The organism is Rhizobium sp. N324 (genome assembly GCF_001664485.1).
Lineage (GTDB): Bacteria > Pseudomonadota > Alphaproteobacteria > Rhizobiales > Rhizobiaceae > Rhizobium.
This window is the reverse complement of sequence record NZ_CP013632.1, coordinates 1-56,013: the sequence shown is the minus strand read 5'-3', so window position 1 is coordinate 56,013 and position 56,013 is coordinate 1. Positions and strand designations below refer to the sequence as shown.

At 60.7% G+C, this 56,013-nt stretch carries 57 protein-coding genes and 2 pseudogenes (1 of these 59 only partly in view); 22 read left to right on the top strand and 37 right to left on the bottom strand.

What is annotated here, in order from left to right; translation table 11 throughout:
- Positions 1-1,039: the 5' portion of an APC family permease gene (locus AMK05_RS24020; RefSeq protein ID WP_064841824.1), read on the bottom strand. The gene continues 860 nt to the left of window position 1, outside the view; 1,039 of the gene's 1,899 nt are visible here — the first part of the coding sequence; its start codon is at positions 1,037-1,039; its stop codon lies off the left edge, out of view.
- 288 nt (positions 1,040-1,327) lie between these two features.
- Between AMK05_RS24020 and AMK05_RS24015 the strand changes: the two genes are divergently transcribed.
- The 5 genes and pseudogenes from AMK05_RS24015 (at position 1,328) to AMK05_RS24000 (ending at position 4,151) form a co-directional block, all read left to right on the top strand.
- Entirely contained in the window at positions 1,328-2,557 is a 1,230-nt protein-coding gene (locus AMK05_RS24015) for a protein-L-isoaspartate(D-aspartate) O-methyltransferase (RefSeq protein ID WP_064841823.1), read from the top strand.
- Positions 2,558-2,567: 10 nt separating this feature from the next.
- A complete protein-coding gene (locus AMK05_RS24010; protein ID WP_064841822.1) occupies positions 2,568-3,026 on the top strand; it encodes a DUF421 domain-containing protein in 459 nt (152 codons plus the stop codon).
- 122 nt (positions 3,027-3,148) lie between these two features.
- Entirely contained in the window at positions 3,149-3,676 is a 528-nt protein-coding gene (locus tag AMK05_RS24005; RefSeq protein WP_064841821.1) for a DUF4142 domain-containing protein, read from the top strand.
- Positions 3,677-3,746: 70 nt separating this feature from the next.
- A pseudogene (locus tag AMK05_RS36245) lies at positions 3,747-3,836 on the top strand (DUF2934 domain-containing protein); the annotation flags it as partial.
- Between the two features lie 36 nt (positions 3,837-3,872).
- Positions 3,873-4,151 (top strand): hypothetical protein, encoded by a 279-nt coding sequence (locus AMK05_RS24000; protein ID WP_064842271.1) that lies wholly within the window; start codon positions 3,873-3,875, stop codon positions 4,149-4,151.
- Between the two features lie 81 nt (positions 4,152-4,232).
- Here AMK05_RS24000 and AMK05_RS23995 read toward each other — a convergent pair whose 3' ends face one another.
- The 7 genes from AMK05_RS23995 to AMK05_RS23965 form a co-directional block, all read right to left on the bottom strand.
- Positions 4,233-4,997: a FadR/GntR family transcriptional regulator gene (locus AMK05_RS23995; RefSeq protein ID WP_064841820.1), complete on the bottom strand. Its 765-nt coding sequence runs from the start codon at positions 4,995-4,997 to the stop codon at positions 4,233-4,235.
- Between the two features lie 21 nt (positions 4,998-5,018).
- Positions 5,019-6,083: a four-carbon acid sugar kinase family protein gene (locus AMK05_RS23990; protein ID WP_064841819.1), complete on the bottom strand. Its 1,065-nt coding sequence runs from the start codon at positions 6,081-6,083 to the stop codon at positions 5,019-5,021.
- Entirely contained in the window at positions 6,080-7,072 is a 993-nt protein-coding gene (locus AMK05_RS23985) for an ABC transporter ATP-binding protein (protein ID WP_064841818.1), read from the bottom strand. The genes AMK05_RS23990 and AMK05_RS23985 overlap by 4 nt, the downstream gene beginning before the upstream one ends.
- Positions 7,072-8,079: an ABC transporter ATP-binding protein gene (locus AMK05_RS23980; protein ID WP_064841817.1), complete on the bottom strand. Its 1,008-nt coding sequence runs from the start codon at positions 8,077-8,079 to the stop codon at positions 7,072-7,074. The genes AMK05_RS23985 and AMK05_RS23980 overlap by 1 nt, the downstream gene beginning before the upstream one ends.
- Entirely contained in the window at positions 8,076-9,035 is a 960-nt protein-coding gene (locus tag AMK05_RS23975) for an ABC transporter permease (RefSeq protein ID WP_064841816.1), read from the bottom strand. Before AMK05_RS23975 ends, AMK05_RS23980 begins: the two co-directional genes overlap by 4 nt.
- 2 nt (positions 9,036-9,037) lie before the next feature.
- Positions 9,038-9,994 (bottom strand): ABC transporter permease, encoded by a 957-nt coding sequence (locus AMK05_RS23970; protein WP_064841815.1) that lies wholly within the window; start codon positions 9,992-9,994, stop codon positions 9,038-9,040.
- Positions 9,995-10,126: 132 nt separating this feature from the next.
- Positions 10,127-11,764 (bottom strand): ABC transporter substrate-binding protein, encoded by a 1,638-nt coding sequence (locus tag AMK05_RS23965; RefSeq protein ID WP_064841814.1) that lies wholly within the window; start codon positions 11,762-11,764, stop codon positions 10,127-10,129.
- 307 nt (positions 11,765-12,071) lie between these two features.
- Between AMK05_RS23965 and AMK05_RS23960 the strand changes: the two genes are divergently transcribed.
- The 4 genes from AMK05_RS23960 (at position 12,072) to pdxA (ending at position 16,671) form a co-directional block, all read left to right on the top strand.
- Positions 12,072-12,974, top strand: coding sequence for a dihydrodipicolinate synthase family protein (locus AMK05_RS23960; RefSeq protein WP_064842269.1), 903 nt, complete (start codon positions 12,072-12,074; stop codon positions 12,972-12,974).
- A gap of 11 nt (positions 12,975-12,985) precedes the next feature.
- A complete protein-coding gene (locus AMK05_RS23955; RefSeq protein WP_064841813.1) occupies positions 12,986-14,170 on the top strand; it encodes a sialidase family protein in 1,185 nt (394 codons plus the stop codon).
- Positions 14,171-14,515: 345 nt separating this feature from the next.
- Positions 14,516-15,649: an iron-containing alcohol dehydrogenase gene (locus AMK05_RS23950; protein ID WP_064841812.1), complete on the top strand. Its 1,134-nt coding sequence runs from the start codon at positions 14,516-14,518 to the stop codon at positions 15,647-15,649.
- A gap of 14 nt (positions 15,650-15,663) precedes the next feature.
- A complete protein-coding gene (gene pdxA / locus AMK05_RS23945) occupies positions 15,664-16,671 on the top strand; it encodes a 4-hydroxythreonine-4-phosphate dehydrogenase PdxA (RefSeq protein WP_064841811.1) in 1,008 nt (335 codons plus the stop codon).
- On the opposite strand, the gene AMK05_RS23940 is transcribed toward pdxA, so the two are convergent.
- The 6 genes from AMK05_RS23940 to AMK05_RS35340 all read right to left on the bottom strand — a co-directional run bounded on the left by AMK05_RS23940 (position 16,646) and on the right by AMK05_RS35340 (position 21,714).
- Positions 16,646-17,737 (bottom strand): acyltransferase family protein, encoded by a 1,092-nt coding sequence (locus AMK05_RS23940; RefSeq protein ID WP_064842267.1) that lies wholly within the window; start codon positions 17,735-17,737, stop codon positions 16,646-16,648. The two genes, pdxA and AMK05_RS23940, sit on opposite strands and share 26 nt — an antisense overlap.
- 77 nt (positions 17,738-17,814) lie before the next feature.
- Positions 17,815-19,341 (bottom strand): lipopolysaccharide biosynthesis protein, encoded by a 1,527-nt coding sequence (locus tag AMK05_RS23935; protein ID WP_064841810.1) that lies wholly within the window; start codon positions 19,339-19,341, stop codon positions 17,815-17,817.
- A 20-nt stretch (positions 19,342-19,361) separates the two neighbouring features.
- A complete protein-coding gene (locus AMK05_RS23930; protein ID WP_064841809.1) occupies positions 19,362-20,447 on the bottom strand; it encodes a polysaccharide pyruvyl transferase family protein in 1,086 nt (361 codons plus the stop codon).
- A 173-nt stretch (positions 20,448-20,620) separates the two neighbouring features.
- Positions 20,621-21,103, bottom strand: coding sequence for an RES family NAD+ phosphorylase (locus AMK05_RS23925; protein ID WP_064841808.1), 483 nt, complete (start codon positions 21,101-21,103; stop codon positions 20,621-20,623).
- The gene (locus AMK05_RS23920; RefSeq protein ID WP_064841807.1) at positions 21,100-21,531 is read right to left on the bottom strand and encodes an antitoxin Xre-like helix-turn-helix domain-containing protein; all 432 of its coding nucleotides are present in this window, start codon (positions 21,529-21,531) and stop codon (positions 21,100-21,102) included. Before AMK05_RS23920 ends, AMK05_RS23925 begins: the two co-directional genes overlap by 4 nt.
- A gap of 15 nt (positions 21,532-21,546) precedes the next feature.
- Positions 21,547-21,714 carry a hypothetical protein gene (locus AMK05_RS35340; RefSeq protein ID WP_190237348.1) on the bottom strand — a complete coding sequence of 56 codons (168 nt, stop codon included), beginning with the start codon at positions 21,712-21,714 and terminating at the stop codon, positions 21,547-21,549.
- A 181-nt stretch (positions 21,715-21,895) separates the two neighbouring features.
- On the opposite strand from AMK05_RS35340, the gene AMK05_RS23915 reads away from it, so the two are divergent.
- The 4 genes from AMK05_RS23915 (at position 21,896) to AMK05_RS23900 (ending at position 26,538) form a co-directional block, all read left to right on the top strand.
- Positions 21,896-22,909, top strand: a complete 1,014-nt coding sequence (locus tag AMK05_RS23915; RefSeq protein ID WP_064841806.1) for a sugar ABC transporter substrate-binding protein — start codon at positions 21,896-21,898, stop codon at positions 22,907-22,909.
- Between the two features lie 65 nt (positions 22,910-22,974).
- Positions 22,975-24,525: a sugar ABC transporter ATP-binding protein gene (locus AMK05_RS23910; RefSeq protein WP_064841805.1), complete on the top strand. Its 1,551-nt coding sequence runs from the start codon at positions 22,975-22,977 to the stop codon at positions 24,523-24,525.
- Positions 24,515-25,534 carry an ABC transporter permease gene (locus AMK05_RS23905; protein ID WP_064841804.1) on the top strand — a complete coding sequence of 340 codons (1,020 nt, stop codon included), beginning with the start codon at positions 24,515-24,517 and terminating at the stop codon, positions 25,532-25,534. Before AMK05_RS23910 ends, AMK05_RS23905 begins: the two co-directional genes overlap by 11 nt.
- A 2-nt stretch (positions 25,535-25,536) precedes the next feature.
- A complete protein-coding gene (locus tag AMK05_RS23900; RefSeq protein ID WP_064841803.1) occupies positions 25,537-26,538 on the top strand; it encodes an ABC transporter permease in 1,002 nt (333 codons plus the stop codon).
- Between the two features lie 37 nt (positions 26,539-26,575).
- Here AMK05_RS23900 and glpK read toward each other — a convergent pair whose 3' ends face one another.
- The 12 genes from glpK to AMK05_RS34730 form a co-directional block, all read right to left on the bottom strand.
- Positions 26,576-28,078, bottom strand: coding sequence for a glycerol kinase GlpK (gene glpK, locus AMK05_RS23895; RefSeq protein ID WP_064841802.1), 1,503 nt, complete (start codon positions 28,076-28,078; stop codon positions 26,576-26,578).
- Positions 28,079-28,229: 151 nt separating this feature from the next.
- Positions 28,230-29,954, bottom strand: a complete 1,725-nt coding sequence (locus AMK05_RS23890) for an ABC transporter substrate-binding protein (RefSeq protein ID WP_012560081.1) — start codon at positions 29,952-29,954, stop codon at positions 28,230-28,232.
- Between the two features lie 81 nt (positions 29,955-30,035).
- Positions 30,036-30,332, bottom strand: a complete 297-nt coding sequence (locus AMK05_RS23885; protein WP_064841801.1) for a DUF2160 domain-containing protein — start codon at positions 30,330-30,332, stop codon at positions 30,036-30,038.
- The gene (locus tag AMK05_RS23880; RefSeq protein ID WP_064841800.1) at positions 30,332-31,243 is read right to left on the bottom strand and encodes a carbohydrate ABC transporter permease; all 912 of its coding nucleotides are present in this window, start codon (positions 31,241-31,243) and stop codon (positions 30,332-30,334) included. Before AMK05_RS23880 ends, AMK05_RS23885 begins: the two co-directional genes overlap by 1 nt.
- A 1-nt stretch (position 31,244) precedes the next feature.
- Positions 31,245-32,111 carry a carbohydrate ABC transporter permease gene (locus tag AMK05_RS23875; protein ID WP_049733239.1) on the bottom strand — a complete coding sequence of 289 codons (867 nt, stop codon included), beginning with the start codon at positions 32,109-32,111 and terminating at the stop codon, positions 31,245-31,247.
- A 2-nt stretch (positions 32,112-32,113) separates the two neighbouring features.
- Positions 32,114-33,184, bottom strand: coding sequence for an ABC transporter ATP-binding protein (locus AMK05_RS23870; RefSeq protein WP_064841799.1), 1,071 nt, complete (start codon positions 33,182-33,184; stop codon positions 32,114-32,116).
- 9 nt (positions 33,185-33,193) lie between these two features.
- Positions 33,194-34,273: an ABC transporter ATP-binding protein gene (locus AMK05_RS23865; RefSeq protein ID WP_064841798.1), complete on the bottom strand. Its 1,080-nt coding sequence runs from the start codon at positions 34,271-34,273 to the stop codon at positions 33,194-33,196.
- 42 nt (positions 34,274-34,315) lie between these two features.
- Positions 34,316-35,830: a glycerol-3-phosphate dehydrogenase gene (glpD, locus tag AMK05_RS23860; protein WP_064841797.1), complete on the bottom strand. Its 1,515-nt coding sequence runs from the start codon at positions 35,828-35,830 to the stop codon at positions 34,316-34,318.
- A gap of 121 nt (positions 35,831-35,951) precedes the next feature.
- Positions 35,952-36,725, bottom strand: coding sequence for a DeoR/GlpR family DNA-binding transcription regulator (locus tag AMK05_RS23855; RefSeq protein WP_064841796.1), 774 nt, complete (start codon positions 36,723-36,725; stop codon positions 35,952-35,954).
- Between the two features lie 236 nt (positions 36,726-36,961).
- Positions 36,962-37,195, bottom strand: coding sequence for a hypothetical protein (locus AMK05_RS23850; protein WP_064841795.1), 234 nt, complete (start codon positions 37,193-37,195; stop codon positions 36,962-36,964).
- Positions 37,196-37,247: 52 nt separating this feature from the next.
- Positions 37,248-37,718, bottom strand: coding sequence for an Hsp20 family protein (locus tag AMK05_RS23845; RefSeq protein WP_064841794.1), 471 nt, complete (start codon positions 37,716-37,718; stop codon positions 37,248-37,250).
- A gap of 12 nt (positions 37,719-37,730) precedes the next feature.
- Entirely contained in the window at positions 37,731-37,967 is a 237-nt protein-coding gene (locus AMK05_RS34730) for a hypothetical protein (RefSeq protein ID WP_143535308.1), read from the bottom strand.
- A 115-nt stretch (positions 37,968-38,082) separates the two neighbouring features.
- Between AMK05_RS34730 and AMK05_RS23840 the strand changes: the two genes are divergently transcribed.
- Together AMK05_RS23840 and AMK05_RS23835 are read left to right on the top strand one after the other, a co-directional pair.
- Entirely contained in the window at positions 38,083-38,715 is a 633-nt protein-coding gene (locus AMK05_RS23840) for a hypothetical protein (protein WP_064842264.1), read from the top strand.
- A gap of 442 nt (positions 38,716-39,157) precedes the next feature.
- Positions 39,158-39,706 (top strand): GXWXG domain-containing protein, encoded by a 549-nt coding sequence (locus tag AMK05_RS23835; protein WP_064841793.1) that lies wholly within the window; start codon positions 39,158-39,160, stop codon positions 39,704-39,706.
- A 187-nt stretch (positions 39,707-39,893) separates the two neighbouring features.
- Here AMK05_RS23835 and AMK05_RS23830 read toward each other — a convergent pair whose 3' ends face one another.
- Positions 39,894-40,811 (bottom strand): DMT family transporter, encoded by a 918-nt coding sequence (locus tag AMK05_RS23830; protein ID WP_171899848.1) that lies wholly within the window; start codon positions 40,809-40,811, stop codon positions 39,894-39,896.
- A 73-nt stretch (positions 40,812-40,884) separates the two neighbouring features.
- Here AMK05_RS23830 and AMK05_RS23825 point away from each other — a divergent pair, with 73 nt between their 5' ends.
- Positions 40,885-41,814: a LysR family transcriptional regulator gene (locus tag AMK05_RS23825; protein ID WP_064841792.1), complete on the top strand. Its 930-nt coding sequence runs from the start codon at positions 40,885-40,887 to the stop codon at positions 41,812-41,814.
- Between the two features lie 39 nt (positions 41,815-41,853).
- Here the strand turns inward: AMK05_RS23825 and AMK05_RS33565 are convergent.
- The 5 genes and pseudogenes from AMK05_RS33565 to AMK05_RS23800 all read right to left on the bottom strand — a co-directional run bounded on the left by AMK05_RS33565 (position 41,854) and on the right by AMK05_RS23800 (position 45,892).
- Positions 41,854-42,216 (bottom strand): annotated as a pseudogene (locus tag AMK05_RS33565) (GNAT family N-acetyltransferase).
- Between the two features lie 92 nt (positions 42,217-42,308).
- The gene (locus AMK05_RS23815; RefSeq protein WP_064841790.1) at positions 42,309-42,830 is read right to left on the bottom strand and encodes a DUF992 domain-containing protein; all 522 of its coding nucleotides are present in this window, start codon (positions 42,828-42,830) and stop codon (positions 42,309-42,311) included.
- A 416-nt stretch (positions 42,831-43,246) separates the two neighbouring features.
- Positions 43,247-43,411 carry a DUF1328 domain-containing protein gene (locus AMK05_RS23810; RefSeq protein ID WP_003571841.1) on the bottom strand — a complete coding sequence of 55 codons (165 nt, stop codon included), beginning with the start codon at positions 43,409-43,411 and terminating at the stop codon, positions 43,247-43,249.
- 101 nt (positions 43,412-43,512) lie between these two features.
- Positions 43,513-44,103, bottom strand: coding sequence for a hypothetical protein (locus AMK05_RS23805; protein WP_064841789.1), 591 nt, complete (start codon positions 44,101-44,103; stop codon positions 43,513-43,515).
- 166 nt (positions 44,104-44,269) lie between these two features.
- Positions 44,270-45,892 (bottom strand): ABC-F family ATP-binding cassette domain-containing protein, encoded by a 1,623-nt coding sequence (locus tag AMK05_RS23800; protein ID WP_064841788.1) that lies wholly within the window; start codon positions 45,890-45,892, stop codon positions 44,270-44,272.
- Positions 45,893-46,035: 143 nt separating this feature from the next.
- Here AMK05_RS23800 and AMK05_RS23795 point away from each other — a divergent pair, with 143 nt between their 5' ends.
- Both AMK05_RS23795 and AMK05_RS23790 read left to right on the top strand, forming a co-directional pair.
- Complete coding sequence (locus AMK05_RS23795; protein WP_064841787.1) at positions 46,036-46,365, top strand: DUF6665 family protein; 330 nt, start codon at positions 46,036-46,038, stop codon at positions 46,363-46,365.
- Positions 46,366-46,462: 97 nt separating this feature from the next.
- Entirely contained in the window at positions 46,463-47,332 is an 870-nt protein-coding gene (locus AMK05_RS23790; RefSeq protein WP_064841786.1) for an aldose 1-epimerase family protein, read from the top strand.
- 169 nt (positions 47,333-47,501) lie between these two features.
- Here AMK05_RS23790 and uxuA read toward each other — a convergent pair whose 3' ends face one another.
- Positions 47,502-48,689, bottom strand: a complete 1,188-nt coding sequence (gene uxuA / locus AMK05_RS23785) for a mannonate dehydratase (RefSeq protein WP_064841785.1) — start codon at positions 48,687-48,689, stop codon at positions 47,502-47,504.
- Between the two features lie 41 nt (positions 48,690-48,730).
- Positions 48,731-49,450 carry a GntR family transcriptional regulator gene (locus tag AMK05_RS23780; RefSeq protein WP_064841784.1) on the bottom strand — a complete coding sequence of 240 codons (720 nt, stop codon included), beginning with the start codon at positions 49,448-49,450 and terminating at the stop codon, positions 48,731-48,733.
- 143 nt (positions 49,451-49,593) lie between these two features.
- On the opposite strand from AMK05_RS23780, the gene AMK05_RS23775 reads away from it, so the two are divergent.
- The 3 genes from AMK05_RS23775 (at position 49,594) to AMK05_RS23765 (ending at position 51,895) form a co-directional block, all read left to right on the top strand.
- Positions 49,594-49,986: a DUF2934 domain-containing protein gene (locus AMK05_RS23775; protein ID WP_064841783.1), complete on the top strand. Its 393-nt coding sequence runs from the start codon at positions 49,594-49,596 to the stop codon at positions 49,984-49,986.
- Positions 49,987-50,023: 37 nt separating this feature from the next.
- Positions 50,024-50,275: a hypothetical protein gene (locus AMK05_RS23770; RefSeq protein WP_064841782.1), complete on the top strand. Its 252-nt coding sequence runs from the start codon at positions 50,024-50,026 to the stop codon at positions 50,273-50,275.
- A gap of 345 nt (positions 50,276-50,620) precedes the next feature.
- Positions 50,621-51,895 (top strand): O-antigen ligase family protein, encoded by a 1,275-nt coding sequence (locus AMK05_RS23765; RefSeq protein WP_064841781.1) that lies wholly within the window; start codon positions 50,621-50,623, stop codon positions 51,893-51,895.
- Between the two features lie 72 nt (positions 51,896-51,967).
- On the opposite strand, the gene AMK05_RS23760 is transcribed toward AMK05_RS23765, so the two are convergent.
- The 3 genes from AMK05_RS23760 to AMK05_RS23750 all read right to left on the bottom strand — a co-directional run bounded on the left by AMK05_RS23760 (position 51,968) and on the right by AMK05_RS23750 (position 55,506).
- Positions 51,968-53,962, bottom strand: a complete 1,995-nt coding sequence (locus tag AMK05_RS23760) for a polysaccharide biosynthesis protein (protein WP_064841780.1) — start codon at positions 53,960-53,962, stop codon at positions 51,968-51,970.
- A 123-nt stretch (positions 53,963-54,085) separates the two neighbouring features.
- Positions 54,086-54,652: a sugar transferase gene (locus AMK05_RS23755; RefSeq protein WP_064841779.1), complete on the bottom strand. Its 567-nt coding sequence runs from the start codon at positions 54,650-54,652 to the stop codon at positions 54,086-54,088.
- Between the two features lie 326 nt (positions 54,653-54,978).
- On the bottom strand, positions 54,979-55,506 hold the full coding sequence (locus AMK05_RS23750) for a hypothetical protein (RefSeq protein ID WP_064841778.1): 528 nt from the start codon (positions 55,504-55,506) through the stop codon (positions 54,979-54,981).
- Positions 55,507-55,518: 12 nt separating this feature from the next.
- On the opposite strand from AMK05_RS23750, the gene AMK05_RS36240 reads away from it, so the two are divergent.
- Complete coding sequence (locus AMK05_RS36240) at positions 55,519-55,917, top strand: hypothetical protein (protein ID WP_442966269.1); 399 nt, start codon at positions 55,519-55,521, stop codon at positions 55,915-55,917.
- Positions 55,918-56,013: the final 96 nt, after the last annotated feature.

Below are 56,013 nucleotides of genomic sequence, written 5' to 3'. Positions count from 1 at the left end.
CTGGCTGAGCGAAGGCCTTGGGCAGATAGCCATCGGCGGCAACCATCTGGCAAAGGCGGGGAAAGCCGACAAAGCTGGTATTGGCCGACAGGCATAGGACACTGAGAAGGCTTGTCATGGCAATGTAATAGAAAGCGCCGTGACCGGCGACGGCAGCAATCAACTGCGACAGAACACTCTGATAGCCCGCTTTCGTCTGATCCATTGCGCCGATCTTGTAGGTAGTGGCGATAGCGGCGACACCACTAAGAAGCAGGCCGAGAATGACGACGATTACGGTCAGGGTAATATATGCGTTACGCATGACGGGTTGCCGGAACGATCCCATTCCGTTTGAAACGGCTTCCACGCCAGTCATGGCGGTGCAGCCGCTGGCAAAGGCGTGCATGAGCAGCCATATCGTCGCTCCCTGTGTTACAGGCCCGAGCGGCGGCGGCGCGATGACGGGCGCAGGTTGGCCTTCCCAAACGATCCCGACGAGCCCATAGCCGATGGCGCCCAGGAAGCAGAGGATAAAGACGTAGGTCGGCAACGCAAACAGCCAGCCCGCCTCCCCCGTTCCGCGCAGATTTGCAAGCATCACAAGGAGAACGACTCCGAGGCACAGCGGCAGGATGTACGGGTGAAGGCCCGGCATCGCCGATACGAGGGCTCCCACCCCCGCCGAAACGCCCACAGCAACGTTCAAAACGTAATCGATCATCAAAGCTGCGGCGGCAAGCAAGCTCGGATATTCCCCCAAATTCTCCTTCGCCACCACATAGGCGCCGCCATTCGTGGGGTAAGCGGCAAGGGTCTGCCGATAGGAGAAATAAAGGATCGCCAGCAGCGTGACGATGCAGCCCATGACAGGTCCGATATAGACCAGACCGAGCGCGCCGAGCGGAATGAGGATGGTCAGAGCTGCTTCCGGGCCGTAGGATGATGATCCGAGGCCGTCCAGACCCATTGCGGGGATTGCTTCTTTCCAGCCGATCTTCTTGTCTTCGTGCTCGCGGTTGGCGAGACGCCGGCCGAGCAGGAGCTTACTTAGGTTCAATTTTTTGTCCTCGTCGATGGAGCCATCCCAACATCGGGCAATCGTTCGAGTTCCCCGAAAATCCGGATGCAAACCTCGCTTTGGATTACGCAGCTGCAGCAAGCGCGCATGTGTTCACGATCTCTGAAAGCCGCGTGCGTTCGCGCAACATTTGACCCGCGCACGGCCCAGCCCATCTTTACCAGTATCGGCGCGGCGCTGGCGCACTTTCGGATCCCTGCCACCCGACAGGGCTAGCGATTGCAGCCATGCAGTTTTCCGGGCCGTCGAAGACGGTGGAGATGATCCATGGACATGACCCGCATTCGAGATCACATGGTGGACCATCAACTCACGCGCCGGGGCATACACGATCGACAGGTCATCAGCGCCATGCGCACTGTGCCGCGCGAGAAATTCGTAGATCCTGGTTTTGAAGAATCCGCCTATGAGGATGCACCGCTGCCGATCGGCGAAGGCCAGACGATTTCGCAGCCGTTCATCGTCGCTTTGATGATCGAAAAGGCCGGGTTGAATTGCGGCGATATCGTGCTCGAGGTGGGGACGGGCTCCGGCTATGCTTCGGCCGTCATCAGCCGGATAGCGACGTGCGTCTACTCCATCGAACGCCATGAACGGCTGGCGCTTCAGGCTCGTGAACGGTTCGCGCCGCTGGGTTATAGCAACATTGATGTCCGGATCGGAGACGGCAGCCTGGGCTGGGCCGAAGCTGCGCCGTTCGACGCCATTATCGTTTCTGCGAACGCACCCGAGGTGCCGTCCGCCTTAAAGGAGCAGTTGGCCCTCGGCGGGCGGCTCATCATCCCGATTGGCCACGGCAATACCCAGCGGCTGAAACGCGTCACGCGCACCGGGGCCGCCGCTTTCGAGGAAGAAGATCTCGGCGGGGTGATCTTCGTTCCTTTGATCGGCCAAGAAGCCTGGAGCGCTGCACACCCGATGTACACTGCGACCGTCCCGTTGCAGGGAACTTATGCATCGGAGCAAAGTTTTCTGCAAAATCAGCAGGGAGAGCGAATGGGAGAAAGACAAAAGTCGCCAGACCTGCCGGAAGGTGTGCTCGATCATGGCAAATTCCAGCGGAGGTTCTGGGCAGTTCAACGCATTTCCTGGATCGTCTTTGTGCTTGTTCTGCTGGCCTGCCTGTTGGGTTTGCTCGGCAGAGGTGGCCTGTTTTCACGGCAGATGCTCTTTTTAGCCGATGGCTCTGTCGACTTTCCCGTCATCTCCCGGTGGAATGCGCCAGAGGATATGGTCGTCAACTTCGCGCCGTCATCCGAAGACAGGATCTTCACGATGGATGCCGAGTTTCTTCAAACCTTTTCAGTCGAGGGCGTCGACCCACCGCAAAGGGCGACCTTCGCGCGCGAAGGCAGGATAGGCTATATGTTCCCCGGCGATCCGGCCGGGCGGACGCAGGTCGTGTTCCGTCTGCAGACACAGCTCGTCGGCTCCCGCCGCGCCACCATCGGCATCGGCGAAGAGATCCGGACGCAATCAACCTTCATCTTTCCCTGAGGGCGACAACGTGGACGCGGTACTGCGCGGATTAGCGATCTATTTCACACTGCTGGTGATCATTCGCCTCTCGGGCAGACGGACGTTGGCGCAAATGACGCCATTCGATCTTGTGATCGTGCTGGTGATTTCAGAAACCACGCAGCAGGCGATGTTGGGGGACGATTTCTCGATCACGAACGCCGTCATCTTGATCCTCACGCTATTCACCACAGACATCGGCCTGTCCTATGTGAAGAGGTGGTGGCCCCCCGCAGCGCATATCGTCGATGGCGTGCCGACCGTACTCGTGGCGGACGGCGTTTACGACGAACGCGCGCTTAAGGGCTGCCGGCTGCAGAAAGAAGATGTCATGGAAGCGGCGCGAAACCAGGAAGGCATCGCGAGCGTAGCGGAAATCAAGTTTGCGATCCTTGAGGTGAGTGGCAACATCAGCATCATCAAGAAGCGAAATCCTGCTGACGATTGAGCCGTCCTTGCGTTGGCTAACCCGATCTTCCGGATCACATCGTGCACGCCTCGCCCGGCGCGAGGACACGGGAACTCTCGGCCTCTCCAATAGTTTAGCGGTGAGCAACCCAGGAGATCCCGATGAAACGCTTTATCATTGCCTCACTTGCCCTCTCGCTCGCCGTTCCTGCCTTCGCGCAGTCGGCCGCCGAAAAGACCGGCGTCAATTCGTTGATGGGCGTTCCGCCGAAAACCGAGGATTTCGTCAAAGAAGCAGCAGCCAGCGACATGTTCGAAATCGCTTCCAGCAAACTGGCTGCCGAGCGTGGCGACGATGCGACGAAAGCCTTTGCCCAGCAGATGGTTGCCGACCATCAGAAGACCAGCGGCGAACTGAAGGCACTGATCTCCGGCGGCAAGGTCAAGGCCACCCTTCCCGACGCCATGACGTCGGCTCAGCAAAGCATGCTGGACAAGCTCAACGGCCTGCAGGGAGATGATTTCAACAAGCAATATCATTCGGACCAGGAAGAAGCTCATGAAGATGCCGTCGATCTTTTCAAGCGCTATGGCGATGAAGGGGACAATCCCGAGCTGAAGGCATGGGCGGCAAGCACACGCCCTGCTCTCGAACATCATCTTCAGATGGCCAAGGAACTTAACAAGTAAGCAGTGATAGAGCTTCGGTATCGTGGCGATGCCGAGGTTCCTCTAGGCGATCAAATTTCTGTCGGAGGCGATGAAGAATGACGACGAGAGAAAAATCCGCGCCTACCGGATTTGGGAAAGCGAAGGACGTCCGGCGGGCCAAGATCTCGCTCATTGGTATAGGGCCAGTGCCATCGCGGCTGATCCGGCTGCAGCTATGCCGACATATGTGCGCTATTACTCAGGTGTCGCCCCGGCCGGCTCGCTGATTGTCAAATTCTACCATTCGGGCAACGAGATCCGAGGTTATGTTCGCAAGGTTGCTGATAGCAATCAAGACGACGCGATATTTCCCGGTGAAGAGATGGAGCCTGAGGCGGCCTTCAAGCTGGCAGCATCCCACAATGGCAACAGCCATAACCCCGTCTTCGTCGAATTGGCAGAAGGGGTGGAATGGGACCCGGCTTGGGGACGCCTCACATATCAATCGGCCTAAGGCGGATCGCAACTCGCCGCTTGGCGTCCAACGCAAACCATCGCTCCTGATGATGGCCTCCGCCACGCTCCGGCATGCACTTCAGAAGGACAGGTCGAGCGCCCTGCCCTCGAACAGCCGATCACGCGAGCCTTCGAGATGTGTCTTCATCAGCCTTTGCGCGTCGTCGGCCCGCCCATCGGCGATCGCCTTGTAGATGGCGTTATGCTCTTCATAGACCTGCTCCAGCCCCTGGCGCGGGCCGAGCAGAGAAAGGCCGTGGAGATGCATGCCGACGGCGATATGCGCCTTCAGCGCATCGATCGAGGCCGTATAATAGTGATTGTTGGCTGCTTCCGTCACCGCGCGGTGGAAGATGAAATCGGCATCCGTGCGGTGAAGCTGATGACTGGTCGCCTCGCGCAGATCGGCAAGGGCGCTGGCGATCTTCTGGATCGCCTGCTCGTTGCGGCGCTTGGCGGCGAAATAGGCAGCGGCCGGCTCGATGGTCAGGCGGAATTCGTAGCAGCGCTGGATATCGGCGATCGTCTTAACAGGCGAATAGGCGAGCTGCGTCGTCGGCGATCCGTGGGCGCTGACGAAGGTGCCGGCGCCCTGTCTGGCATAGACCATGCCCTGGTCGCGCAGGCGGGCCAGCGCGTCGCGGACGATCGGGCGGGAGACACCCAGCATCGAGGCAAGTTCATGTTCGCCGGGCAGGCGTGAATCCGGCGGATAGTTTCCGCCGCGGATACGCTCGAGCAGCTGGTCGAAGACACGATCGACCAGTTTGACGGCCTTGCCGCGCTCCGGCTTGCCCGGCGGGCCGGCTTCCGCGTTCAAAGATTCGCCGTTCGCTTCAACCACGTCATTCTCCCCGGCGGTATCTTATGCCGCCTGATTCCGAAGAACCAGCTTTAACAAACTATCCGGCTTACCGAAGCCCCCCGACTTGACGGCACACCGAAAAGACCGCCCGTCGGCGGCCGTGACATCGAACCAGGGAACGCCCGCCTCGATCTCGCCCTTCGGCATGAGCACCCTGACCCCAAGCGCCTGGAAAACCGCAAGCGCCGTATCGCCGCCGCCGACCATCAGCATATCGGGTCTCGTATCGTCGATCACCCTTTTGACGCCGGCCGCAAAATCACCGGCGACGAGCGCAGCATCGGCCGCCATCTCGCCGCTGCAGCGCAGCAGCACCGGCAGCGCCAGGCCTTCCCCGCATTCGATCTGCCCCATCGGCGCGTCCACCACCATTCGCAAAGCGCCGGAGGCTTCGAGCCGGTTCATCTGGGCTAAGGTGATCGGATCGCGTGAGCCGAAGGCAAACAGCGTGCGCGGGGTCGCCGTAAATTCCGTCACCGGCCGCCGCCCGGTTTCGCCGAGCCGGCGGGCGAATGCCGCGCCGAGGCCGCGCGCACCGACGCCAAGCGTCGTCAGCCAGACATGACCCTCGACGATCTGATCGAGATCGGTATCGTCTTCGGCATCTGCAACGACAACATTATCCGCGCGGCCCGCAAACAGATCGGCAATCGGCAGCGGCCTGTCGACACCGCGGCCGACGACACAACCGCGGTAGGTCAGGCGCTCCTGATCGGGAATGGCGGGCGCCACCAGGATATTCTTCAGGCCGAGCGCATCCGCCAGCGCCAGGCTTTCCGCCGCGACATTGCCCTTCAGCCGGGAGTCGATCTTCTTCATGACGACGGCAGGCTTCACATCACGCCACACCTTCGTCGCCGATCGCACCCTTTCGGCGGCTTCGCGCTCACCAAGCGCCCGCGACGCTGTATTGACGACCACGACATCGCAGCCGGTGGCAACCGCATCCTGCGCCGCATCGACGTCGACGGCGACCGCGACCGAAAGGCCGGCCGCGACAAAGGGCGTGCCGGTATCGAGCGCGCCCGTCAGATCGTCGGCGATGATCGCGGCCTTCAGCGTCATGCGATCTCTTCCGTATTGACCGCGTGGCAGGCGACGAGATGGCCGGGCTTGGCCTCCTTCCAGACGGGTATGACCTTGCTGCAGACATCCATGGCGATCGGGCAGCGCGTGTGGAAACGGCAGCCGGAGGGCGGGTTCAGCGGGCTCGGCACATCACCCTGCAGGATCTGGCGCTGACGGGTGCGTTCATGCTCCGGATCGGTCTCCGGAACGGCTGACAATAGCGCTCTCGTATAGGGATGCAGCGGATTGTCGAACAGTTCCTCGCGGCTGGCAAGCTCGGCGAGCCGCCCGAGATACATCACACCGACGCGGGTGCTGATATGGCGCACCACCGCGAGGTCATGGGCAATGAAGAGGTAAGTCAGCCCGTATTTCTCCTGCAGATCGAGCAGCAGGTTGATGATCTGCGCCTGGATCGACACGTCGAGCGCCGAGATCGCCTCGTCGCAGACGATGAATTTCGGCTGGCAGGCGAGCGCCCGGGCGATGACGACGCGCTGGCGCTGGCCGCCTGAAAGTTCGTGCGGGTAGCGCTGGGCAAACCGGGTGGGCAGGCCGACATCGGTCAGCAGCGCCGCGACCTTGTCCTTCAGCTCGGCCTTGGTGCAAAGCTTGTGAAAGAGGATCGGCTCGCCGATCGCCTCGCCTACCGTCATACGCGGATTGAGCGTCGAATAGGGATCCTGGAAGACGATCTGCAGGTCGCGGCGGAAGGGCCGCATCTGCTTCTCGTCGAGTGTGGCGAGGTCCTGTCCCTTGTAGACGACCCTGCCGCTGGTCGCCTTGTAGAGATTGAGGATGGTGAAGCCGGTCGTCGATTTGCCGCAGCCGGATTCACCGACGAGGCTCAGCGTCTCGCCTTCCATGATGTCGAGATCGACATTGTCGAGGGCATAGACGGTCGCCGAGCGTTCGCCGAAAGCCCCGAGCTTGACGTGGAAATGCTTGACCAGGTTTTCGACCTTGAGCAGCGGTTGCGCAGCCATCACGCGGCCTCCTGCATTCTCTGGACGACGAAACAGGCGGCGCGGTGATTGCTGCTGCCGCTCAAGGGTTCGAGCCGCGGCACCCGTTCGTGACAGATCGCCTCGACGAGCGGGCAGCGCGGCGCAAAGGGGCAGCCCTTCGGGCGGCGGCCGGGCTCCGGCGGCGTGCCGCCGATCGAAGAGAGCCGGCTTGCCGGCGGATCGGACAGTTTCGGGATCGAGGAAAGCAGGCCGCGCGTATAGGGATGGCTCGGGCGGGCATAGAGTTCGTCGACCGGCGCGTCCTCGACGACGGTGCCGGCGTAAAGCACGGCGACGCGGTCGACGAGGCCGGCGATCAGCGCCAGATCATGGGTGATCCAGACGACGGACATGCCGAGCTTGGCGCGCAGATCCTTCACCAGGTCGACGATCTGGGCCTGGATGGTGACGTCGAGCGCCGTGGTCGGCTCGTCGGCGATCAGGAGCTTGGGATTGCAGGCAAGCCCAATGGCGATCATCACGCGCTGGCGCATGCCGCCGGAGAGCTCGTGCGGAAAGGCCTGCAGCCGCTCTTCGGGACCGGGAATGCCGACGAGGCGCAGAAGTTCGACGGCGCGGGCGCGGGCCTCCGCCTTTTTCATTTTTCGATGATAGATCAGCGGCTCGCAGATCTGGTCGCCGACGCGCATGACAGGATTGAGCGAGGTCATCGGATCCTGGAAGACGAAGCCGATATCGCCGCCGCGCACCTTGCGCAGCTCGCCATTCGACATCGTCTGCAGGTCGCGGCCGGCGAAGGTGGCCGTTCCCTTGGCGACCTTGATCTTGTTCGGCAGAAGCCGCATCAGGCTCAGCATGGTGAGGCTCTTGCCGCAGCCGGATTCGCCGACGACGCCGAGCGTCTCGCCCTTGTCGACATGGAGGTCGATGCCGTCGACGACGACGGCCGGACCGTTGCGGCCGTCGATCTCGACGGTGAGGTTCCTGACATCGAGCAGACGTTCTCTGTTTTGCGTGTCCATCATTTGCTGCCCCGCGGATTGAGCGCGTCGTTGAGGCCATCGCCGAGGAAGCTGAAGGCAACCGAGGCAAGGCCGAGCACCGCCGCCGGAGCGGCGAGAAGATGCGGATAATGCTGCCAGACGCGAAGGCCGTCCGAGATCATGTTGCCCCAGCTCGGCGTCGGCGGATTGACCCCGACGCCGAGGAAGCTGAAGGCGCTTTCCAGCACCATCGCCGTGCCGAGACCCGCGCTGACCGAGACGATCAGCGGCCCGAGCGCATTCGGCACGACATAACGCTTGATGATGACCCAGTTCGACAGGCCGAGCGCCTGGGCCGCGGTGATATAGGGCCGGCTGCGGATCGACAGGACCTGGGCGCGCACAAGGCGCGCATAGGGCGGCCAGGAGATCAGCGCCATCGATCCGAAGACGAGGATGAAATCCACCCAGATCGTCTGGCGGTAGAAGGGATTGAGGGTCTCGAGGTAGCGCGCCTCCATCCAGCGGGTGATCGGCGATTTCAGCGAGGCGTTGATGACGACGACAAGCAGCAGGTTGGGAACCGACATCGTCACGTCGGTCAGCCACATGATGGCGCGGTCGAAAGGATTGCCGAAGAAACCGGCGACGGCGCCAAGGGTGAGCCCGATCAGCACGGCGAAGAAGGTGACGATGACGGCAACGAGAAAGGCGGTCCGCGTGCCGAAGACGACGCGGCTGAAGACATCGCGGCCGAGGTCGTCGGTTCCGAAGAGATGGCTCATCGACGGCAGCGCGTTGCGGGCGTTAAGATCCTGGCTCAGATAGTCGTATGGCGTGAGGTAAGGCCCGAAGATCGCCGTGAAGGCGAGAATCAGGACCACGACGAGGCCGAAGACGGCGAGCTTGTTGCGCTTCAACCGATACCAGGCGTCGCGCCACAGGCTGACCGGCTGCTCCTCGACGGATTCAGGGGTGGAAAGAGGGATTGCGGACATGGTCAGCGGCTCCTTCTTGCATCATTGGCGCGGGGATCGAGCAACGGATAGAGCACATCGACCAAAAGGTTCGAGACCATTACCAGGAACGACCCGATCAGCGTGATTGCCAGAATGACGGGATAATCGGAATTGATCAGCGCCTGCACCGTCAGCCGGCCGAGGCCCGGCAGGCCGAAGACCAGCTCGACGAAGATGGCGCCGTTGACGATGGTGATCATGATGAGACCGAGCTGGGTCACGACGGGGGTCAGCACCGGCCGCAGGATATGGCGCAGCGCCACGACGATCTCCGGCACGCCCTTGGCGCGGGCGGTGCGGACGAAATCCTCCGACAGCACCTCGATGACGGCGGCTCGGGTCTGGCGCACGATCAGCGCGATCGGCTGGAAGGACAGCACCAGCAGCGGCAACAGGATGCGGACATCGAAGATGCCGCCCCAGCCATAGGGCACACTCGCACCCGGCAAGAGCACGATGAGGCCGACCATCAGCAAGGGACCGGCGACATAGGCCGGAATCGCCCAGAGGAATAGGGCCGAACCCAGAATGGCATAGTCGAGGCGCGAATTCTGGTTCAGCGCCGCGATCATGCCGAGCGGGATCGCGACGACGGTCGTCAGGATGACGGCACAGAGGGCAAGCTGGAAGGAGACGGGGGCCGCGGCCGAGACCATCGCCCAGACGGCGCGGCCCGAGGTCAGCGAATTGCCGAACTGGCCGTGCAGCAGGTTCCAGATGTAAAGCCCGAATTGCTCGATGAAGGGCCTGTTGAGGCCTGCACTTTCACGGATGGCTTCGATGCGCTGCGGATTATAGGCGACATCGCCGGGAGCGCGCAGGAAGATCAGCTTGATCGGGTCGCCGGCGCCGTAAAAGGCCAGCGCGTAGACCGCCAGCATCACCACCAGTACGGACGGAATCCAGATGGCAAACCGGGTTAGCACGTAGCGCAGCAAGGCTACCTCCCACCTGTTGTATGATGCGTTCCCGCCCTTTGCTAAAGCCCGGCAGATCGCATCTCTTCTTCTCGAACTTGCGCGAAGGCCTTGCGGCCCTCGCGCGCTCATTGTCAGAAACGATAGTCCCAATCAGCCGATGGAAATGTTCCAGGGTTCGGCGATCTGCCAGTCGAGGTTCTTCTCCATGCCCTTAACCTCCTTGGTGGCCCAGCGCGACATTGCTTGAGAATACCATGGAATGAAGGCCCAATCCTCGCGGAACGCCTTCTGGGCCTCCTGGGCGAGAGTAACGCGCTGCGGATCGTCCGCAGCCTTGGTCGCCGCTTCGGCAAGGGCGCTGTCGACCTTGTCGTTCTTGTATCCGCCGAGCTTGTTCTGCGCGTTCGACGAGGTCGAGGCGATGCTGCCCGTGAGATAGGAAACGGCGTCGGGAACGCGGGTGCCGACGTCGTCGCGGAAGATCTGGACCGAGTTCTGGTCCGGACCGGCATAGGCGTCCTGCTGCGGCTTCATGTCGACGGCCGTGATGCCGAGATTCTGGCGCCACTGCTCGGCGATGAATTGGGCGGCGGCCTGGATGGCCGGCGCCGAGATGCCGACGAACAGGAGCTTCGGCAGGCGTTCGGGCCCGCCATAGCTCGATTCGGCAAGCAACTTCTTGGCGGCTGCCGGATCATAGGGAAAGGGCTCGAAGCCGGAATTGTCGGCGCCGGGAACCGAGTTAAGGATCTGGTCGGCCTTCTTGTGCGGCCCATCCGGATAGGACGCCTTGAACAACCCGTCGCGATCGACCGCCATGATCAGCGCTTGGCGGACCTTCGGATCGTCCATCGGCGCGCGGGAGATGTTGAACCAGAAGTGCTGGCTGGTCGGGATCAGCGGGCCGGCCGAGAATTCCGGGCCGAGATCCTGGATGATCGTCGAGGTGACGAGCTCGGTATGGGCGTTGAACTCACCGGATTTGATCAGCGATGTCGCGGTGACATTGTCCTCGATCGAGGTGATGTCGATGCGGGCAAGCTTCGGCTTCTGCCCGAAGAAGTTTTCGTTCGGCTCGAATGTGATCTTGCCGGCATCGATATCGATGCTTGTCAGCTTGAACGGGCCGCAGAAGACCGGCTTGTTCTCCGGCTTGTACCAGTCGATGATCTCCTCGCCGTCGCTGCCGCGCGACTGCGACGCCTTGGTGATCGGCGCGATGTGATTTGCCAGGCGCATGAAGAAGATCGGGTCGGCGGCGGCGAGCGTCACCACCACCGTGCCGTCGTCGGGGGTCGCGACGCCGGTCAGCTCGTTGCCGGAGCCGGCGGCGATTTCGGCATAACCCTTGACCTTGCTCAGCACCTGGTCGGCGCGCTGGCTCTTGGTGTTCGGCATCGAAGCGACTTCCCACGATCCCTTGACGTCGGCCGAGGTGATCTTGCTGCCGTCGGAGAAGACGGCCTTGGGATCGATCTTGAAGGTCCACACCGTGTTGTCGGCCGATTCCCAGCTGGTGAAGACGTAAGGCTTGATGTTGCCCTGACTGTCGAAATACATCGGCGCCGCCCACCAGATCGAATTCCAGCGGAACGTTCTGCCGCCGCCGCGCAGCGGCGACCAATCCTGGTCGAAGGCCGGATGGGCGACTTTCAGGACCTGGCCTTCATCGGCCAGCACGATGCGGGCATTCATCCCGAATACGGTCAGGCCGACGCCAGCCGCCAGACCGAGCTTCAGCGCGTTGCGACGCGATAGATTGGTTTTCTCAGATTGATCAAAAGACATGGCATTCCCTCCCACGGTGAATTCGGCAGCGCTCTCCCTGCACCTGCCAGGCGCAGCACAATCCGTCCCATATCGTTCTCTTGTTATTGTAAATATGTCAACAAAAAATCGCGATTTTTGTTGCGGCAAAATTTAGCACGAAAAATATCACAGCAATAACAAATGGATAATTTTTACTTCCGGGATGAGAGCATTTTGTCTTCTTGACAAAAGTGTTGCGATGGAAAATTTTTTGCAATCCATCGCGACAGACGAACGACAATTGCCCGTGCAGCCGGAACAGACGGGACGCACCGAGGAGGGCGGAATGAGCCACAGGATTACAGGCGTTTTCAGCGCCGCCGCAACGCCGCTGACGGCAGACAATACGCCGGACCTCAGGCTTTTCATCGATCACTGCCGGCAGCTGCTGGCCGAGGGATGTCATGGCGTGGCCCTGCTCGGCACGACTGGCGAAGCCAATTCCTTTTCCGGCGCCGAGCGCCGCGCCATATTGGAAGCGGCTGTGAAGGCCGGCATTCCGGCCGACAGGCTTTTGCCTGGCACCGGCGTCGTCGCCATTCCGGAGACCGTCGAACTGACCCGGCACGCATTGTCGCTCGGCGTCACCAAGGTGGTGATGCTGCCGCCCTTCTACTACAAGGGCGTCTCCGACGACGGCCTCTTCGCCGCCTATTCGCAGGTGCTGGAAAAGGTCGCCGATACGCGTCTGCGGGTCATCCTCTATCATATTCCGCAGGTCTCGGGCGTGCCGCTCTCCATTCCGCTGATCGGCAGGCTGATTGCGGCTTTCCCGGAAACCGTCGTCGGGATCAAGGAATCTGCCGGCGATTTCAATAACATGCAGGCCATCATCGCCGCCCATCCCGGTTTTTCGGTGCTGGCGGGCGCCGATCCGCTGCTGCTGCCGCTGATGAAGGCCGGTGGCGCCGGCTGCATCACGGCCACCTCCAATCTGGTGGCGGATTCGCTGCGCACCGTCTACGACCATGTCCATGACGAGGCGCGCGCCGCCGATGTCGAGGCGGCGCAGGCGCGCATCAACGCCTATCGCACGCTGTCCAATTCCTACGTCCAGATCCCGACCATCAAGGCAATGGTGGGGTTGAAGACCGGCAATCCCGCCTGGAAGCGCACGCGCGCCCCGCTGATGCCGCTCGGCGAGACGGATTATGCCGCGCTCGCTGAAAGCTACGCCAAGCTGCCCTGAGGAGATCCGCCATGAGTTTCACCGGCCTGCCTTCGGAAGCCGTGCCCGCTTTGATGACCGGGATCGTTACCCCCCATCCCTCTGCCGCCGGCCGCGCCGATGCCTATCTGCCCTCCCCCTGCATCCAGAACCACGCGGCAAATCTCGCCTTTCTGCCTGATGGCACGCTGAGCTGCGTCTGGTTCGGCGGCACGATGGAAGGCATGGGCGATATTTCGATTTACATGTCGCGGTTGACGCCGGGCTCCGAACGCTGGTCCGAGCCGGAGAAGATGAGCGACGATCCGGAAAAATCCGAACAAAACCCGTTGATTTTCAATGCTCCGGACGGAAAGACCTGGCTGCTCTATACCTCGCAGAACTCGGGCAATCAGGACGGCTCCGTTGTCAAATGCCGCATATCGGACGATGGCGGTCGAAGCTTCGGCCCGGTCCGCATCCTCTGCGACAGCCCCGGCACTTTCGTTCGCCAGCAGATCGTCGTCAACGGCAGGGGCGATTGGCTGCTGCCGGTCTTCCGCTGCGTCGGTCTTAACGGCCAGCGCTGGAGCGGCGATGCGGATACGGCAGCGGTGCTGATCTCGCGCGACGGCGGCGCGAGCTGGCAGATGCGCGATATTGCAGACAGCATCGGCGCCGTGCACATGAATATCCTGCCGCTCGGCGGCGGCGATATGATCGCCTTCTATCGCAATCGCTTCGCCGAAAACATTCTTTCCAGTCGATCGTCCGATGGCGGCGAAACCTGGAGCGTACCCGAGCCGACCGAACTGCCGAACAACAACTCCTCGATCCAGGCCACTGTCCTGAATGATGGAGCAATCGCAATGGTTTACAACCATGCGAACGCAAGCACATCGGATGCGCGCCGCCAATCTCTTTACGACGAAATCGAGGGTGCCGAAGCAGGAGAAACCGCCATTGTCGCCGATATCGGCCGCAAGGCGATCTGGGGTGTTCCGCGGGCGCCGCTCAGCCTCGCGATCTCGAGGGATGGGGCCAAGAGTTTTGCGTATCGCATCGATCTCGATACCGGCGACGGCTTCTGCCTCAGCAACAATTCCAAGGATTCTCTGAACCGTGAATTCTCCTATCCCTCGATCATCCAGGGCGGCGACGGCACGCTCCATGTCGCCTACACCTATTACCGGCGCGCCATCAAATATGTGCGCCTCGCCCCGCAATTGCTGCCGTAAGCGACGCGGCAGCCGGAAGATTGTAAACCTGCATCCAATCGCGCGCGAAAAGATGCTGGGGCGCAGGCGCAGGACCAGCCAAGCGGCAGGAAATTGACAAGACGCGCAGACCGGGGAATGATCGCCGGTCCTTCATGGCCGGCAAGCATTTCCGTCGGCACCAATCAATTAACATACTGATATTTATGCATATTATTGCAGGCACAAGACAGCTTGAAGCGTAACGGACCACATATCGGACGATAAAAATTTCCACACCGTGGAATGCCGGCTTGACATTGATCTTACAACTTTACAATAAATGGGCGACACTATCGCCGCAAGATCTCGCAGGAGGACTGGTTCATGGCCAGCTTGGATTCGCCAATCACGATCGTTCGGCCGCATCTGATCGAATTCGGCATCGGCACGGCGGCAAAGCTCGGCAAATGGGCTGCCGAGAAAGACTATCGGCGCACGCTTGTCATCTCCGATGCCTTCAACGCCTCGCGGATCGACCTGCTGGAATTGAAGGGCGAGGTGACGGTCTTTGCCGAAGTGACGCCCGAGCCGGATACGGCAAACCTCGAAAAGGTGCTCTCGGCGGCAAACGCCGCCGACGCCGAGCTGATCGTCGGCTTCGGCGGCGGCAGCGCCATGGACCTGGCAAAACTTGCCGCCGTTCTTGCCGGCTCCGCACAGACCTTGCATGACGTCGTCGGCCCGAACAAGGTGCATGGGCCGCGCAAGGTCGCACTCGCCCAGGTGCCGACGACCTCGGGCACCGGCAGCGAAGCCGGCATCCGCGCGCTCGTCACCGACCCCAGGACGATGGCCAAGCTTGCGGTGGAAAGCCTGCACATGCTGGCCGATATCGCCGTCATCGACCCGGGCCTGACCTTCACCGTGCCGGCGCGCACGACGGCCGCCACCGGCGTCGACGCGATGGCCCATTGCGTCGAGGCCTTCACCAACCGCAAGGCCCATCCGATGGTCGACATCTATGCGATCGAGGGAACGCGGCTGGTCGGTAAATATCTCGCCCGCGCCGTCAAGGACGGCAACGACGCCGAAGCGCGCGCCGGCCTGTCGCTCGCCTCGCTTTACGGCGGCTTCTGCCTCGGTCCGGTCAACACCGCCGGCGGCCATGCGCTTGCCTATCCCCTCGGCACGCGCTGGCATGTCGCGCATGGTGCGGCGAATGCGCTGATTTTCCCGCATGTGCTTGCCTTCAACACGCCGTCTGCGCCTGAGAAGACGAAAGCGGTGATGGAGGCGCTTGGGCGCCGGACCTCCGACAATATCGCATCTGTCTTCGATGCGGCTTACGCTTTCTGCGCCGAACTCGGCATCGAGATGAAACTCTCCGCCCTCGGCGTGCCGGAAAGCGATCTCGACGCCATGGCTGACGACGCCTTTGCCATCCGCCGCCTGCTCGACAACAATCCGCGCGATCTGACGCGCGCCGATATTCGCTTGATTTACGCAGCGGCGTTCTAGAAGGGATTTTGACGATGGACAGGAATGCGAAAGTCGCCGTGACGCTTGGTGATCCCGCCGGCGTCGGCCCGGAAGTGATCGTCAAGGCCCTGGCGGCTCTACCCAAAGAAGAGCGCCGCGATTTCGTCATCGTCGGCAATGTCGAAGCGCTGGAGCGCGCCGACCGCGCCACCGGCGCCGGACTGAAATTCGGCCCTGCCGATGCCGCGAGCGACGACAGGATCGCCGTCGATGAAGTCGCGCTCGGTGCGGCCCTGCCCGAGATCGGCAAGGTCAGCCCGGTCGCGGGCGACGCCTCGGTGCGTTATATCACCCGCGCCGTCGATCTCGCCATGTCAGGGCAAGCCGATGTCATCGTCACCGCGCCGATCAACAAGGAGGCGATGAACCTTGCCGGCCATCACCATGACGGCCATACCGGGCTCCTCGCCCATCTCACCGGCTCGAAGAGCTCCTTCATGCTGCTTGCCTCCGAGCGGCTGAACACCATCCATGTCTCCACCCATATCTCGCTGAAAGGGGCGATCGAGCGCGCGAGGACGGAGCGGGTTCTCGCCACCATCGAAGCCGGCCACCGGCATTTCCTGCGGCTCGGCAAGAAAGCGCGCATCGCTGTTGCCGGCCTCAATCCGCATTGCGGCGAAAACGGTCTGTTCGGCACCGAGGACACGGAATTCCTGGCACCCGCCGTCGAGCAGGCGCAGGCAAAAGGCATCGACGTTGTCGGGCCGATCTCGGCCGACACGGTCTTCGCCCGCGCCTATAATGGCGCCTTCGACCTCGTCATCGCCCAGTATCACGACCAGGGCCACATCCCGATCAAGCTCGTCGCCTTCGAGACGGCGGTCAACGTCTCGCTCGGCCTGCCGATCGACCGCGTCTCGGTCGACCACGGCACCGCCTTCGACATTGCCGGCACGGGCAAGGCCAACCACGTCAACATGCTCTCGGCCATCGCCTATGCAAGGCTGATGGCGCGCTCGCCGCGGCGGGATGTTATCGAGCCCGGCGGGTCCGTCTAGCCATCGTTTTGTCTAGGAGACGAGCGGTCACATAGGCAAAACAGACGACTGCGCCGAGAAGCACGAAGAAGGCGAGAGGGCCATTCACCCCGATCGAGCCGGCAACCGGCTTGAAAACGCCGATCATACCGCGGTGCAGAATGTAGACGGGGTAGGAAATATACCCGATCCATGTCGCCAACGCCTCCAATTTTGCCGGCATCTCCAAAAACAGGCCAAGCATCACGATGAGCGGCGCCAGGGCCATCGCGAACATCAAATCGTAATAAGGCCGCAGCACAGAAGGAACCGGTGCTGCGATGCAGATCATCAGAAGCAGGCATGGCACTAAGGCGGTCCATCCCTTCCTCCAGGCGGGCATACCGCCGAACAGACGGCTGATCACCACCCCTGCGGTAAATGAAAACATCACCCTTGGGAGGCCACCGACCGCGGAAGGCCATTCCCAACCGATATTCAACATTCCGTACTTGAGACCGACAACAACCAAAAATGCAGCCGAGACTAAGGCAACGAGGCAGAGGGCGCGGATGGAGAGCCGAAAAAGCCATAAGGCGAAGAGTATGTTGACCAACAGTTCCCAGAACATCGACCATGCTGGACCATTGATTGGAAACATCCCCTGCATCGGGCTTGCTTGAAGGAAATACATCGGGCTGGGCAGAAAAGCCCCGTTGGCAGCTGTTGACACCATGAGGTCAATGACACTTTGTCCTCTCAGCCCCCAGCTTGTCAGCAGCATGATTTGAGCGAGACCGACTAAAATTCCGATCAGATAGAGCGGATAAAGACGTTTGATTCGAGCCGCCATGAACGACTGGAATGGCAGACCGCGCGAAAGCCGTTTTCCGTAAATCTCCGCGATAATAAACCCGCTGAGAACGAAGAAAAAGTCGACGGCCAGATAAGCGGAGGGGGCATATCTCTCTTGGAAATGTGTAGCCACAACGCAAATGGCGGCAAACCCGCGCATTGCATCGAGAGAATAGTAACGGCTGCGGTCGGTAATCGAGACTCCCACATTGTCAATCGCCGGTGGTGCATAAGCGCGGTCGAGACTGGTCATCTTGTCGATTATCCTATCACACTTCATATCTGACGGCTCGAACCGCAGCGCAGGTCGCTGCGGTTCGAGCCCGCATATCACGATTGATGGGCGACAGGGTCGACAATCGCGTCCCTATTGGTTTTGCGCTGGCGCACCTGCTTTATGCTGCCGATCAAGACATTCAAACGCGCCCTGCAGAGGACAAATATCAAGCAGCAGTAGGCCGTCCCACCTGCAGCGATTTCCACGGCCAAACGTGGATAAGGCGACCAATGCATCAGCGCTTCATGCAGGATCAAGACGACAGCAACCATGCCCGCGCAAGCCAGGCTTGGCCGAAGGAATTGCATCAGATAGGCCCCGACGCTGAGTTCAATATGCCGCGAAACCTTCCAGCTGGTGATCGGCCAAAACAACAGAACCTCGATCATGATGGCGAAAACAATCGTTGTGACGCCGTAGGGATAAAGAACTGCGATCGTCGCAAGCGTGAGAAGATTTCGTGCCAACTGGTAGTAGAACCACCAATCCATCTCCCCCTGACTCTTGATCAAGGATGCCTGCACGTAGCCGATCCCAGCCATCAATCCGATGACGCAGTAGAACCGAACCGGCCAAACGGCCTCGATCCAATGCGCGCCGAAAATCGTGGTGATCGCATCGCCGGCAACTGCGGCAAGGCCAATGAACACCGGGTAGGAAACCAGAGAGCAGCCAAACGTTGCCATCAGGAACGCTTCTCGGACTTTCTTCGGGTCGCTTCGCAAGGAGGAAAGCAACACGTGCGTGACGGATGTTAAGCCCCCCGCGATGACGTTGTTGATCATATCAAACAAGCGCTTCGAAAAGTTATAGATACCGAGTGCCGATGGGCTCAGGAGCACGCCGATGATCAAATTGTCCAAGCTCATGGTCTGCAAAAACCGAGTGCCGGAAGCAAAAAAGCCATAGTGAAGAAGGTCGTTCAGGCTTGCTCTCTTCACGTGAAGGCCGGGCGCCCACCCTGCCCCCCAGAAGGCGGCGCCGCATGATGCCGCTGTGGCCGCGATCTGTGCAATCGCAAGCGCCCACAAACCGAAGCCGGCGAGAACCAAAACAAGGCAAATGCAACCAGAAGTGATCGTGGCTATGACGGTCCGCACGGCCACCAGATGGAATGACATCTTTCTGTTGACGATCGCATTCGGAACGATGGCCGTGAAATCGAAGAAGACCTTCAGCCCGATTATATAAATAAGTGACGTGACTTCCTTATGCCCGACATATGCCGCGATCGGCGATGCGGCGATACACAAAACTCCGTAGATCAAAAATGAAAAAGCAAGGGAAAGCAGGAATATGGTATCGAGATGGCTACGCCTTATTTCGGCTCGCTGTATGATTGCTTCACCAAATGCGGTCGGTCCAAAACTGCCTGCAAACGACACGATACTGAATGCCAGGGCGACAAGACCGAAATCCTGAGGTTGGAGAACGCGAGACGTCACCACGAAAACTGCGAAGGTGAGAACTGTCGGAATAAGCGTACTCATCGCCGACCAGAAGGCACCCGTTACCGCTGCGGCGGATCGGTTTTTACTGACATGGCTGAATAGAATATCATCGTCTCGTGCAACCGACAAAACTGAACTCCTATGGGGAATCAAACTATAGAGGGATGAGGGACGAGATCTGGGGCGGGAAGACCGGGACGCAGATCTATCGGTCGACTCGACTTGTACCAAGTGCCATTCATCTCATAGGGAAGGCGGGACATGGCCGCCAAAATCTCACCGGCATTTGTCGCTTTCTCCACCAGGAGAGAGTCGCCAGTCCAGCTGCTGACGAAGTCGTGCAGCCTGCTTCCGTTTCTCGCAACCGCGACATGCGGCTTATTGAGCAAAAGACAAAGAGTATGACCATGCAGGCGGTTGGTGATAATCCGTTCCGCGCCGGACAGCATCTTCACGCCATAATCGACATACCGAGCAGCGACATCCTCGTGATGTTGGGCCGCCATTTCGGAGCGGCTGAAGCCACGCCGCATTGCGGCCTTGACGACACTCGCCTTGCGCAAGCGCGACAAACCATCCGGACCGTTGATCCAATTGGTCAGGGGTCCGTCAACGATTGCTCGGGCTTCAGCTATATCAACGTCGTCCTCTCCAAAAGGCTGCATGACGTATAGTGCCCTGAGAGGATCGGCTTCGAACGGTTTCAGCAGGTCGATACCGAATGCCGTGTCCGGCCCAGTCTCGACGTCGCAATCGAAGTTCGCTTTTGCCAGCTCGAAACTCCGCTCATCGCGCGTCATGAAGAAAAAATTGCGATGTCTGCCAATCGTCCGCTTCGCGTACTCCAAAAGTGCCTCATTCGCGAAATCGATTGCTTGAGGCATCTGAATGATGGTTCGATCCGGATATTTGCACGCCAACCGATAGCGAATGTCATCTCTGCCGATCCGGGCATCTCCAAAGTCGGCCCAGCCGCAAATAAATATTGGAGCGTCGCCGGGCGTGGATTTTATATCATTGATACTTTGGAGAGAGCCGCCGGTAAGTACCGGCAGGCGCCCTGTTACCTCCTGCAATACTTTTGCCAATCCCAACCAACTTGCGTGGTGACCGGGATCCTTATTGGATGGAAAATCCATTATAATGTAAGGCTGTCCTTTACTAACAAATTTCCTTACCGATTTAATCAACTTTTCCTGCAGTCGCCGTATTACAACTTCGCCGAGATGATACATATATTCTACTTGCATTTTCAAAATTGGATCAGCAATTACATGCCCAAGTTTAGGAGTCAATTGGACTGCCGTGCGTCATAGCTACGCACCAAATTTGCCTTACTTTTTAAGGTAAACGGGAACGAGGTTCGGGCCTTGCGCGCACTGGGCGAGATGCGCGAAACGTGGGCCTATCACATGCCGAACAACCGGCGGTCCCAATAGACGGGTTGGTGGAGGCTGACCCCGATCGATCGGAATTCCGGGTGGGCCGGGTTGATCAGCACGTTGCGGTCGACCCGGGCAACGACGCTCGGCAACAGCAGGATGGCGCTGCGCTTTTCCTGGCACCATTTTTCACCGAAAGCCTTGCTGACGCCGGCCGGCATGCTGTCCCAGCCCGGCAGCGCCGGCTCTGAGAAGACTTCGTAGCTGAGCCCGCGCGGCATTGATATCGTGACGTAATGCTGGTTGGGCGGCAGCCTGCCGCTGCCATGGACGAGTTTTTCGAGCAGCGCCGTCGAATAGTGCTCGCTCGTATAGATGATCGGGCTGCCCGACGTGTTCCACCTTCCCGGCGCGATGGTCGAGCCGGTGGCGTCGAAGATCGGGTAGGTTCCGTTGGGATCTCCGATACGGATGGATGTCAGCGTACGGTCAAGACGCTGCGCGCTCACGCAGCGGTGCCGTATTTCAGGCTTCCGAGAATATCGAGCACGAGCTCGCCGCCGATCTCGCTCTGGATGACGACGTCGATCGGCCGCCTGTCCTCCAGCATCGCATGCGGGCGAAACAGGAAATCGCGCGCCTCGGCCTCGGTCTGCCAGAGATCGAGCGCCAGGCCCCAGACCCGCGCGAGACGGGCGAGTCTTATGCCCTCATCGGAGGAGAGCCGATGCTTGGACTTGCGCCGTTCATAGGTGGCCTTGGGAACGAGCCGATATTTGAACTGGGTGTCATCAGGGGCCAGAAGAAGCGCCATGCGGTCAAGCGCTTTGACCGGCAAACCCGCTTCGATGCTGGAGAGCAGGCCGAAGGCCGAACGCGACGCCGGTTCCCTGGCAGGCAATCCGAGAACGTCGGCAACGACAGCAAATCCCGTCATGACAATGGCTCCTCTTCACTTGAGGTTATATTTAGTCTCAAGTGGACCGGCGATCAAGGGCGTCATTTGCTGGCGATCGTGAAAAGCGGCCCTCCACAAGATCGGCGGCACGCTCGATCGTCTTTCTTCTAGGAACGCCAAACGCGGCGCAGCGCCAAATATCAGCGGCTGCGTGATCGTCATGCCGAGAGCCTGGCTGGTGGTTCGACACCTATGGCATCGATCGTTTGCGGCAAACCCCGGCCATGAACGAGCTTGCGATCCACCCAGTCTTTTTCTCGGAGAGCGTCTTTTTGGAAATTCGTTTCTCCTCATTCTAATTAGTCCACTTAATTTATAGAAATAGATTAATTGGAGAGTGGTCATGAGCATCGAAAAATCCGGAAGCCGTTTGGGAAGGCGAGACCTGTTAAAACTGTCCGCAGTGGCCGGGGTCGCCGTCACCGGCGCTTCGCTCGCCGGGCAGAAGACGGTTTTGGCGGCCGGCGAGGAACCGTCGCTGAAAGGCAAGCGCATCGCCATCAGCGCCACCGGCACCGATCACTTCTTCGACCTGCAGGCCTATAATGCCCAGATCGAAGAGGTGAAGCGCCTCGGCGGCGAGCCGATCGCCGTCGATGCCGGACGCAATGACGGCAAGCTGGTGTCGCAACTGCAGACGCTGATCGCCCAGAAGCCGGATGCGATCGTGCAAATCCTCGGCACGCTGAGCGTCATCGACCCCTGGCTGAAGAAGGCGCGCGATGCCGGCATCCCGGTTCTGACCGTCGACGTCGGCTCGACCAATTCGATCAACAACACCACCTCCGACAACTGGGGCATCGGCAAGGACCTGGCGCTGCAGCTCGTCTCGGAAATCGGCGGCGAAGGCAATATCGTCGTCTTCAACGGTTTTTACGGTGTGACCCCTTGCGCGATCCGCTACGACCAGCTGGTCAATGTCGTCAAATACTTCCCCAAGGTGAAAATCCTTGAGCCGGAACTGCGCGACGTGATCCCGAACACCGTGCAGGACGCCTTCACGCAGATCACCGCAATCCTCAACAAATATCCGGAAAAGGGTTCGATCAAGGCAATCTGGTCGGCCTGGGATATTCCCCAGCTTGGCGCGACCCAGGCTTTGGCGGCTGCGGGACGGACGGAGATCCGCACCTATGGCGTCGACGGCAGCCCCGAGGTGCTGCAACTCGTCGCCGATCCGAATTCGCCGGCCGGCGCCGATGTCGCCCAGCAGCCGGCCGAAATCGGCCGCACCGCCATCCGCAACGTCGCCAAGCTACTCGCCGGTCAGACCCTGCCGCGCGAGACCTATGTTCCGGCACTCCTCGCCAACAAGACCAATGTCGGCGAGGTCACCAAGCAGCTCGGCATCGGCTGACAAGGCTCACGGGCGATCCGGCCATATCCGGATCGCCCGGCATCGACGCGCCCGGAGAGATCAATATGACGGCCATTTCATTGAGCCGGCCGGTGACGGCACCAGACGACATCATCCGCCTCGAAGGCATCGTCAAGCATTTCGGCGGTGCGCAGGCGCTGGCCGGTGCGTCGCTGATCGTCAGGCGCGGCACCATCCACGGTCTCGTCGGCCAGAACGGCGCCGGCAAGTCGACGCTGATCAAACTGCTGGCCGGCCTTCACCAGCCGGATGACGGCCGGATCGAAATCGAAGGACAAACATTCGACAGGCTGACGCCGCATCTTGCCGAAGAGCTCGGCATCCATTTCATTCACCAGGACCGGCTGCTGGTGCCGACATTTACCGTCGGCGAATCCCTCTTCCTCGGCCGGGAACCACGCATATCGCGCACGCCCTTCCTCGACCGGCGTCTGATGCAACGACGCGCATCCGATATTCTCAACGACTATTTCGGTCTCCGTCTGCCGAACGCCGCCCTGATCGGCGAATTGTCGACGGCAGAAAAGCAGATCGTCCAGATCACCCGCGCCCTCCTCAATCAGCCCAAGGTGCTCGTCTTTGATGAGCCGACGGCCGCATTGGTGGCCCGCGAGGCCGATATCCTCTTCCGGCTGATCCGCCGCCTGCGCGATGAAGGCGTCACCATCATCTATATCTCGCATTATCTGAACGAAATCGAGAAACTCTGCAACCACGTCACCGTGCTGCGCAATGGGCTTGATGTCGCCGCCTTGCCGATCGGGGACACGTCGGCCGCAGCGATTGCCCGGCTGATGGTCGAGCGCGACATCAAGGAAATGTTTCCGAAGCCACAGATCACATCAGGCGAGGAGATCCTCAAGGTCGAGCAGCTGTCGGCGCCGGGAAAATACAGCGGCATCAGCTTCACACTTCGCCGCGGCGAAGTGCTCGGCCTCACCGGCCTGCTCGGCTCCGGCGCAAAGGAGCTGGTTCGCACTCTCTTCGGGCTGGAGACACCGGCTTCCGGCCACATCGAAATCAACGGCAAGCCTGCCCGTATTGCCAGCCCGACGCAGGCGGCCGGCCGCGAGGTGGCGCTGGTGCCGGAAGATCGCCGCCGTCACGGCGTCGCGCTCGACCTCAGCGTCGCGGAAAATATCAGTCTTTCAAGCCTTGGCCGTTTCACCCGTTTCGGCTTTCTCGATCGCCGACGCGAACAGACCGAGGTCGATGCGCTGATCGCGCGACTGCAGGTGAAGACCAATGGGCGGAATTCCCTGCTGCGCACGCTTTCGGGCGGCAACCAGCAGAAGATCGCCATCGCCAAATGGCTGAGCCGCCGCTCCGAGGTCTATCTTCTCGATGAGCCGACTGTTGGAGTCGATATCGGCTCCAAGGTCGAGATCTACACGCTGATCGGCGAACTCGCGGCGCGCGGCGCCGGCGTCATCGTGCTGTCTTCGGATCTGCCCGAACTCGTCGGCATCACCGATCGCATCCTCGTGCTCTTCCGCGGGCGCGTGGCGCACGAATTTAAATCGTCGGAGACCAGCGCGGATGCCGTGCTGGCGCAATCGACCGGATCATCCGAGGGTGTGCGCCATGTCGGCTGAAGTGGAATTCGCGCCCTCCGGCTTTGCCGCTGCTGAGCCGCCGGCCCGGCCGGCCGGCAATATTGCGGCTGCGGCTTTGCGCTTCGGGTCGCTGATCGCTTTTGCCGCCATCCTGCTGATCTTCTCGCTGACCGCGCCCTATTTCCTCAGCATCGGCAATATCGGCAACGTGCTTGGGCAATCGGCCATCTCGGGTGTGCTTGCCATCGGACTGACCGTCGTGCTGATTGCCGGCGGCTCCAATGTCGTCACCGGCGGCATCGATCTGTCGCTGGCGGCCAATATGGGCCTCAGCGCCGCCGTTTATGCCAGCCTGACGCAACTCGGCTATGGCGATGCGACAGCGATCACGGCATCGCTCCTCACTGGCGCGCTGATCGGCACGGTCAATGCGATTGCCGTGGTCTACGCCGGCATCGTGCCGCTGCTCGCCACGCTTGCCGTCATGAATATCGTCGCCGGCCTGGAGCTGGTGCTGACCGGGAATACCGTCCTGCCGGCCTCGACACCGTTCCTATCGGCGCTTTCGGCTTCGGATCCTTTCGGCATACCGGTTCTTGCCTATGTGCTTCTCGGCTTTACGGCGATCACAGCCGCAATCGTCCAGCACACGCCGCTCGGCCTGCGTCTCTATGCCGTCGGGGAGTTTCCGGAGGCAGCGCGCGCCGCCGGCCTGCCGCTTCGCCGACTACTATCAGGCGCCTTCGTCGCCAGCGGGCTCTCCGGCGGCATCGCCGGTACCCTGTCCGTTTCCTATCTCAGCGGCAGCACGACCGGTTCGGGCGAGATGCTGCTGCCTGTCGTCGTCACGGCTCTGCTCGGCTCGGTCTTTTCGCGCCGGCTGGTTCCGACAGTCACCGGCACGCTGCTTTCGGCTTTGCTGGTCGGCTTCCTCACCAACGGTTTCCAGCTGCTGAACATATCGAGCACGCTAGTCAGCGGCGTCCAGGGAGTGCTCATTCTCATCGTCGTTTCCGCGACCACGCTGCTGCGCCGGCAGGAGGCCTGACCATGTCGCTCCAGACATCCACACCCGTCATCTCAGGCTTGCCGGTTCTCATTGCCCGCGGCCTGCTGCGCTATGGGCTGATCCTCGCGCTGATTGCGGTATTTGCCACTTTTTCCGTGGCAACGCCGACCTTTCTGACGCTTGCGAACCTGCAGAGCATCCTGGTCAATAATTTCACGCTGCTTGCCATCGTCTCCATTGCCATGACATTTGCCGTCGCGTCGGGCGGCATCGATCTTTCGGTGGGAACGGCGATGGATTTTGCCAGTTTCGCCTTCGTCTCGCTCGTGCTTACCGGGCAGCCGGTGGCGATCGCAGCACTCGCGGGACTGGCGGCCGGCGCATTCGTCGGCGCCTTCAACGCGTTTTTGATCTCTGGGATCGGCGTGTCGCCATTCCTTGCCACGCTCGGCACATTGTTCATCGGCCGCAGCGTCCAGCAGTTGCTGACCAATGGCGGCAATCCGGTCTATCTGCCGCCGAACGGCGTGCCCGAAGCCTTTCGTTTCCTCGGCCACGGCGCGATCGCCGGCTTTCCGGTGCCGCTTGCCGTCGCCATTGTCGTCATCGCGGCCGCCGCGGTCGTTTTTGCCCGCACCCGTTTCGGCCGCGTCATCCTGTCGATCGGCATCCAGCCGGGCGTCGTGCGTTATTCCGGCATCGCAGCGCCGGCCCAGGTCGCGGTGACCTTCATCCTGGTCGGCTTGATCGCGGCAATCGCCGGCCTGATCCTGACCGCCACCGTCACCACCTATATTCCGTCCTCGGGCAATGCCTTCCTGCTGAACGCCATCGGTGCGACCTTCATCAGCACGACGCTCAGCCCGCTCGGGCGGCCGAATGTCGGCGGCACCGTTCTCGGCGCGCTGCTGCTCGGTATCGTCGCCAACGGGCTGCTGCTGACCGATCTGAACTTCTATTGGCAGCAGGTCGGCACCGGAACGCTGATCTTCGCCGTACTCGCCGTGAGCTTCATCAACCGAAAGACCGCAGGGGGCGCATGAGAGACGCGCCGTCGCGGTCGTATTCTCGAAAGCCGTCCTATCCCGCCGAGGCGTCCGAAATCATCCGCGAGACGGCATTCTTCCAGCCGATGATCTTGGCCTGCCGCTCGCTCTCCTCCATCGAGGGGTTGAAACGGCGGTCGCAGGCCCAGGCCTGCGCAAAGTCCCGCCTGCCGGGCCAGATGCCGGCTTTCGAGCCGGCAAGCCAGGCAGCCCCGAGCGCCGTCGTCTCACGGATCGCGGAGCGGTCGACCGCGGCCCCCGTCATGTCGGCCAGGCACTGCATCGTCCAATCAGAAGCCGCCATACCGCCATCGACGCGCAGCACGGTTTCCAGCTGGTTGACGCCCCAGTCCTTCTTCATCGCCACCAGCAGGTCGAGCGTCTGATAGGCCACGGATTCGAGCACGGCGCGGGCAAATTCCGCCGGTCCGCTGTTTCGCGTCAAGCCGAAGATCGCGCCGCGTGCGGCCGGATCCCAGTAGGGTGCGCCGAGGCCGGTGAAGGCGGGGACGATATAGACCTGCTGCCCGGGATCGGCTTTGGCCGCAAGCACGCCCGCCTCCGATGCCTGATCGATAATGCCGAGGCCGTCGCGCAGCCATTGCACGGCGGCGCCGGCGATGAAGATCGAGCCTTCGAGCGCATAGGTCGTCTCGCCGTCAAGCCGGTAGGCGATCGTCGTCAGCATGCGATTGGAGGAGGAAACGCGGTCCCTGCCAGTGTTCAGCAGGGCAAAACAGCCGGTGCCGTAAGTGGATTTCATCATGCCGGGCTCGAAGCAGGCATTGCCCACGGCCGCCGCCTGCTGGTCGCCGGCAACGCCGAGAATCGGAAGCTCCGCACCAAACAGCGCCTTGTCGACGTGGCCGAAATCATCGGCGCATTCCCGGACCTCTGGAAGCATCACGGCCGGAATGCCGAGAATGCCGAGAAGCTCCTCGTCCCAAACACCGTCATCGATATTATAAAGCAGTGTTCGCGACGCATTGGTCGCATCGGTGGCGTGCACACGACCATCAGTCAGATTGTAGATCAGCCAGCTGTCGATCGTGCCGAAGCAGACGTCGCCCATCTCCGCCTTCTCCCGCAGGCCGTCGACATTGTCGAGCAGCCAGCGCAGCTTGGTTCCGGAAAAATAGGGGTCGAGCAGCAGGCCGGTCTTAGCGGAAAACAGCTTCTCGTATCCATCGGCCTTCAGGCTATCGCACATTTCGGCCGTCCGCCTGTCCTGCCAGACGATCGCGCGGTGAAGCGGTTTGCCGGAGTTGCGGTCCCAGACGACCGCCGTCTCGCGCTGGTTTGTAATGCCGATCGCGGTGATGTCGGCGGCATCGCGACCGGCATCGGCGATCGCCTTGCGCACCGTCTCTACGACGGACTGCCAGATTTCGGCCGCGTCGTGCTCGACCCATCCGGGCTGCGGATAATATTGGGTGATTTCCGCCTGCGCCAAGCCGGCCATCTTCAAGTCGCCATCAAAGATGATCGCGCGCGACGACGTTGTGCCCTGGTCAATTGAAAGAATATAGCCGCTCATATCCGTCTCCGGCTCGCACGAAACCGCTCCGCCCGGCAAGGAGGGCGGATGCGGAGATTTCATGAGAGAAAGATTGTGGGTGCCACCGGCTTGCTGCCGGTGGCAGGAAGTGAATGGCCGGAAGCCTCGTTGCCTCCGGCCGAGGTCCGCCTTACTTCGACTGCCAGCTCTTGACGAGTTCGTCGTAGTTGACGGTGACCGGCTTTTCCTTCTCGTTCTCGATCTTCAGCTGCGGCGCAAGGTTGCCCTTCTTCACCGCATCCGCGTTCCAATAAGCGAGATCATGCTCTTCGGCGAGCTTCGGGCCGATATCGCCCTGGACGCCGGATTTCTCGATACGGCCCATGACTTTCTCCTGCTCGCCGCAAAGAGAATCCATGGCTTCCTGCGGTGTCTTCGCACCGGAAGACGCATCGCCGATTGCCTGCCACCAAAGCTGAGCCAGCTTCGGATAGTCGGGAACGTTGGTGCCGGTTGGCGACCACTGAACACGCGCAGGCGAACGATAGAACTCGATCAGACCGCCGAGCTTCGGAGCACGCTCCGTAAAGCTCTTATCGCGAATGGTGGATTCGCGAATGAAGGTGAGACCGAGCTGGCTCTTCTTCACGTCAATCGTCTTCGAGGTCACGAACTGTGCATAGAGCCAGGCAGCCTTCGCACGGTCCGTCGGGGTCGATTTCATCAGCGTCCAGGAGCCGACGTCCTGATAGCCGAGCTTCATGCCGTCTTTCCAGTAAACGCCATGCGGGCTCGGTGCCATGCGCCATTTCGGCGTACCGTCTTCGTTCATGACAGGCAGGCCAGGCTTGACCATGTCTGCGGTAAAGGCCGTGTACCAGAAGATCTGCTGCGCGACGTTACCCTGTGCCGGAACCGGACCGGATTCCGAGAAGGTCATGCCCTGAGCTTCCGGCGGTGCGTAGGCCTTCAACCAATCGAGATACTTCTGGATCGAGTAGACGGACGCCGGGCCGTTGGTATCACCGCCGCGCGCGACGCATGAGCCGACGGGACGCGACTTTTCGTCGACCTTGATACCCCATTCGTCGACCGGAAGGCCGTTCGGCAGGCCCTTGTCGCCGTTGCCGGCCATCGAAAGCCAGGCGTCGGTGAAGCGCCAGCCGAGCGACGGGTCCTTCTTGCCGTAGTCCATGTGGCCGAAGACCTTCTTGCCGTTCTCGTCACGGCCGGTAAAGAATTCGGCAATGTCCTCATAGGCCGACCAGTTGACCGGAACGCCGAGGTCGTAGCCGTACTTCGCCTTGAAGTCGGCCTTGTTCTTCTCGTCGTTGAACCAGTCGTAGCGGAACCAATAGAGGTTGGCGAACTGCTGGTCGGGAAGCTGGTAGAGCTTCTTGTCAGGCGCGGTCGTGAACTTGGTGCCGATGAAGTCGTCGATATCGAGGCCGGGGTTGGTAACGTCCTTGCCTTCGCCGGCCATCCAGTCGGTCAGGTTGCGCACCTGCTGATAGCGCCAATGAGTACCGATCAAGTCGGAGTCGTTGACCCAGCCGTCATAAAGATTCTGACCGGTCTGCATCTGAGTCTGGATCTTCTCGACAACGTCACCCTCTTGAATGACGTCGTGCGTGACCTTGATCCCGGTGATCGCAGTAAAGGCCGGAGCCAGAACCTGGGACTCATACTGGTGAGTGGTCAAGGTTTCCGAAACGACCTTGATCTCCATGCCGGCGAAGGGCTTCGCAGCATCGACGAACCACTGCATTTCCTTTTCCTGGTCGGCGCGAGAGAGCGTCGACATGTCGCCGACCTCTTTATCCAGGAAAGTCTTTGCCTCGTCCATGCCGGCATAGGCCGACCCGGTCATGGCCAGCAGTACCGCTGCTGTCGTTGTCAATAAATGCCTTCGCATAATATCCTCCCAGGGTTTGCGATTGCAGTCTTCACGTCTCAGGCGACCAGAAAAATCCCCGGCCGTCTGCATCAGTTTGCCTCACACGTAACGGAATACGCCGATGGCGTAGACCACGGAGAGAGCGAGAGCCCACCAGAGGCTTGATCCCGCGAGACCAAGCCAGGCAAGATGGATAAAGGCGCTGCCGAGCAGCGAAAGGAAAAGCCGGTCACCGCGCGTCGTCTCGAAGCGCAGGATTCCGATCCGCGGATTGCCACCCGGCACGGCATACTCCCACACCCCCATGCCGATCAGCAGCAATACGATGACGATGAAGAAAGCGGCCGTCGGCCAGGTCCACGCCATCCATGAAAAATCGGGAAACGAAAAGCTCATCAAACCCTCCCCAGGGCGAAGCCCTTGGCGATGTAATTGCGCACAAACCAGATCACCAGCGCCCCTGGGATCAAGGTCAGAACACCCGCGGCGGCGAGCAGGCCCCAATCCATGCCGGATGCAGAGACGGTGCGGGTCATGGTGGCGGCGATCGGCTTCGCGTCGGTCGTCGTCAGCGTGCGTGCAATCAGCAACTCGACCCAAGAGAACATGAAGCAGAAGAAGCAGGCGACACCGATGCCGCTCGCAATCAGCGGCGTGAAGATCTTCAGGAAGAACCGCGGAAAGGAGTAGCCATCGATATAGGCCGTCTCGTCGATTTCCTTCGGCACGCCGGACATGAAGCCTTCAAGGATCCAGACCGCCAGCGGTACGTTGAAGAGGCAATGCGCCAAGGCCACGGCGATATGCGTATCGATCAGTCCAAAGGCCGAGTAGAGCTGGAAGAACGGCAGGGCAAAGACGGCAGGCGGCGCCATCCGGTTCGTTAGCAGCCAGAAGAACAGATGCTTGTCGCCGAGGAACCGGTAGCGCGAGAAGGCATAGGCCGCCGGCAGCGCGACCGCCACCGAGATCACCATGTTCATGACGACATAAGTGATCGAATTGATATAGCCGGAATACCACGCCTTCTCCGTGAAGATCGTTACATAATTGGCGATCGTCGGGTTATGAGGATAAAGCGTGAGAGAATTGACGATTTCCGCATTGGTCTTGAAGCTCATGTTGACGAGCCAATAGATCGGCAGCAGCAGCACGATGATATAGATCGTCGGAACCAGCCACCACCAGCGCGATTCCTCGCCGCGCCGGCGCATCAGACGGCTGACTTCATCGGAGGAGAGACCGCTCGCGACACTGGTAACGCCCGGGATGTTTCGGCTCGTTGTCGTTTCGTTGGAGGCGCTCATTTCAATTCTCCGCGTCGTGGCTTGTCATGACGGTGTAGAACACCCACGAAAGCAGCAGGATGATCAGGAAATAGATCAGCGACATTGCAGCGGCCGGACCGAGGTCAAACTGTCCGAGGGCGGTCTTGACCAGATCGATCGACAGGAAAGTGGTCGAGTTGCCCGGACCGCCACCCGTGACGACAAACGGCTCGGTGTAGATCATGAAACTATCCATGAAACGCAGCAGCACGGCGATCAGAAGAACGCGCTTCATCTTCGGCAGCTGGATATAGCGGAACACTGCCCAACGCGACGCACCGTCGATCTTGGCGGCCTGATAGAAAGCATCGGGAATGGAAACGAGGCCGGCATAGCAGAGCAAGACGACGAGGCTCGTCCAGTGCCAGACATCCATGATGATGATCGTCACCCAGGCGTCGAGCGGATCCTGCACGTAGTTGTAATCGATGCCGATGGCATTGACGTAATAGCCGAACAAACCGATGTCGTTGCGGCCGAACACCTGCCAGATCGTGCCGACCACGTTCCACGGGACCAACAGCGGAAGCGCCATCAGAACCAGGCATACCGGCACGCCGATACCTGATTTCGGCATGTTGAGCGCAATGAAGATGCCGAGCGGAATCTCAAGCGCGAGAATGATCAACGAAAAAATCAGGTTTCGCTGCAGGGCGGCCCAGAATCGGTCGGAATGCAGGATTTCGGTAAACCAGTCCGTTCCGTTCCAGAAGAACTGGTTGTTTCCGAAAGTGTCCTGAACGGAATAGTTCACAACCGTCATCAAGGGAATGACAGCCGAGAAAGCCACCAGCACGAGGACCGGCAGGACCAGAAACCAGGCTTTGTTGTTCCAGGTTTTTTCCATGATCAAGCCTCCGGTCCGGCGCGCCAAGAGTCGGCATAAATACTGATACCCGATGGATCGAAGGTCACCCGGGGATCGGCCGGAATTTCCTCGTCCTCAGGAACGACGATCGCGATCGGCTGGCCGGCAAACTGCGCGCGGACGATCTTCTGCCGGCCGATATCTTCCACCTTGCTGACCGTCACAGGCATGCCCTCGCGGCCGACCCGGATAAATTCGGGCCGGATTCCAAGTTCTACCTTGGCCGCTGTCGACGTCTTTGGCGCATAGTTGAGCGTCAGCGCATGCTCGCCGACCCGAACCGTGCTGCCCTCTACCTTGGCCGGCATGAAGTTCATGCCCGGCGAACCGATGAAATAGCCGACGAAGGTATGGCTCGGACGCTCGAAAAGTTCGGCCGGCGTACCGATCTGCACGATCTCGCCGTCATACATCACCACGACTTTGTCGGCGAAGGTCAGCGCCTCCGTCTGGTCATGCGTGACATAGACCATGGTAAAACCGAACTGCTTATGCAGCCGCTTCAGCTGCGATCGCAGCACCCATTTCATATGCGGATCGATAACGGTGAGAGGCTCGTCGAAGAGGATCGCGTTCACATCCGAGCGTACGAGGCCGCGGCCAAGCGAGATCTTCTGCTTTTGGTCCGCCGTCAAGCCGCGCGCGCGCCGCTTGGCCCAGCCGGCAAGATCGATCATCTCGAGGATTTCGCGGACGCGCCGGTCGACATCCGCCTCGGCCACGCCGCGGTTGCGCAGGGGAAAGGCGAGGTTGTCGTAGACCGTCATCGTGTCGTAGATGACCGGGAACTGGAAGACCTGCGCAATATTTCGCTGCTGCGTCGGCAGGTTCGTCACGTCGTGACCGTCGAAGAGAATCCGCCCTTCGGACGGCTGAATAAGGCCGGAAATGATATTGAGCAGCGAGGTCTTGCCGCAGCCTGAAGGGCCGAGCAGCGCATAGGCGCCGCCATCGTTCCATTCGTGATGCACTTCCTTGAGAGCGTAGTCCTTCTCGCTCTTCGGGTTCGGCCCATAGGCATGGCGAATATGATCGAGGGTGATACGTGCCATGATCTTCTCCTAGCCCCTTTGCCTGGCGGTGGTGATCGCCCGGCCGTCCGCGCCGAACGCCATCAGGTGGCGCGTGTCGATGAAAACGGAGATATCCGCGTCCGGCTCGATGTTGTGGATGCCATGCGCAAGCATCACCCAGCGCGTGTCGGCAAATTGCAGATGAACAAAACTTTCCGACCCGGTGATCTCCGAAATCTGTGTTCTTGCCGTCATCCGCGCCGAACCGGCTGTCTGGGCGGTCGGCGCAAGATGATGCGGGTGAAACGCGATCGTTGCCGGCCCGTCCGGCACGTTCTGAAGATGCGGCGGCACGGCAAAAATCAGCGCGCCGTCGCGCAGGAAATTGCCGTCCGATTTGACCAGATCGACAAAATTCAGCGGCGGATCGGCAAAGGTTTTCGCCGTCGTCAGATCGAGCGGATTGCGGTAGACCTCGACCGTCGGGCCGAACTGGGTGATCCGGCCCTCGCTGAGCGCCGCCGTATTGCCGCCCAGCAGCAGGGCTTCGGAGGGTTCGGTCGTCGCATAGACGAAGATCGCGCCGGATTGCGCGAAGACGCGCGGCAATTCTTGCCGCAGTTCCTCACGCAGCTTGTAGTCGAGGTTGGCAAGCGGCTCGTCCATCAAAACAAGGCTTGCATTCTTCACGAGTGCGCGGGCGAGCGCCGTGCGCTGCTGCTGGCCACCGGAGAGGTTAAGCGGCGTGCGATCGAGATAAGGCCCGAGTTTCAAAAGTTCGGCAGCCTTGCGCACCTCCAGATCGATGACCTTGGCGTCCTTGCCGGCAATCCGCAGCGGCGAGGCGATATTCTCGTAGACCGTCAATGCCGGATAATTGATGAACTGCTGGTAGACCATGGCAATGTTGCGCTTCTGGACAGGCATACCTGTCACGTCAGCGCCATCAAAATGGATCGTACCGGTTGTCGGCCGATCAAGGCCGGCCATCAGACGCATCAACGAGGTCTTGCCCGACAATGTCGGCCCAAGCAGAACGTTTAGCGTTCCTCTTTCAAAAACAAGATCGGTCGGGTGGATATGATAGTCTCCTCCCACCATCTTTGCGGCTTTCCGCAGTTCCAGCATTCCCGTTCCCGTGCCTCCACGCAGCGGGGACCACACGCCGCCTTATCCGGCCATCGCCGGCATGGCAGCCATGTACTCCTCCAGTGACTGGGCCTGCTCCTTCGAAAGGCGCAGACCATCCTTTGTTCTCCTCCACAGCACGTCTTCGGCGTGCCGGGCCCATTCATGTTCGACGAGATAGGCGACCTCGGCCTCGTAGAGATCGCCGCCGAACAGCCGTCCGAGGTCTTCGATGCCGCGGGCTTGGCCGAGCAGCGCCTTGGCCCTGGTGCCGTAGCGGCGCACCAGCCGGCGGGCATGCCGATCGGCGAGGAACGGATAGAGCCGCTTCAGATCGGCGACCTGCCCCTCGTAACCCCGGACCGGGAAGTCGCCGCCGGGCAGATGGCTTTTGGCCGTCCACGGGGCGCCCTTGATGCCGATCGCGGCTCCGATCTTCTCCAGCGCATGTTCGGAAAGCCGGCGATAGGTGGTGAGCTTGCCGCCGAAGACGTTGAGCAGCGGCGCGGCATTGCCTTCGCCCTCCAGCTTCAGCACGTAGTCGCGCGTCGCCTCCTGCGCCTTCGAAGCGCCGTCATCATAAAGCGGCCGGACCGCCGAATAGGTCCAGACGATATCCTCCGGCCCGACCGGCTCCTTGAAATATTCCGACGCCGCATTGCACAGATAGACGGTCTCCTCCTCGGAGATCCTCACATCCTTGGGATCGGCGGTGTAATCCCGGTCGGTGGTGCCGATCAGGGTGAAGTCGCCCTCATAGGGAATGGCGAAGATGATGCGATTATCGGGATTCTGAAAGAAATAGGCACGCGGATCGTCGAACTTCTTCTTCACGATAATATGGCTGCCCTGGACGAGGCGGACATGGCGAGCCTCGTTCTGGCCGAAGGCGGAGCGGATGACATGATCGACCCAGGGACCGGCCGCATTGACCAGCATGCGGGCCCGATGGCTGTCATTGCGGCCGGTGACCGTATCGGTGGTCTCGATGTGCCACAGACCATTTTCGCGCCTTGCCGACACCACTTTGGTGCGCGGCATGATGGTCGCCCCCTTGTCGGCGGCGTCGCGGGCGTTCAGCACCACCATGCGGGCATCGTCGACCCAGCCGTCGGAATATTCGAAAGCCTTTGAGAATAGCGCCTTCAGCGGCTTGCCGGCCGGATCGCGGCGCATGTCGAGCACTGAGGTCGCCGGCAGCAGCTTGCGGCCGCCGAGATGGTCGTAAAGGAAGAGGCCGAGCCGGATCAGCCAAGCCGGACGGATGCCGCCCTTGTGATAAGGCAGCACGAAGCGCATCGGCCAGATGATGTGCGGCGCCATCGCCCAGAGGATCTCGCGCTCCATCAGCGATTCGCGCACCAGGCGGAACTCGTAATGCTCGAGATAGCGCAGGCCGCCATGAATGAGCTTGGTGGCGCCCGACGAGGTGCCCGAAGCGAAGTCGTTCATCTCCGCCAGCGCCACGGAATAGCCGCGCCCGACGGCATCGCGCGCAATGCCGCAGCCGTTGATGCCGCCGCCAATGACGAATATGTCGTAAATCTCCCGGCCCAATATCCCCTCCGAGCCCACTGCGGATTTCGCATCGCACAAAACTTGCGCGATTGCGAAAGTGAAGGCAGTTAAAACGAAAGAGATACGAATGTCAAACGAATGTTTGCGCGGACCGGCGGGCCTAACCCGATCTTCCGTTCGTTTCGATCAGCTTCACATTGTTTTCGAGGCAGAGATTGCGGATCGACGGCACCGGACAGTGGTCGGTGATGAAGGTATGAACCTGGGAAAGCTGGCCGATCCGGACCGGCGCGGTGCGTTCGAACTTGGTGGAATCGGCAACGAGAATGACATGCCGGGCATTGGCGATGATCGCCTGGGCGACCTTGACCTCGCGAAAATCATAGTCGAGAAGCGCGCCGTCCATGTCGATCGCCGACGCGCCGATCACCGCGTAATCGACCTTGAACTGACGGATGAAATCGACGGCCGCTTCGCCGACGATCCCGCCGTCAGAGCCGCGCACGACGCCACCGGCGATCACCACCTCGATTGCCGGCAGCAAGCGTAACCTATTGGCAACGTTGATATTGTTAGTGATCACCATCAACTCGTGATGGTTGGCGAGCGCCTCGCCAACCGCCTCGGTCGTCGTGCCGATGTTAATGAAGAGCGAGGCTCCGCTGGGGATCAGCTCGACCGCAGCCATGCCGATCGCCTGTTTCTCGGAAGCGGCGATCTGGCGGCGCGCCTCGTATTTGACGTTCTCGGTGCCGCTCGGGAATGTGGCGCCGCCATGGATGCGCGTCAGCACCTGCGCATCGCAGAGATCATTCAGATCCTTGCGGATCGTCTGCGGCGTCACCGAAAAGCGGGAGGCGAGCTCTTCGACCAGAACCCTGCCGCTCGATTTCGCAATCGCCACGATTTCAGTCTGTCGGTCGGTCAAGAACATCGGCGCGCCTTTCGATCTGCTTTCGTTTTAAAGAAAGCGAACGCTTGCGCAATGGCTATCTGTAACTGGTATCGCTTCGTTCGTTTTCACTGACCACCGGAAATTCTGGTCGTGCGAGGCTCCGACTTCTCGACCGCCAGCAAAATTCAACCCTGTCAGGGTGCAAAACGCCTTCGGGATCGCGAGGATATGAAGAGGCGAGGCGAAGGACGCCGCTGTCGTGCAGCGTCCACCCCTTACGCAGCTTTTGAAATACGAATGCCGCGGGCGGACTCGACTACGACCCGCAGCCGGTCCGGCTCTTTCACTCCTTGACGATAGAGCTGCACGAGAATGGCGGCGATGCGCTCGCCCTCCTCGGACGTCGGCTCCACTCCCGCTTCTGAAGCGACGATGTCGAAGACGCTTTGGCAGATACGCAGGTCGGCAGCGCCGAAGTAATCTGGCTTATCGGAATCGAATGCTTTCATCGTTTTCCGCAGGCGACGCTGCAAGCGTCGCCTGCGCCTCTACGATCGACGCTTACGCGACCTGCTTCTCACCTTCGATCTGCAGCGGCACCTGTGTCGGCGCGCCATCGCCAATGGCGATCTTGCGTGGCTTCATCGCCTCCGGAATCTCGCGCTTGAGCGCGATGTGCAGCAGACCGTTCTTCAGCGAAGCGTTTTCCACGCTCACATGATCCGCAAGCTCGAAGCGGCGCTCGAAGCCCCGCGTGGCGATACCGCGGTGCAAGTATTCCGCTTTGGCGTCATCGGCTTTACCGCCCTTGACGACAAGCACGTTGCGTTCCTGCGTAATGTCGAGATCGCCATCCTCGAAGCCGGCGACCGCCATGACAATGCGGTACTCGTTGTCACCGACCTTCAGAATGTCGTAGGGCGGCCAGGCCTCGACGGCCTGTAGGCGCTGCGGATTGTTGAGCAGCGAAAAAACACGATCGAAGCCAATGCTGGACCGATAGAGCGGTGCAAAGTCAAACTCGGTTCTCATGACCAAAACCTCCTAGAAGCGAGATGGAAGGAACGCGGCGGAAACCTGCGTCCCCGGCTTTCGGCCCCCTTCTGGGCTGCCGACGGCTTCGATTTGGTTTTCAATATTTTTGGTTTCAAGATCGCCTTCAAAAAATTTTTCGAGTTGGTGTGTTGGACCCAACAAGCACCTCTTAAAGGCTGAAAACGGAGCAACGATCTTCACAGCAACGTCAGTAGTTTCACCACCGATGAACGTTTTGGCAGACACGAAAATCGCGGTTAGAGTGGCGCTGGAGCGAGGCAGTCGCCCAACTGCGCATGGCGCGGAGCCGGCAATGCCGTGGCCGTTGACGGGGCTTCGCCCCGACCCCATCTATGTGCGGATGGCCAAAGACAAGAAGAATGACGCTTCTGCCCTCGTGGAAAGGTGGGCGCTACGGCCCGCGGCCACCCTGGGGTCTTCAGTGCGCGCCAAGGGAATCCTCTTGGAAATCCGTGCGCGCCTCCCGTCGTCTGTCCGAAAATCGCTCGACATCAGCGGGAGGGTATTAACGTTGTCGATGCCTGGAAGCTCGGAGAGCGAGTTCCGTCGTGCCTCGGCAGTCATCGCGAAGTCGCTCAATGGCATCGAAAACCTGCCGGTGATCCCGCGCGAAATCGAGGACATCCTCGCGATCTCAACGGCCGAGAGGCGTCGCTGGCTGGAGGACGGTCGTTTACCCAGCGCCGGGACGCGGACGGTCAAACTTCGCGGCCGCGCCAGGCAGATCACCTTCCACGTCTTCGAAGCGCGGATGGTTGAGGAACTGCTCGACCGGGGCGCTGCCGAAGAGTGGCGTGAAGAGGACGCCACGGCTGCCGCGGAGAACAGGCGGAGGGCGGCCTACAGGGCGAAGCTGACGCGTTCACTAAAGAAGGACGGCAAGGCGACTGCGGCGTCGCGAGACGTCACCGAAGACGTGGAGGCTGACCTGCGGGGTTGGGAGGAGTTTGGACGGGACGGGCTGCTCCGCTAGGTCTGGTATCACAGGGCGACGCAGTGGCTCGAACTGCCCTGGAGCGCGGTGGCGAGGCCGATGCCCTGCCCCAAACGAAAAAAGGCCGGGGCGAAACCGCACCGACCTTCCTCATCCCGCTATCTCCTGGTGCCAGTACATCCGTGGTCAAAAGTAAGAAGCGGGTGCGACAGCGCGAGCGGCAGAAATTCTGCGCTCCTCAGCAATGCCGACCAGCAGTATATAAGTGGACAAGGTCTTCCTTTCAAGGCGCCGCTCTCTCCCCGCTCCTTCGCCCGGAACTATTCCGACGGATCGACATTCCCCTTGTCGAGAGTGAGCCGTGTCAACCGGACGCGACAGGGATGGTGAACCCAGCGATTTTTCCGGTTTCTCGCTGGGGCCAACGAAATGGCAGACGAGCACCCCCACCTGTCCGGCTCGCTCACCCGTGGAGTTCGAAATGATGGCGCAGGGCTCGACGATCGATAGCCAGCCATGTTGCCGCGCCTGGTTCGACGCTCTCGATCCTGTGTTGCCCGCCGAAATGATCGGCCTTTGGCGTGGTGTCGGAATCCCGTCTGGGCATCCGCTTGATGGCGTGCTGGAAAACCTTCAATGGTTTGGCAAGCGCTTTCATGCCGATCTCAGTGCAGACGCGCTGCTCTTCCAGTGGAAGCCCGGTCGCCTTGTTCCGTTAGACCCTGCCCTGATCCCGATCAGAATGACGATCCTGTTTGCCCCATTTGGCCGAACGTTCGTCGCTCGCAACTGGCTCTCCTACATGCAGAAGGTTTTCCGCGCACGCGGAACGACGGCGTCCTTCAAACTTCGGATGATCGATGGCGGAGAAACAGCCGCCATGGTCTATGATCGCCGGCCGATCGTCGACTATTTCCGCTGGATTAAAGACGATGAACTCGCCGGGATGATGGTCGTCGAGGGCGATGAGCGACGATACTTTTTCCGGCTACAAAGGGTCGACGTGCCAACGCGGAATGGATCTTCTTGAAGAAGAAGCACCCCTTCCTCGAGACACCAGGCGGCCGTTACATCGTCGTGCGCGGCCGGCTGTGGCGGAAGGCGAACCCTGACCTTCCGAAGGCGTGACGCAGCGCCTGGTGTCTACGCTTGTGTCGGCTTCCCGGGCGGGAAGATCTGGTGGGCAGACCTGATCACCTTTTCAGGCGAATTTGCCTCTATCGCTTCCGCATCACATTGACGACGAGCACACCGAGGATCGCCATGACGCCGCCGACTGCGCCAAGTGCCGTCGGCGTCTCACCCAGCCACAGGAAACCGATCAGCGTGGCGACCGGCGGGACGCCATAGAGAAAGTTCGAAGCGCGGGCTGCCGTCAGCCGCTTCAGCGCGATCGCCCAGGTGAGGTAGCCGATCGCCGTCGGGAAGATGACCAGATAGGCAACGCCCCAGTTCACTTCCGCCGGGGCGGCGGCCAGCGCCTGGATTGTCGCCGGCACAGCCGGAAGCAGCGGCACGGAACCGATTAGCAGGATCCAGGCGGTGACGGCAAGCGCCGGCATCCGGCCGAGCAACGGCTTCTGCAGCACGCTGGCGATCGCCGAGCAAAGGGCTGCGCCGAGGATGAGAATGGCATTCGGATCGAGTTTGAAGCCGCCGTCGGAGGCAACCGCAATCAGCGCTACGCCGCTGAAGGACACCACTGTGCCCGCCCAGCCCCAGCGGCCGAAGCGCTCGCCGAGCGCGAAGGTGGCGATGAGGGCGGTAAAGACCGGCATGGTGTTGATGATGAAGCTCGCCGGCCCTGCCGCAACGGTCTGCTCACCGGTGTTCAAGAGAACCGCGTAAGCGGCAATGAAAAGCACCGCGGCGACGGAGAGGCGGACGACATCGCGTTTTTCCGGCAACGGCCGATAGCTCACGAGGTAGACCAGTGCGATGGCGCCGGCTGCCACATAACGCGCTGTCGCCAGCTCGATCGGCGTCAGCGGCCCGAGGCAGATGCGGATCACCACGAAGGAGGATGCCCAGAAGAGGATAGTGACGACGATCGCCGCAAAGGCCACCATATCGAACCTGCCCTGCTCCTTGGCCGAAACCGGTGCGCTTGCCGCCATGCTCATTGTCGCCTCCATTTGTGCTTTTGCTTAAGGATTAAGCCGACGATGCGTGCTTGAAAAGCATCGCAATCGATGATCAAATGTGCCTATGGTTCACAGCTCACCGGTGCTGCCACCGCTCGATACCCTCGAAACCTTTGCCCGCGCCGCCCGGCTCGGATCGTTTTCCGCCGCGGCCGAGGAAAGCGGCATTACCCATGGCGCGGTGTCGCGGCAAGTCTCGCGCCTCGAGCGCTGGATGGGGGTGCGCCTGTTTGCCCGCGAAGCCAGAGGCGTGCGCCTGACGCCGGAGGGCATGCGGTTTTTCGCGCGGGCGGAGGAAGCGCTTTCGCTGCTCGGCAATAGCGGCGAGCGCTGGCTGCCTCGCCGCAACAAGGCGGTGGTGCGCCTGTCGGTGACGCCCTCCGTCGCCTCCTTATGGCTGTTTCAGCGTCTGGCGAAGCTTGAAGGAAACGAGCTGCATGTCGAGGTGACGCTCGAACACCGGCTGGCGGATTTCGGCGAAGGCACCGAGCTTGCCATCCGCTGCGGCAAGGGACCGTGGGCCGGCGTACGCGCCCTGCCGCTCTGGCAGGAGAAATCCTTTCCGATCGCCGCCCCGGCGCTCGCAGACCGGCTCGGCGAGCGCTCCGACGCTCTTTCGCTGCTCGACCTGCCGATCCTGCACGATTCCAATATCGAAGGCTGGCGCCGCTGGCTTGCCCGCGAGGGCATCGACTATACGCCGCGCGGCCACGATCGCCGCTTCGAGGATTACAATCTGGTGATCGATGCCTGTGCCCAAGGGCTGGGCATCGCGCTCGCCCGGCCGCCGCTATCGGACGCGGCGCTCGCCGCCGGGCGCGTCGTCGCCGTCTCGGATCGGACACTCGATTATCATGTGGCCTTTCATCTGATCCGACCGGACGATGCGCTCAGAAGTCCTGCCATCGAATTTGCCGGCCGCTTCCTGCGCGAGGCCGGCCATGACGAGGCGACGATCGCCGCCTTTATCGCACCCGGCCGGGCAAAAACGTAAGCGGAAGATGCCCGTCGGCGCTTCGGCCATCGCCCTTCGTTACTCTGCCGGAAACTGCGGGCGCATTTCTTTGGCCAGTTCGAAACCAGCGGCCCGGTAGACCGGCTCACCGGCGTCCGAAGCGTGGATGACGGCGGTCGTGCAGCCGCTGCTCTTCCCGGATGACCTCCGGAAACGGCGATTGATGCAGCTGGCAGGATGCGGAACCGGCGATTTCACCGTCGACGACGGCAAGGAACGAGGTCAGACGCCGCTCCGCGCGCCCGGTTCTGATGAAAGACAGATCCACGCCGCCGCATCGGGCCTGTAATGTTCCGACAACGTGCCGTAGCTGTCCCAGATCTTCAGATAATGCCCCACCAGGATATCGTCCTCGCCGGGCGTTGCCATTCGAATATCCATCTGTCGTGACCGGCCGGGGCATGTTGCGGCGTGAAACGCCCTTCGGATGGGTGGCGCCCCTGCCGCGTCGCGGCAGGGGCGCCAAAGGCATATCAATTGTCGGCTGTCAGCGTCATCGATGCACTACCGGCCGCGACGTTCAGGCCAAGCTGGCCGGTCAGGCTGACTGTCTGCAGATGGATCGAGCCGGAGGTGCCGCCAACCAGGAGATTGGCGCCGACACCGGCGCCGAGCGTCGCCTCGGCGGTGGCGCCGACATAGAGGCCGGCGAGCGATCCGCGGTGATAACCGGCCGTCGGCGCGAACACGGCCCAGATCAGGCGGCTGCGCGTGGTGAAGCCAAGGTCGATGCCGAGTTTTCTCACTTCGCCGGTATAACGATCCGAAAGCTCATTGCCGACGGTCGACTGGAAGATGCAATCGGCCTCCTTGGAGGAACCGAGCACATAACCCGTACCGCCGCCGATATCGCAGGTGAGATAACCGATCTTGACGCCATTGCGCAGGTCCGGCTCTTCATATGTCTTGGTGACCGGGTCGGCGGCGTTGACCGCCCCAGCGCCGACCAGCGTCAAAGATACCGCGGCGAACGCCGTCGCAAGAATTTTCTTCATAAGTCTCTCCTTCTCAAATCGTGACGGGAGCATACCCGGCTACTCGCCACCAGATTCGGCAACAGATAACGGACGGAACCGCAAAACGATCCGACCCGGCACCTTTTTCGCATCGCATGTCAAAGCGCATGGGAGGCGCAAGCGACAAACAAGTTTACGGTTCAGCCCCCAATGGGACATTTCGAAGGCACTAATTCGCGCCATCCGGTTATTTCAAGATGTTGTCAGGAATGGTTGCCGGAAAAGCACGATCTTGACGTCACCTCTGTGCCGGCGGCATTCATGCGGAGGGGCATGCGGATGTCGTCAATGCCGACCGCAACCGGGACGAACCGTGCGCGGTGAGACGTCAAACACGGCAACAAAGAAAAACCCGGCGATGTGTTCGCCGGGTTTTTATACTTGACCTGTCCGCGCTATACTCTTCGCATAAAGCGCATGACGAGCGACACCACGAACAGCACCAGGAAAATGAAGAACAGAACCTGGGCAATGGAAGCTGAAGCTCCTGCTATACCGCCAAATCCGAGGACGCCGGCTATCAAGGCCACAACGAGAAACACCAGAGCGTAATAAAGCATCGCAATCTCCTTTTACGTTGCTGCTCACATAACGGAGGCGCCCGCCATTTGGTTCCCTGTCCCTCTCAAAGCCGGCGGAAACGACGTCACATCGGCCTTGTTCAGCCGAAATGAAAGGCGCCGCTGAACGTCCGGTCGCCTTCATTCGGCTCGGGAGGTTCGGCGGCATCGAGATAGGCCTTGAGCGGCCCGGTCAGGACGAACCAGATGCTTGCCCCCAGCATGAAACAAGCTCCCGCCGGATCGTCGATTCGGGCAATGAAGGGAAGGCAGGCGGAGGAAAATAGGACGATGATCCGCACCGACCACTCCGCCTCACGTTTGGCGATGGCACGCGCTCTCAGCGACTTGTATTCCCGGGCGCCATAACCGCCTCCCGGCGCCTTCACCGCCGAAAGCAGTTTTCGCGCGGACGGCAGCGCCAGCATGATCAGCGCCGCAACACCGAGCGCGAAAGGTTTGCCGGCCAGGACCTGCCCACTCGCGATCAGGAGAAAGGAGAGCACGACGAGATTCCACGTCGGCTCCAGCAGTTCCGGCGGTTGCCGCGTGCGGAGATGCCAGCTCCGCAGCAAGCCCGCCGCACCGTGCAGTAGCGGCTGATCGATATAGCGATTGATCCAGTCCATGCTGTTGCGCCCGTCCCCGATTGCATGAAGAGGGCTCCGAACACCACGGAATTTGGTCATCATCGTGGCAACAGCCACCGAATCCGCCCCTCACGCGCAGGATGCGGCCCGCCAAGGCCTTCGATGCAACGTTTGGCGCAGCGCCTGCGCGACCTCCCGGCCTCGACGGCAGGCTCTTTGCTGGTCACTTCGACGCCGACGGTTTCGACATGCCGCACAAAAATAATCGTCAGCTCCTGAGACCCGGCGCCTCGTGGCCGGTGCGCGCCACATATTCCGTGTAGCCGCCGCCATATTGATGGATGCCGTCAGGCGTCAGCTCCAGCACCCGGTTGGAGAGTGCGGCGAGGAAATGCCGGTCGTGCGAGACGAACAGCATCGTGCCCTCATATTGCGACAGCGCCTTAATCAGCATCTCCTTGGTGTCGAGGTCGAGATGGTTCGTCGGCTCGTCGAGCACCAGCAGGTTCGGCGGGTCGAACAGCATCATCGCCATGACCAGCCGCGCCTTCTCGCCGCCGGAGAGCACGCGGCACCGCTTCTCAACATCGTCGCCGGAGAAGCCGAAACATCCGGCGAGCGCCCGCAAAGGCCCCTGCCCCGCCTGGGGAAACCGGTCTTCCAGCGATTGGAAGACGGTGTGCTCGCCGTCGAGAATATCCATGGCATGCTGGGCGAAATAGCCCATCTTGACGCTGGCGCCGAGAGCGACGCTGCCTTCATCAGGCTCGGCGGTACCCGTCACCAGCTTCAGCAGTGTCGACTTGCCGGCGCCGTTGATGCCCATGATGCACCAGCGTTCCCGGCGCCGCACCATGAAATCCAGCCCTTCATAGATGCTTCGGCTGCCGTATTTCTTGTGCACGTTCTTCAGGCTGACCACGTCCTCGCCGGATCGCGGCGCCGGCTGGAATTCGAAGGAAACTGATTGACGGCGCTTGGGCGGCTCCACCCGGTCGATCTTCTCCAGCTTCTTGACGCGGCTCTGCACCTGCGAGGCGTGCGAGGCGCGCGCCTTGAACCGCTCGATGAACTTGATTTCCTTGGCGAGCATTGCCTGCTGGCGTTCGAACTGGGCCTGCTGCTGCTTTTCGTTCTGCGCCCGCTGCTGCTCGTAGAATTCGTAATCGCCCGAATAGGTCGTCAATGTGCCGCCGTCGATCTCGATGATCTTGGTGATGATGCGGTTCATGAACTCGCGGTCGTGCGAGGTCATCAGCAGCGCGCCTTCATAACCCTTCAGGAACTCCTCCAGCCAGATCAGGCTTTCGAGATCCAGATGGTTGCTCGGCTCGTCGAGCAGCATGACATCGGGGCGCATGAGCAGGATGCGGGCGAGCGCCACGCGCATCTTCCAACCGCCAGACAGCGCGCCGACATCGGCGTCCATCATCTCCTGGCTGAAGCTCAGACCGGCGAGCACTTCGCGGGCACGCCCTTCGAGCGCGTAACCGTCCAGCTCTTCGTAGCGCGCCTGCACTTCGCCATAACGCTCGATGATCCCCTCCATATCGTCGGCCTGCTCGGGATCGGCCATGGCCGCCTCGAGCTCACGCAATTGCTCGGCAACGACGCTGACCGGGCCGGCGCCGTTCATGACCTCGGCGACGGCGCTGTGGCCCGCCATCTCGCCGACATCCTGGTTGAAGTAACCGATGGTGACGCCCTTCTCACAGGAGACCTGCCCTTCGTCGGGCTGTTCCTCACCGTTGATCATCCGGAAGATCGTCGTCTTGCCGGCGCCGTTCGGGCCGACGAGACCGATCTTTTCGCCTCTGTTGAGCGCTGCGGATGCCTCGATGAAGAGGATGCGGTGGCTGAGCTGCTTGCTGATATTCTCGATACGAATCATGGTGTGCGTGGGAGCCTGGGAAAGAGATTTTGGCGCGCTTATGCCATGCGGGGAAATCGGGGGATAGTCCCGTTTCGGACCCTCTCGATCTGCACGTTTGATTTGGATAATATTGCGGCTCGCGCCAACGGAGACCTGTGCCAATGAGCGTTCGTCCGCCGCAGTCCTTCAGACAATCCGAGCAAGACAGAAACGGCTTCAACGTCCTCGAATACGAGCTGATGTCGGAACGCGCCGATGCGCTCGGGCGTCACGGACTGAAGGTGGAGACAGCACTTGCCGCGCTCAAGGCCTGGACCGCTGACCGCCAGAGTGCCGGAGAACGCGAGACCCTTCTCAATGCAGCCTCCGACGCCGTCTGGGCCTTCTTCATCCAGCGAGAGATCTGCGGGCTGCGGAACAACCGCGACGCCATTCAGCGCTACGGCATCCCGAATGAAGTGATCGCGAGATTGGGCGCGATGCGGAAATAACGCGCAGTGACGGGAGGCCTCCCCGTACCTATTGAGTGGAAACCAACGGCGCGGAAAGATATGGCTTTGGTGCCGAACCAGGCGAAAGGGAATAGTGATGTCAGGCTTAATCCGGATTGGCAACCAGCATCTCACCGTCAACGTCTCCTCACTCGGCGCCGAGATGCAGGCGCTCACCACCCGCGACGGAGGCTCGTGGCTGTGGACGGGGGATGCAGCCTTCTGGAGCGGCCGGTCGCCGATCCTCTTTCCGATCGTCGGCAAGGCGCCGGACGACAAGGTAGCAATCGACGGCACGATCTATCCGATGGCTCAGCATGGTTTTGCCCGCCGCAGCGAATTCGCGCTTGCCGCATCCACCGCGACGATGTGCCGATACGAGTTGCTCGCCTCGCCGGCCACCCAGGCGGTTTACCCATTCGACTTTCAGCTGGCGATGACCCATGCGATCGAGGGCCGCGCGCTTAGGGTGACGGCAGAGGTCACCAACCGCGATCAGCGGGCGATGCCGTTCGGCCTCGGATTCCATTCGGCCTTTGCCTGGCCGCTACCGGGTGCTGCCGGGCGCGCCCATGTCGTTGCTCTCGACAATAAGGGCGAGCCGCCGCTCGTACGGCTGCAGGGTGGCCTGATCAATCCCGCGCCGCTGCCCTCGCCATTCGAGGCCGGTCGGCTGGTGCTCGATCACGCAATGTTCGAGCAGGATGCGATGATCTTTCCCAGTGGGGCGGGCGAAGGCTTAACGTATGCCGCCGAAGGCGGGCCGACCATGCAGTTCCGGTTCGAAAATCTGCCCAATCTTGCCCTGTGGACCAAACCGGGCGCGCCCTTCCTCTGCATCGAGCCTTGGCATGGAACGGCCGCGGAAGCGGGACGTTCGAGCGAGCTTTCGAAGCGGCCATCGACGACGGTCCTGGCACCGGGCGCGGTCGCTCGCTTCGCCTTTACCGTCGAGATTTTACAATAGAAGGCCGCGCGCCCAACAGAGCGCGAGGCTTTTCTCCGGCGCAGTTTTTGCAACTGTCGGCGACGCCGGCGCCAGCCCGCCGCGTCTGAGTGAGCAGCAGGGCGACGGCAGCAATGTCAAGAACCACGCCGATGACGACGAAGGTATCGACGAAACCGCGTGAACGCCCTCAGTTCGGCGGCGCGCCCAGCGCATGCAGGATGCCGCGCAGTTCGGCGAGGCCGCGCATGCGGCCTATGGCCGGGTAGCCGGGAGTGACGGTCTTATCGAGATCGTCGAGCATGCGGTGGCCATGGTCGGAGCGGAAGACGATGGTGTCTTCGCCACTGCGGCGCTTATCTTCCGCCACCAGTTCCCTGAGCACCGCGACCATGTCGACGTCTCCCTCCAGGTGGGCGCTTTCATGGAAGGTCCGGCCGTCGCCCTCGCGTGTCGTGGCGCGCAGATGGGCGAAGTGGATGCGCGAGGCGAAGCGCCGAGCGATCGCCGGCAGGTCGTTCTCGGCGCGCACGCCGAGGCTGCCGGTGCAGTAACACATGCCGTTCGCCGGCGACGGCACCGCATCGAAGAGAGCAGCATAATCATCGGCCGTCGAGGCGATGCGGGGAAGGCCGAACAACGAACGCGGCGGATCATCCGGATGCAGCGTCAGCTTGACGCCGCGGGCTTCGGCAGCCGGCGTCACCGCCTCCAGGAATTCGATCAGATGCCGGCGCAGCCTTGCGGCGTCGATACCGCTATAGGCGACCAGCTTTTCCCGGAAGGCCGGGATGGTCAGAGGCTCGGTGGTCGAACCGGGCAAAGCCGAGGTGATGATCCGGGTGATCTCGGCGATCTCCTCTTCCGACATCGCCTCGAAGACGAGACGGGCCCGTTCGCGGTCTTCCGCGGAATATTGCTGGGCGGCATCCGGCCGTTCCAGAACGAAGAGGTCGAAGGCCGCGAAGCGCTCGTGATCGAAGCGCATGGCGGTGGCGCCGGTCGGCGTCACGAAATCGAGTTCGGTGCGGGTCCAGTCGACCACCGGCATGAAATTGTAGCAGACGATCGGAATGCCGCAGGCGGCGACCGCTTCGAGACTGGCGATCCACGCCTCGATTTCGGCCCTCGCCTCCCCGCCTTTGCGCTTGACCGCGTCGGGAATCGGGATGCTCTCGACCACCGACCAGACGAGGGCCGACCGGTCGCCAGGCGTCGTCTCGATCAGCGACTGGCGCTCGCGCACTTCCTTTTCCGTCCATGCCCTGCCGATCGGCACCTGATGCAGCGAAGAGACGATATTCGTCGCGCCCGTCTGGCGGACCTCATCCAGCGTCACCGGCGCTTCCGGTCCGAACCATCTCCAACCTTGCCGCATGCTTCTTCCTTCCCTTGTTTTTTCGGTTCATGTCCCTGCCGTCAGCAGAAATAATCGGGGTAACGCGAGCGCAGCTCGTCGACATCGGGAATGACGGCGCTCAGATGATGGATCATCGCATCACGTGCAGCCACCGCATCATGGGCGGCGAGCGCATCGCGAATGATCATATGTTCGTGCACCACATTGTCCATCCGCCCGAGCACCGGCAGTGTCAGCCGCCGCGCCCGGTCGATCTGCACCTTGACCGTCTTCAGGATCACCCAGATTCCGGGATATCCCGATATTTGTGCGATCGCCTCGTGAAAGCTCTCGTCTTCTTCATGGAAGCTCGCGGCATTGCCGGTCGCGGCGTGCGATCGCTGACGGGTGATAATGGCATCGAGACGGGCGATGTCGGCAGCGGTGGCGAGCCGCGCAGCGGTCTCGACCGTCGTGCCTTCGAGCGCCTTGCGCACGACGACCGCCTCGGGAATCGCGGAAACCGGCACGCGCGACACGACGGTGCCCGACTGCGGGTAAATGTCGACCAGTCCGCCTTCGGAAAGCCTGAGCAGCGCCTCACGCACCGGCGTGCGGCTGACGCCAAAATCGTCGGCGATGCGTTTTTCCTGCAGTGCCATGCCAGGTGGCATCCGCAGCGAGACGATATTGGCATGCAACCGCTCATAAATGGCGCCGGCCGTGGTGACCCGCCGCAGCCTGCCGCCGATTGCTGGCGATGGGACGACCAAAACTTCGGTTTCTGATGCCTGCGGCATAACGATACCAGGAGAGTGCGACTATTTGGCATACTAATATACCAGCTGTCTCGACTTGCCAACATGTGCCGGCGAGGTTCCACGATGCTCTTTGTTTGGAACTTAGATCGGCCGGGTTGGTTGAAATCCCCGAGGAGACGCTCATGAAAAACCCAGCACGACGCAAGACAAGCGAAACCAAGGCGGACAAGGCTCGGCCGGAATTTCCATCTACGGGCCGACTGAAGAGAGCTCGCCAGGCCGCAAACGAAACCGATAGGCAAAGCGGCGGGTTGCCGGCAGCCATCCGCGAGGAGGAAATTCGAAAAAGGGCATATTCTCTATGGGAAAAGCAAGGCAGGCCGAAAGGCCAGCACCGGCATCACTGGACCTTGGCCGAGCATGAACTCGATGCGCAGAGCGAGGCCGGCAATCCTGTAAATCTCGCGGCACTGCGAGAGGCCTCGCGCGAACATACCGATGCATTCCTCGTCAAAACGGATTTGGAAGATGCCGACCAGCGCGAAGCCTCCCCCGGCACGCGCGAGCAGAGCTGAACTACCGCCTCGAGCAAACTTCAGGAAAGGTCTCGACATGGCCGACAAACAAAGCTTGAACGCCGGCTTCACGGGAACACCGGCCGAGCCGCCGGAAGGGTTGACCAAAGCCGCGAAATTGGCCGCCGATGGAATGAAGCGCGAGGCCTATGCGGTCGCTTCCGGCGTCAGGGATCACCCGCATACTGCAAGCGCATTGTTGCTCGCCACCGGCATTCTGGCATTCGGCTTCGGCTATCTCCTCGGTCAATCGTCGCCCGAAAATACGACACGCCGGTATTGGCGCTAGCGGTGTCACTTTAACAGCGGCGACGCCATATAAGCCGGTGGTCTCCATGCGGCCTATCGCATCATCTCCGTCAACGCTTCGCAGCCTGTCGATCCTCGAGCGTGATGTTGCGCTCAGCCAGCCTATGCAACGATAAGTTCGACGACCAAAGCTACACCTCAGACGTGTCGATGGCTGAATCTGACCTTTTCCCGCATTCCGCCATTTCATAGAACTGCGTCCATCCATAGATCCTGTTGCTGGAATACCACGACAGTTAAAGCCATAGATTGCGCGCAATCCCCCGCTTGACAGGCGTGATTACGATCCTTAGCGAGACGACATAAGCATGGTCAGGATCGGCAAGTGAAATACCTCAGACAACTGAAGATAGCAGTGCTCTATCCCGAAAATGGGGCGGGAAGCGCACGCGATCGGAATAACCGCATCGCGGTCTTTCTCTTTGCAATCCTTCCCGGACTTTCGCCGAACTTCAACTTGTTCATCCTTCTCGGATCGATGGTGTGGGGCCTCTACTGTCTGGCGACGGGCGGCCTGACCTTGAGCCTGTCGAAATCCGACCGGCTGGTCGCAATTGGCATGACGATCTACCCGCTGGTGATGATCGCGAGCATCTTCGTCAATCCACCCTACTCCGAAGAACTGAGCTGGATATTCCGGCTGCTGCCTTTCTTTTCGGTGTGGCTGTTATTGCCGCGAATGCGCCTGTCGCCCGATGGCCGCCTCGTGCCGCTGTTTATCCTCGGCGCAGGTATCGGCATGATCGTTACCTTTCTTTTCAGTCTGCTGCAGATCATGTTCCTGATGGAGAGGGCAGAGGCCGGGACCTCGAACGCTGCACTGCTGGGCATCATAGGCGTCCTTTTCGGCGGTATTGCGCTTCTCAACGTCCAGTCGCCAAAGAGTGTCGAGCAACGAATTGCCATCTTGGGATATGCGGCCGGTCTGGGCTGCGTCCTGCTTTCGGGAACGCGCTCGGCCTGGCTGGTCATTCCCGTGCATATCGTCATTTTTCTCTGGTATTTCCGCAAACACAGTTTCCATCTGAGTTTGCGCAGCCTCGCTATCACCGGCTCTTTGCTGTTTGCGGGACTTATCGCCCTAGGCAGCGGTCAAATCCTTCATCGCATCGAAGCGCTGCAGCAAAATATGGTATCGCTCGAACGCAGCGACGGCGAGGTTACATCACTCAGCGCACGCATCGCCCTTTACAAAGGCGCGGTATCGGCGATCAGCAAGGACCCGTTGACGGGTTATGGTCCGCAAAACCGAATGGCGTCGGTGTTGGCAGAGCTACCCGATAATCTAAGGCCGCAGCTGACCTATTCGCATGTTCACAACGGTTTTCTGACTGCGGGGATCGACGCCGGCATTTTCGGCATTGCAGCGCTTTCGCTGATGCTCGCTACGCCTATGATCGGCGCCTGGAGAAAGGAAGCCGGGCCGGGCCGGGATCTGGCCCTTGCGCTCGCTCTCCTGCTCGTCACCAGCTACGTCATAACGGGCAGCCTCGGCATCATGTTCAATCAGAAGGCCCTGGATCCGATCTTCGCTTATCTCGTCGCCCTTATTTGCGTGGATCGCGGCAGCACAGGCTTTGCGCCCGTCGTCCGAAACTGATGCGTGTCTCCCGGAGAGGTGCAGCGGTTCTAGCGTAACACAAAAACAATACGCTTTGACGTCTGTGATTGTTCAGGCGGCCGTATTGGTTTCGATGCCGGTGAAAGCCAGATCCGAGACCTCGCCCGTTGACGAATAGCCGGAAACGAGCTCAGCCAATGTTGCACGGGCAGCGATCATATCGTTCCGATCCAATGCCGCATTGAGCGCGTTGAGCTTTTTCATAAGCTCCGGCCAGGACAGCAAATCCTCACGCGCCTTCATGATCCGGGGATGTTCGGTTGTCTCAGGATTGTCGCCGATCAGCAGTTCTTCATAGAGCTTCTCGCCGGGCCTGAGACCGGTCACGGAAAGCTCGATATCCCCTTCGGGACTGTTCTCGTCGCGCACGGTCAGCCCGGACAGCTCCACCATTTTGCGGGCGAGATCGGCAATGCGAACGGGTTCTCCCATATCGAGCAGGAAAACATCGCCGCCCTCACCCATCGCGCCGGCCTGGATGACCAGCTGCGAGGCTTCCGAAATGGTCATGAAATAGCGGGTGATCTCACGATGCGTCAGCGTAACGGGGCCGCCTTCCCTGATCTGCTGCCGGAACAGCGGCACGACGGATCCGGAGGAGCCGAGGACGTTTCCGAAGCGGACCATGGAAAAATTCGTCCGCAGTCTGTCGGTCGTCGATTCTGCTGCGAGCGCCTGCAGAACCATCTCCGCCAGCCTCTTGCTGGCACCCATCACATTTGTCGGACGCACGGCCTTATCCGTGCTGATCAGCACGAAATTCGAGACGCCGTATTTATGCGCCGCGCGGGCCGCGACAAGCGTCCCCATGACGTTGTTCTTGATGCCTTCGACGGCATTGTGTTCGACAAGCGGCACATGTTTGTAGGCGGCGGCATGATAAAGCGTCTGCGGTCGCCAGCTCTGGATGATATGCTCCATGCGATCCTGATCGCGGACGGAACAGAGGATTGGAACGATCTGCAGATTTTCATGCTCGTAGAGTTCGGCCAGCTTCCGCAATTCGGCATCGATATTATAAAGCGCAAACTCGTTCTGATCGAGGAGGATCAGGCTGGAAGGCGCGTTGCGCAAAATCTGACGGCATAACTCGCCGCCGATCGAGCCGCCGGCGCCGGTGACCATCACCACCTTGTTGCGCATCGCCTTGTCGAGCAGCTCCTGGCGCGGCGCGACCGCTTCCCGTCCCAGCAGATCTTCGATCTCCAGCTCACGAATGTCGGAAACGGCGATCCGCCCCTGAGCAAGCGCCGTGAGATCCGGCAATGTGCGCACATTCACCCTGGCCTTGCGGATATGCTCCAGGATTTCGTTGCGCCGCTGCCGGGAGGCAGATGGCAGCGCAAGAAGCACATTGTGCACGCCAAGGGCTTCGACAAGCACCGGAAGATCCGACGGGTCATAGATCGGCAAGCCGCCCATGACGCCGCCCTTGAGACGCGGATCGTCATCCAGATAGCCGACGACGTTGAGTTCGGCGCTGTTCGTCAGGGCAGCCGCCAATTGCCGCCCGGCCTTGCCTGCCCCGTAGATCAGCACCTTCGCGAGCATATTCTTGTGAAGGATACGCTGGTAGGCATCCCCGAGCCAATAGCGGATACCCAACCGCGACAGCCCGATCCCGATCAACAGCAGGAAGGGCTGGAGAATGCCGACGGTTCTCGGGACACCGGGCACGCTGAGAGCGGTAAATATCGTCATGAAGGCGAAGCCGTAGATCGCAATCGCCTTTAACACAGTGATGAACGCGGCCAGATTGGCATAACGGAAGATCGCCCGATACATGCCCATCACGATGAAGATGGGAAGCGCCATGCACAGCGAAACGAACACCGGCAACCACTGCACGCCGGTCAAAACCGTCAATTCATTGAGCCGGAAGCAATAGGCCAACCAGATGGTCAGAACACAAAAGCTGGAATCCACCAGTAAAGCCAGAGCGCGTTTTGCAACCCGCGGCATCGCCAGCAAAGGGGCGACGAGCGCTTGCATCGGCACCAACAACCATCCGGAGCGCGATGTCTCAGAGGGAGAATTTTCGGGCATTGCTTACCAGCGTCTCGCAGATCAACAGACAACCACCTTCTTGTCGCTTTCTGCAACGAGCGCAACTGAAATAATCGGAAATCAAGGTCTTCCGCACCGGCTTATCTATCAGAAGTAGGTGGTTTAATGCCGTATTCCCTTGCGGCGGATTACCTTCTCCGCGGTCAGAAACAAGATGCGCATGTCGAAGCCGAATGAACGCCGCTTCAGATATTCGACGTCGAATTTCACCTTCTCCGGAACAGGCAACTCGTCGCGGCCGTTGATCTGCGCCCAACCCGTCAATCCGGGCAGAAGCTTGTTGACGCCGTGGGCCGTCCGCAACTCGATCAGATCATCCTGATTGTAGAGCGCCGGCCGTGGGCCAACGAAGCTCATCTTGCCCCCCAGAATACACCAGAGTTGCGGCAGTTCGTCGAGGCTCGATTTGCGCAGAAACGAGCCGATGGGTGTCAAGAACCGATCCGGATTGTCTAGCAGATGCGTGGCGACCGTTGGCGTGTCGACGCGCATGCTGCGGAATTTCGGCATCAGGAAGATCTGGTTGAAACGGCCGACACGTTTTGACCAATAAAGGATTGGTCCCGGCGAGGTAAGGCGGACGCAAAGAGCGACGGTGAGGATTGGGACGAGCAGGATCGCGGACGCTATCAAAGCCAGAAAAACATCCACCGTCCGTTTCAAACCCATGCTTCGCTCTTCTATGCTTACCGGCGGTTTCGCCTTTGCGCCGTCGCCCTTGCCGTATCGTTAAAAAGCCTTTCGCGTCAACTGCGACACATCGTGATTCACCCGACATATTGGCTGCCCGGCCTCTATCGCTTGGCGGCACGCCCTCGCCCATGAGAATTGGCCATGCGAGATTCGTCGATTTGGCAGCCGAATCCGTGATGGCTGGCTCCTGCCGCAAGCCAAGGCGGCGCCGGCAGCAATGATTTCGAACCCAGCCTGACTGAAAGCGTAATTTGCGGATTTCACCGTTCGATACCAGACGGCGACTATCCACAATCTCGCTTTCACTTCCACTCGTAGGACTTAAACGAGCGGTACGGCCGCTCCGCCACCAAGGCAGAAAGATCGTCGATCGTCGACAGATTCTGCAAAGCATCCGCCTCATCATTAAAATCGATAAACACCATCAGCATTGACCGAGCCACCGGTTGGCCCTTCTTGCGGTAGGAAAAATTGACAGCGCAGTGGGGGTATTGGGCGTCCACTGCGCGCGCAGAGGCGCTACCGCCTCCGGCGCGGTTATCAATCCCGCCGGCCAATGCCACGAACTGACCAAGAGCGAAAAACCGGTCGATTGCGGAAAAAGCCGTGGACTGCGATATCTGATGGTTGGACGAGGTTTCAGCCGAGCGGCCGTAATAGATGCTGTCCGTCAGCCCTTTGCGCCGTTTCGTCTCGTAGACGATGAGGCCGCCCGCCGCCACTAACTCCAGGCGAACCTTAAAAGTCTGAAATCGTTCACGATGCCTATCGAGTTCCGCAAACAAGACCCTCAGGTCGGCAATGTAGTCCGCGTATAGAGCAACGTTCATGGAGCCTCACCCGTGGATCTCATCTTAAGTTCGGGCTTCCTAACACACGCGCGTCGAACGCAACACGTCTTTCCAGGGTGGAAGCAGAGCGGTTATTCGCAAATTCACAGGCAAAACACCCGTTGCCATCGCTCGGAGATCATCGGTCTGGACCGCGGCCGCGGCTGTATCGAGATTTTTGACAAGGGCCTGCTCGTCACGCTGCGTGGTAGACTGGCTGGCTCGAGGTCGAGACCTGGATCAAGTTCGCCCGTTGCAAAGGGGCTCCGCCGCGTCCGCGGCCAAGGCAAGGATGTTGGTCCGGACGGCCTCAACGACCAGGAAGTAACGCGCCTCGTCAAGAAGGTGCTGGCCGCGGTATCCGCGGCGACCTGTTCGCGGCATGCGCAGCCATCTAACACCATGATCTAAAAGCAAGAAGCTCCCAACCAGAAGTTATCTCCGCTTTCATTTCCGTCACATTTTGTTAACCATATATGTTGCGCCGGCAGGCTGCCCAGCGAACCT

Coding starts and splice junctions, on each gene's coding strand:
- AMK05_RS23845 (WP_064841794.1), bottom strand. CDS start 37,718: ATGAGAACCGAGTTTGACTTTGCACCGCTCTATCGGTCCAGCATTGGC.
- AMK05_RS23775 (WP_064841783.1), top strand. CDS start 49,594: ATGAAAAACCCAGCACGACGCAAGACAAGCGAAACCAAGGCGGACAAG.
- AMK05_RS24015 (WP_064841823.1), top strand. CDS start 1,328: ATGGACATGACCCGCATTCGAGATCACATGGTGGACCATCAACTCACG.
- AMK05_RS23875 (WP_049733239.1), bottom strand. CDS start 32,111: ATGGAAAAAACCTGGAACAACAAAGCCTGGTTTCTGGTCCTGCCGGTC.
- AMK05_RS23815 (WP_064841790.1), bottom strand. CDS start 42,830: ATGAAGAAAATTCTTGCGACGGCGTTCGCCGCGGTATCTTTGACGCTG.
- AMK05_RS23790 (WP_064841786.1), top strand. CDS start 46,463: ATGTCAGGCTTAATCCGGATTGGCAACCAGCATCTCACCGTCAACGTC.
- AMK05_RS23960 (WP_064842269.1), top strand. CDS start 12,072: ATGAGCCACAGGATTACAGGCGTTTTCAGCGCCGCCGCAACGCCGCTG.
- AMK05_RS23800 (WP_064841788.1), bottom strand. CDS start 45,892: ATGATTCGTATCGAGAATATCAGCAAGCAGCTCAGCCACCGCATCCTC.
- AMK05_RS23940 (WP_064842267.1), bottom strand. CDS start 17,737: ATGACCAGTCTCGACCGCGCTTATGCACCACCGGCGATTGACAATGTG.
- AMK05_RS23780 (WP_064841784.1), bottom strand. CDS start 49,450: ATGCCGCAGGCATCAGAAACCGAAGTTTTGGTCGTCCCATCGCCAGCA.
- AMK05_RS23980 (WP_064841817.1), bottom strand. CDS start 8,079: ATGATGGACACGCAAAACAGAGAACGTCTGCTCGATGTCAGGAACCTC.
- AMK05_RS23805 (WP_064841789.1), bottom strand. CDS start 44,103: ATGATGACCAAATTCCGTGGTGTTCGGAGCCCTCTTCATGCAATCGGG.
- AMK05_RS23750 (WP_064841778.1), bottom strand. CDS start 55,506: ATGAACGTTGCTCTATACGCGGACTACATTGCCGACCTGAGGGTCTTG.
- AMK05_RS23830 (WP_171899848.1), bottom strand. CDS start 40,811: ATGGAGGCGACAATGAGCATGGCGGCAAGCGCACCGGTTTCGGCCAAG.
- AMK05_RS23900 (WP_064841803.1), top strand. CDS start 25,537: ATGTCGCTCCAGACATCCACACCCGTCATCTCAGGCTTGCCGGTTCTC.
- AMK05_RS23920 (WP_064841807.1), bottom strand. CDS start 21,531: ATGACGGGATTTGCTGTCGTTGCCGACGTTCTCGGATTGCCTGCCAGG.
- AMK05_RS24000 (WP_064842271.1), top strand. CDS start 3,873: ATGCCGACATATGTGCGCTATTACTCAGGTGTCGCCCCGGCCGGCTCG.
- AMK05_RS23910 (WP_064841805.1), top strand. CDS start 22,975: ATGACGGCCATTTCATTGAGCCGGCCGGTGACGGCACCAGACGACATC.
- AMK05_RS23825 (WP_064841792.1), top strand. CDS start 40,885: ATGGTTCACAGCTCACCGGTGCTGCCACCGCTCGATACCCTCGAAACC.
- AMK05_RS23975 (WP_064841816.1), bottom strand. CDS start 9,035: ATGTCCGCAATCCCTCTTTCCACCCCTGAATCCGTCGAGGAGCAGCCG.
- uxuA (WP_064841785.1), bottom strand. CDS start 48,689: ATGCGGCAAGGTTGGAGATGGTTCGGACCGGAAGCGCCGGTGACGCTG.
- AMK05_RS23870 (WP_064841799.1), bottom strand. CDS start 33,184: ATGGCACGTATCACCCTCGATCATATTCGCCATGCCTATGGGCCGAAC.
- AMK05_RS23990 (WP_064841819.1), bottom strand. CDS start 6,083: ATGACGCTGAAGGCCGCGATCATCGCCGACGATCTGACGGGCGCGCTC.
- AMK05_RS24005 (WP_064841821.1), top strand. CDS start 3,149: ATGAAACGCTTTATCATTGCCTCACTTGCCCTCTCGCTCGCCGTTCCT.
- AMK05_RS23880 (WP_064841800.1), bottom strand. CDS start 31,243: ATGAGCGCCTCCAACGAAACGACAACGAGCCGAAACATCCCGGGCGTT.
- AMK05_RS23850 (WP_064841795.1), bottom strand. CDS start 37,195: ATGAAAGCATTCGATTCCGATAAGCCAGATTACTTCGGCGCTGCCGAC.
- AMK05_RS23760 (WP_064841780.1), bottom strand. CDS start 53,962: ATGCCCGAAAATTCTCCCTCTGAGACATCGCGCTCCGGATGGTTGTTG.
- AMK05_RS23835 (WP_064841793.1), top strand. CDS start 39,158: ATGATGGCGCAGGGCTCGACGATCGATAGCCAGCCATGTTGCCGCGCC.
- AMK05_RS23865 (WP_064841798.1), bottom strand. CDS start 34,273: ATGCTGGAACTGCGGAAAGCCGCAAAGATGGTGGGAGGAGACTATCAT.
- AMK05_RS23795 (WP_064841787.1), top strand. CDS start 46,036: ATGAGCGTTCGTCCGCCGCAGTCCTTCAGACAATCCGAGCAAGACAGA.
- AMK05_RS35340 (WP_190237348.1), bottom strand. CDS start 21,714: ATGACGATCACGCAGCCGCTGATATTTGGCGCTGCGCCGCGTTTGGCG.
- pdxA (WP_064841811.1), top strand. CDS start 15,664: ATGGACAGGAATGCGAAAGTCGCCGTGACGCTTGGTGATCCCGCCGGC.
- AMK05_RS23930 (WP_064841809.1), bottom strand. CDS start 20,447: ATGTATCATCTCGGCGAAGTTGTAATACGGCGACTGCAGGAAAAGTTG.
- AMK05_RS23885 (WP_064841801.1), bottom strand. CDS start 30,332: ATGAGCTTTTCGTTTCCCGATTTTTCATGGATGGCGTGGACCTGGCCG.
- AMK05_RS23855 (WP_064841796.1), bottom strand. CDS start 36,725: ATGTTCTTGACCGACCGACAGACTGAAATCGTGGCGATTGCGAAATCG.
- AMK05_RS23985 (WP_064841818.1), bottom strand. CDS start 7,072: ATGGCTGCGCAACCGCTGCTCAAGGTCGAAAACCTGGTCAAGCATTTC.
- AMK05_RS23770 (WP_064841782.1), top strand. CDS start 50,024: ATGGCCGACAAACAAAGCTTGAACGCCGGCTTCACGGGAACACCGGCC.
- AMK05_RS23840 (WP_064842264.1), top strand. CDS start 38,083: ATGGCCAAAGACAAGAAGAATGACGCTTCTGCCCTCGTGGAAAGGTGG.
- AMK05_RS23950 (WP_064841812.1), top strand. CDS start 14,516: ATGGCCAGCTTGGATTCGCCAATCACGATCGTTCGGCCGCATCTGATC.
- AMK05_RS23915 (WP_064841806.1), top strand. CDS start 21,896: ATGAGCATCGAAAAATCCGGAAGCCGTTTGGGAAGGCGAGACCTGTTA.
- glpK (WP_064841802.1), bottom strand. CDS start 28,078: ATGAGCGGCTATATTCTTTCAATTGACCAGGGCACAACGTCGTCGCGC.
- AMK05_RS23890 (WP_012560081.1), bottom strand. CDS start 29,954: ATGCGAAGGCATTTATTGACAACGACAGCAGCGGTACTGCTGGCCATG.
- AMK05_RS23955 (WP_064841813.1), top strand. CDS start 12,986: ATGAGTTTCACCGGCCTGCCTTCGGAAGCCGTGCCCGCTTTGATGACC.
- AMK05_RS23810 (WP_003571841.1), bottom strand. CDS start 43,411: ATGCTTTATTACGCTCTGGTGTTTCTCGTTGTGGCCTTGATAGCCGGC.
- AMK05_RS23755 (WP_064841779.1), bottom strand. CDS start 54,652: ATGGGTTTGAAACGGACGGTGGATGTTTTTCTGGCTTTGATAGCGTCC.
- AMK05_RS23905 (WP_064841804.1), top strand. CDS start 24,515: ATGTCGGCTGAAGTGGAATTCGCGCCCTCCGGCTTTGCCGCTGCTGAG.
- AMK05_RS23965 (WP_064841814.1), bottom strand. CDS start 11,764: ATGTCTTTTGATCAATCTGAGAAAACCAATCTATCGCGTCGCAACGCG.